General features: G+C 60.2%; 59 protein-coding genes (2 of these 59 cut by a window edge). 20 read left to right on the forward strand and 39 right to left on the reverse strand.

Going from position 1 to position 54698, the window contains the following annotated elements; all coding sequences use genetic code 11:
- Positions 1-38: the 5' portion of an alpha/beta fold hydrolase gene (locus tag F2S13_RS02370; protein ID WP_166358674.1), read on the reverse strand. The gene continues 847 nt to the left of window position 1, outside the view; the window shows 38 of its 885 coding nt (coding positions 1-38); the start codon lies at positions 36-38; its stop codon lies beyond the left edge, outside the window.
- A gap of 169 nt (positions 39-207) precedes the next feature.
- On the opposite strand from F2S13_RS02370, the gene F2S13_RS02375 reads away from it, so the two are divergent.
- Both F2S13_RS02375 and F2S13_RS02380 read left to right on the forward strand, forming a co-directional pair.
- Positions 208-621 (forward strand): NUDIX hydrolase, encoded by a 414-nt coding sequence (locus F2S13_RS02375; protein WP_166358676.1) that lies wholly within the window; start codon positions 208-210, stop codon positions 619-621.
- 22 nt (positions 622-643) lie between these two features.
- Entirely contained in the window at positions 644-1282 is a 639-nt protein-coding gene (locus tag F2S13_RS02380) for a LysE family translocator (protein ID WP_166358678.1), read from the forward strand.
- A gap of 6 nt (positions 1283-1288) precedes the next feature.
- Here the strand turns inward: F2S13_RS02380 and metR are convergent, their stop codons facing one another.
- Positions 1289-2206, reverse strand: coding sequence for a transcriptional regulator MetR (gene metR, locus F2S13_RS02385; RefSeq protein ID WP_166358680.1), 918 nt, complete (start codon positions 2204-2206; stop codon positions 1289-1291).
- Positions 2207-2314: 108 nt separating this feature from the next.
- Here metR and metE point away from each other — a divergent pair, with 108 nt between their 5' ends.
- Together metE and F2S13_RS02395 are read left to right on the forward strand one after the other, a co-directional pair.
- The gene (gene metE, locus F2S13_RS02390; RefSeq protein ID WP_166358682.1) at positions 2315-4624 is read left to right on the forward strand and encodes a 5-methyltetrahydropteroyltriglutamate--homocysteine S-methyltransferase; all 2310 of its coding nucleotides are present in this window, start codon (positions 2315-2317) and stop codon (positions 4622-4624) included.
- Between the two features lie 227 nt (positions 4625-4851).
- Positions 4852-5844, forward strand: a complete 993-nt coding sequence (locus F2S13_RS02395; RefSeq protein ID WP_166358684.1) for an alpha/beta fold hydrolase — start codon at positions 4852-4854, stop codon at positions 5842-5844.
- 21 nt (positions 5845-5865) lie between these two features.
- Here the strand turns inward: F2S13_RS02395 and aauR are convergent, their stop codons facing one another.
- From aauR to F2S13_RS02445, 10 genes are all read right to left on the reverse strand, one after another.
- A complete protein-coding gene (gene aauR, locus F2S13_RS02400) occupies positions 5866-7194 on the reverse strand; it encodes a two-component response regulator AauR (protein ID WP_166358686.1) in 1329 nt (442 codons plus the stop codon).
- Positions 7191-9089: a two-component sensor histidine kinase AauS gene (gene aauS, locus F2S13_RS02405; protein ID WP_166358688.1), complete on the reverse strand. Its 1899-nt coding sequence runs from the start codon at positions 9087-9089 to the stop codon at positions 7191-7193. Before aauS ends, aauR begins: the two co-directional genes overlap by 4 nt.
- A gap of 63 nt (positions 9090-9152) precedes the next feature.
- Positions 9153-9887 carry an amino acid ABC transporter ATP-binding protein gene (locus F2S13_RS02410; protein WP_166358690.1) on the reverse strand — a complete coding sequence of 245 codons (735 nt, stop codon included), beginning with the start codon at positions 9885-9887 and terminating at the stop codon, positions 9153-9155.
- Complete coding sequence (locus tag F2S13_RS02415) at positions 9884-10552, reverse strand: amino acid ABC transporter permease (protein ID WP_166358692.1); 669 nt, start codon at positions 10550-10552, stop codon at positions 9884-9886. The genes F2S13_RS02410 and F2S13_RS02415 overlap by 4 nt, the downstream gene beginning before the upstream one ends.
- Positions 10549-11295, reverse strand: a complete 747-nt coding sequence (locus tag F2S13_RS02420) for an amino acid ABC transporter permease (protein WP_166358694.1) — start codon at positions 11293-11295, stop codon at positions 10549-10551. Before F2S13_RS02420 ends, F2S13_RS02415 begins: the two co-directional genes overlap by 4 nt.
- 90 nt (positions 11296-11385) lie before the next feature.
- A complete protein-coding gene (locus F2S13_RS02425) occupies positions 11386-12300 on the reverse strand; it encodes a glutamate/aspartate ABC transporter substrate-binding protein (RefSeq protein ID WP_166358696.1) in 915 nt (304 codons plus the stop codon).
- 311 nt (positions 12301-12611) lie between these two features.
- The gene (gene glpD / locus F2S13_RS02430) at positions 12612-14150 is read right to left on the reverse strand and encodes a glycerol-3-phosphate dehydrogenase (protein WP_166358698.1); all 1539 of its coding nucleotides are present in this window, start codon (positions 14148-14150) and stop codon (positions 12612-12614) included.
- 280 nt (positions 14151-14430) lie between these two features.
- Positions 14431-15186, reverse strand: a complete 756-nt coding sequence (locus tag F2S13_RS02435; protein WP_166358700.1) for a DeoR/GlpR family transcriptional regulator — start codon at positions 15184-15186, stop codon at positions 14431-14433.
- A 203-nt stretch (positions 15187-15389) separates the two neighbouring features.
- Positions 15390-16892: a glycerol kinase GlpK gene (glpK, locus tag F2S13_RS02440; RefSeq protein ID WP_166358702.1), complete on the reverse strand. Its 1503-nt coding sequence runs from the start codon at positions 16890-16892 to the stop codon at positions 15390-15392.
- Between the two features lie 44 nt (positions 16893-16936).
- Positions 16937-17788, reverse strand: a complete 852-nt coding sequence (locus tag F2S13_RS02445; RefSeq protein WP_166358704.1) for an MIP/aquaporin family protein — start codon at positions 17786-17788, stop codon at positions 16937-16939.
- Positions 17789-18125: 337 nt separating this feature from the next.
- Here F2S13_RS02445 and ybaK point away from each other — a divergent pair, with 337 nt between their 5' ends.
- Together ybaK and F2S13_RS02455 are read left to right on the forward strand one after the other, a co-directional pair.
- The gene (gene ybaK, locus F2S13_RS02450; RefSeq protein WP_166358706.1) at positions 18126-18596 is read left to right on the forward strand and encodes a Cys-tRNA(Pro) deacylase; all 471 of its coding nucleotides are present in this window, start codon (positions 18126-18128) and stop codon (positions 18594-18596) included.
- A 104-nt stretch (positions 18597-18700) separates the two neighbouring features.
- On the forward strand, positions 18701-19483 hold the full coding sequence (locus tag F2S13_RS02455) for a PhzF family phenazine biosynthesis protein (protein ID WP_166358708.1): 783 nt from the start codon (positions 18701-18703) through the stop codon (positions 19481-19483).
- Positions 19484-19538: 55 nt separating this feature from the next.
- On the opposite strand, the gene F2S13_RS02460 is transcribed toward F2S13_RS02455, so the two are convergent.
- A complete protein-coding gene (locus F2S13_RS02460; RefSeq protein WP_166358710.1) occupies positions 19539-20648 on the reverse strand; it encodes an ABC transporter ATP-binding protein in 1110 nt (369 codons plus the stop codon).
- Complete coding sequence (gene argF, locus F2S13_RS02465; protein ID WP_166358712.1) at positions 20645-21565, reverse strand: ornithine carbamoyltransferase; 921 nt, start codon at positions 21563-21565, stop codon at positions 20645-20647. The genes F2S13_RS02460 and argF overlap by 4 nt, the downstream gene beginning before the upstream one ends.
- Positions 21566-21939: 374 nt before the next feature.
- Here argF and F2S13_RS02470 point away from each other — a divergent pair, with 374 nt between their 5' ends.
- Positions 21940-24048, forward strand: a complete 2109-nt coding sequence (locus tag F2S13_RS02470) for a molybdopterin oxidoreductase family protein (protein WP_166358714.1) — start codon at positions 21940-21942, stop codon at positions 24046-24048.
- Positions 24049-24158: 110 nt separating this feature from the next.
- A complete protein-coding gene (gene grxD, locus F2S13_RS02475; RefSeq protein ID WP_166358716.1) occupies positions 24159-24515 on the forward strand; it encodes a Grx4 family monothiol glutaredoxin in 357 nt (118 codons plus the stop codon).
- A gap of 191 nt (positions 24516-24706) precedes the next feature.
- Here the strand turns inward: grxD and bfr are convergent, their stop codons facing one another.
- Positions 24707-25177 carry a bacterioferritin gene (bfr, locus tag F2S13_RS02480; RefSeq protein ID WP_166358718.1) on the reverse strand — a complete coding sequence of 157 codons (471 nt, stop codon included), beginning with the start codon at positions 25175-25177 and terminating at the stop codon, positions 24707-24709.
- A gap of 200 nt (positions 25178-25377) precedes the next feature.
- Positions 25378-25596 (reverse strand): bacterioferritin-associated ferredoxin, encoded by a 219-nt coding sequence (locus F2S13_RS02485; protein WP_166358720.1) that lies wholly within the window; start codon positions 25594-25596, stop codon positions 25378-25380.
- Between the two features lie 269 nt (positions 25597-25865).
- Here F2S13_RS02485 and F2S13_RS02490 point away from each other — a divergent pair, with 269 nt between their 5' ends.
- Positions 25866-26468, forward strand: a complete 603-nt coding sequence (locus F2S13_RS02490; RefSeq protein ID WP_166358722.1) for a peroxiredoxin — start codon at positions 25866-25868, stop codon at positions 26466-26468.
- 62 nt (positions 26469-26530) lie between these two features.
- Here F2S13_RS02490 and rnt read toward each other — a convergent pair whose 3' ends face one another.
- Positions 26531-27205: a ribonuclease T gene (rnt, locus tag F2S13_RS02495; RefSeq protein WP_166358724.1), complete on the reverse strand. Its 675-nt coding sequence runs from the start codon at positions 27203-27205 to the stop codon at positions 26531-26533.
- Positions 27202-28248 carry a dihydroorotase gene (gene pyrC, locus F2S13_RS02500; RefSeq protein WP_166358726.1) on the reverse strand — a complete coding sequence of 349 codons (1047 nt, stop codon included), beginning with the start codon at positions 28246-28248 and terminating at the stop codon, positions 27202-27204. The genes rnt and pyrC overlap by 4 nt, the downstream gene beginning before the upstream one ends.
- A gap of 130 nt (positions 28249-28378) precedes the next feature.
- Here pyrC and F2S13_RS02505 point away from each other — a divergent pair, with 130 nt between their 5' ends.
- Positions 28379-29287, forward strand: a complete 909-nt coding sequence (locus tag F2S13_RS02505; protein WP_166358728.1) for an OmpA family protein — start codon at positions 28379-28381, stop codon at positions 29285-29287.
- A gap of 128 nt (positions 29288-29415) precedes the next feature.
- Positions 29416-30633, forward strand: a complete 1218-nt coding sequence (locus F2S13_RS02510; protein ID WP_166358730.1) for an argininosuccinate synthase — start codon at positions 29416-29418, stop codon at positions 30631-30633.
- 88 nt (positions 30634-30721) lie between these two features.
- On the opposite strand, the gene F2S13_RS29760 is transcribed toward F2S13_RS02510, so the two are convergent.
- Positions 30722-31474 (reverse strand): hypothetical protein, encoded by a 753-nt coding sequence (locus F2S13_RS29760; RefSeq protein ID WP_425500206.1) that lies wholly within the window; start codon positions 31472-31474, stop codon positions 30722-30724.
- 153 nt (positions 31475-31627) lie between these two features.
- Between F2S13_RS29760 and F2S13_RS02520 the strand changes: the two genes are divergently transcribed.
- Positions 31628-31828 (forward strand): hypothetical protein, encoded by a 201-nt coding sequence (locus tag F2S13_RS02520; RefSeq protein WP_166358732.1) that lies wholly within the window; start codon positions 31628-31630, stop codon positions 31826-31828.
- A 317-nt stretch (positions 31829-32145) separates the two neighbouring features.
- Positions 32146-32772 (forward strand): response regulator transcription factor, encoded by a 627-nt coding sequence (locus tag F2S13_RS02525; RefSeq protein WP_166358734.1) that lies wholly within the window; start codon positions 32146-32148, stop codon positions 32770-32772.
- Positions 32773-32875: 103 nt separating this feature from the next.
- Here the strand turns inward: F2S13_RS02525 and F2S13_RS02530 are convergent, their stop codons facing one another.
- The 8 genes from F2S13_RS02530 to metG form a co-directional block, all read right to left on the reverse strand.
- On the reverse strand, positions 32876-33061 hold the full coding sequence (locus F2S13_RS02530) for a PA3496 family putative envelope integrity protein (protein ID WP_166358736.1): 186 nt from the start codon (positions 33059-33061) through the stop codon (positions 32876-32878).
- A 106-nt stretch (positions 33062-33167) separates the two neighbouring features.
- Positions 33168-33806: an endonuclease III gene (nth, locus tag F2S13_RS02535; RefSeq protein ID WP_166358738.1), complete on the reverse strand. Its 639-nt coding sequence runs from the start codon at positions 33804-33806 to the stop codon at positions 33168-33170.
- On the reverse strand, positions 33803-34378 hold the full coding sequence (locus F2S13_RS02540; RefSeq protein WP_166358740.1) for an Rnf-Nqr domain containing protein: 576 nt from the start codon (positions 34376-34378) through the stop codon (positions 33803-33805). The genes nth and F2S13_RS02540 overlap by 4 nt, the downstream gene beginning before the upstream one ends.
- Positions 34371-34994 carry an RnfABCDGE type electron transport complex subunit G gene (locus tag F2S13_RS02545; RefSeq protein WP_166358742.1) on the reverse strand — a complete coding sequence of 208 codons (624 nt, stop codon included), beginning with the start codon at positions 34992-34994 and terminating at the stop codon, positions 34371-34373. The genes F2S13_RS02540 and F2S13_RS02545 overlap by 8 nt, the downstream gene beginning before the upstream one ends.
- Positions 34991-35998, reverse strand: a complete 1008-nt coding sequence (locus F2S13_RS02550; protein WP_166358744.1) for an RnfABCDGE type electron transport complex subunit D — start codon at positions 35996-35998, stop codon at positions 34991-34993. Before F2S13_RS02550 ends, F2S13_RS02545 begins: the two co-directional genes overlap by 4 nt.
- Positions 35985-37001 carry an electron transport complex subunit RsxB gene (rsxB, locus tag F2S13_RS02555; protein ID WP_166358746.1) on the reverse strand — a complete coding sequence of 339 codons (1017 nt, stop codon included), beginning with the start codon at positions 36999-37001 and terminating at the stop codon, positions 35985-35987. Before rsxB ends, F2S13_RS02550 begins: the two co-directional genes overlap by 14 nt.
- Positions 36998-37579 (reverse strand): electron transport complex protein RnfA, encoded by a 582-nt coding sequence (locus F2S13_RS02560; RefSeq protein ID WP_166358748.1) that lies wholly within the window; start codon positions 37577-37579, stop codon positions 36998-37000. Before F2S13_RS02560 ends, rsxB begins: the two co-directional genes overlap by 4 nt.
- A gap of 99 nt (positions 37580-37678) precedes the next feature.
- Positions 37679-39718, reverse strand: a complete 2040-nt coding sequence (gene metG / locus F2S13_RS02565; RefSeq protein WP_166358750.1) for a methionine--tRNA ligase — start codon at positions 39716-39718, stop codon at positions 37679-37681.
- A gap of 183 nt (positions 39719-39901) precedes the next feature.
- Here metG and apbC point away from each other — a divergent pair, with 183 nt between their 5' ends.
- Positions 39902-40996 (forward strand): iron-sulfur cluster carrier protein ApbC, encoded by a 1095-nt coding sequence (gene apbC / locus F2S13_RS02570; protein ID WP_166358752.1) that lies wholly within the window; start codon positions 39902-39904, stop codon positions 40994-40996.
- Between the two features lie 196 nt (positions 40997-41192).
- On the opposite strand, the gene F2S13_RS02575 is transcribed toward apbC, so the two are convergent.
- Positions 41193-41402: a cold-shock protein gene (locus tag F2S13_RS02575; protein WP_008365925.1), complete on the reverse strand. Its 210-nt coding sequence runs from the start codon at positions 41400-41402 to the stop codon at positions 41193-41195.
- Positions 41403-41722: 320 nt separating this feature from the next.
- Between F2S13_RS02575 and dcd the strand changes: the two genes are divergently transcribed.
- Both dcd and F2S13_RS02585 read left to right on the forward strand, forming a co-directional pair.
- Positions 41723-42289: a dCTP deaminase gene (gene dcd / locus F2S13_RS02580; RefSeq protein WP_166358754.1), complete on the forward strand. Its 567-nt coding sequence runs from the start codon at positions 41723-41725 to the stop codon at positions 42287-42289.
- Positions 42290-42397: 108 nt separating this feature from the next.
- Positions 42398-42607 carry a hypothetical protein gene (locus F2S13_RS02585; RefSeq protein ID WP_166358756.1) on the forward strand — a complete coding sequence of 70 codons (210 nt, stop codon included), beginning with the start codon at positions 42398-42400 and terminating at the stop codon, positions 42605-42607.
- A gap of 15 nt (positions 42608-42622) precedes the next feature.
- Here F2S13_RS02585 and F2S13_RS02590 read toward each other — a convergent pair whose 3' ends face one another.
- From F2S13_RS02590 to F2S13_RS02635, 10 genes are all read right to left on the reverse strand, one after another.
- A complete protein-coding gene (locus tag F2S13_RS02590) occupies positions 42623-43387 on the reverse strand; it encodes an ABC transporter ATP-binding protein (protein WP_166358758.1) in 765 nt (254 codons plus the stop codon).
- Between the two features lie 13 nt (positions 43388-43400).
- Positions 43401-44516 (reverse strand): succinylglutamate desuccinylase/aspartoacylase family protein, encoded by a 1116-nt coding sequence (locus tag F2S13_RS02595; RefSeq protein ID WP_166358760.1) that lies wholly within the window; start codon positions 44514-44516, stop codon positions 43401-43403.
- Between the two features lie 8 nt (positions 44517-44524).
- Positions 44525-45235, reverse strand: coding sequence for an ABC transporter permease (locus F2S13_RS02600; RefSeq protein WP_166358762.1), 711 nt, complete (start codon positions 45233-45235; stop codon positions 44525-44527).
- Complete coding sequence (locus tag F2S13_RS02605) at positions 45232-45960, reverse strand: ABC transporter permease (RefSeq protein WP_166358764.1); 729 nt, start codon at positions 45958-45960, stop codon at positions 45232-45234. The genes F2S13_RS02600 and F2S13_RS02605 overlap by 4 nt, the downstream gene beginning before the upstream one ends.
- Positions 45961-46027: 67 nt before the next feature.
- A complete protein-coding gene (locus F2S13_RS02610) occupies positions 46028-46807 on the reverse strand; it encodes a transporter substrate-binding domain-containing protein (protein WP_166358766.1) in 780 nt (259 codons plus the stop codon).
- A gap of 210 nt (positions 46808-47017) precedes the next feature.
- Positions 47018-49555 (reverse strand): penicillin acylase family protein, encoded by a 2538-nt coding sequence (locus F2S13_RS02615; RefSeq protein ID WP_166358768.1) that lies wholly within the window; start codon positions 49553-49555, stop codon positions 47018-47020.
- A 129-nt stretch (positions 49556-49684) separates the two neighbouring features.
- Positions 49685-49888 carry an SEC-C metal-binding domain-containing protein gene (locus F2S13_RS02620; protein WP_166358770.1) on the reverse strand — a complete coding sequence of 68 codons (204 nt, stop codon included), beginning with the start codon at positions 49886-49888 and terminating at the stop codon, positions 49685-49687.
- A gap of 6 nt (positions 49889-49894) precedes the next feature.
- Positions 49895-50380: an LEA/WHy family protein gene (locus F2S13_RS02625; protein WP_166358772.1), complete on the reverse strand. Its 486-nt coding sequence runs from the start codon at positions 50378-50380 to the stop codon at positions 49895-49897.
- A 41-nt stretch (positions 50381-50421) separates the two neighbouring features.
- Positions 50422-50898 carry a YchJ family protein gene (locus F2S13_RS02630; protein ID WP_166358774.1) on the reverse strand — a complete coding sequence of 159 codons (477 nt, stop codon included), beginning with the start codon at positions 50896-50898 and terminating at the stop codon, positions 50422-50424.
- 4 nt (positions 50899-50902) lie between these two features.
- A complete protein-coding gene (locus F2S13_RS02635; protein ID WP_166358776.1) occupies positions 50903-51397 on the reverse strand; it encodes a DUF6231 family protein in 495 nt (164 codons plus the stop codon).
- Between the two features lie 167 nt (positions 51398-51564).
- On the opposite strand from F2S13_RS02635, the gene F2S13_RS02640 reads away from it, so the two are divergent.
- From F2S13_RS02640 to F2S13_RS02655, 4 genes are all read left to right on the forward strand, one after another.
- Positions 51565-52185 carry an OmpA family protein gene (locus F2S13_RS02640; protein ID WP_166358778.1) on the forward strand — a complete coding sequence of 207 codons (621 nt, stop codon included), beginning with the start codon at positions 51565-51567 and terminating at the stop codon, positions 52183-52185.
- A gap of 90 nt (positions 52186-52275) precedes the next feature.
- Positions 52276-52989 (forward strand): PA1041 family peptidoglycan-binding anchor lipoprotein, encoded by a 714-nt coding sequence (locus F2S13_RS02645; protein WP_166358780.1) that lies wholly within the window; start codon positions 52276-52278, stop codon positions 52987-52989.
- Between the two features lie 161 nt (positions 52990-53150).
- Entirely contained in the window at positions 53151-53426 is a 276-nt protein-coding gene (locus tag F2S13_RS02650; RefSeq protein WP_166358782.1) for a DUF1145 domain-containing protein, read from the forward strand.
- Complete coding sequence (locus tag F2S13_RS02655) at positions 53419-54177, forward strand: collagen-like protein (RefSeq protein ID WP_166358784.1); 759 nt, start codon at positions 53419-53421, stop codon at positions 54175-54177. The genes F2S13_RS02650 and F2S13_RS02655 overlap by 8 nt, the downstream gene beginning before the upstream one ends.
- A gap of 153 nt (positions 54178-54330) precedes the next feature.
- Here the strand turns inward: F2S13_RS02655 and F2S13_RS02660 are convergent, their stop codons facing one another.
- On the reverse strand, positions 54331-54698 hold the 3' portion of the coding sequence (locus F2S13_RS02660) for a CopD family protein (protein WP_166358786.1). It continues 97 nt past the right edge of the window; 368 of the gene's 465 nt are visible here — the last part of the coding sequence; its start codon lies off the right edge, out of view; its stop codon occupies positions 54331-54333.

Raw genomic sequence — 54698 nt, forward strand, 5'->3', positions numbered from 1 at the left:
TGTTCGGCGCAGTCATGCGACCAAGGGATCAGTTCCATCTAGATTCGCTTTTGGGGATGGGAAATTTCCGATTCTACAAAGTTTTGTGGTTGGGCACTGTAGATCTCTACAGGCAACACCGGCCTCATCGCTGGCAAGCCAGCGATGCGATTGAACGGTCACCACAACAATGGGATCCTTGTCTCTTTTTCCGCACCGGACCCACCCATGCCCCAAACCATCCGCATCGCCGCCGCCTTGTTGCTCAACCCCCAGGGCCAGACCCTGCTGGTGCGCAAGCGCGGCACCCAGGCATTCATGCAGCCCGGTGGCAAAATCGAGCCGCACGAACAACCGGCAGCGGCCCTGGCCCGTGAATTGTTCGAGGAGCTGGGTTTGCAGGTCGATCCAGCCGAGGCAATCTACCTCGGCCAGTTCAGCGCACCCGCAGCCAACGAACCAGGCTTTATCGTGCAGGCCGAACTGTTTCAGCTGCACACCAAGGTGCAGGTAGTGCCGGCGGCCGAGATCGAAGAAGTGGTCTGGGTCGACGCCACTGGCCCCATCGATCAGGTATTGGCCCCGCTCACGCGAGACTTGATCTTGCCCCTGTACCGGACGTTAACTGCACTGCCTGCCTGACGCTCTTTGCGAAGGAATGCACATGATCCCAATCCATGAGTGGCTGTTGTTTGCCGGCGCGGCGTTGTTGATGGTACTGACGCCCGGGCCGAACATGATCTACCTGATTTCACGTTCGATCTGCCAGGGGCGGATGGCCGGGGTCACCTCGCTGGTGGGGGTAGTCGGCGGCTTTCTGGTGCACATGACGGCAGCCGCCCTGGGGCTGACCGCACTGTTTCTGGCGGTGCCGATGGCTTACGACCTGCTCAAGTGGGCCGGAGCCGGCTACCTGATGTGGCTGGCCTGGCAAGCGGTCAAGCCCGGAGCGCGCTCGCCCTTCGAGCCTCGTCAACTGCCGCCGGACTCGGTGCCCAGACTGATGCTCATGGGGTTTCTGACCAGCGCATTGAACCCCAAGGTGGCGGTGTTCTATCTCTCGGTGTTGCCGCAGTTCATAGCCCCCGAGCGTGGCTCGGTGCTGCTGCAGAGCCTGGCCCTGGGCCTGACCCAGATTGCCGTCAGCTTCTCGGTCAACCTGCTGATCGCCGTGTTCGCCGCCGGGCTGGCGTCCTGGTTCGTGCGCTATCCGCTGTGGCTGATGCTGCAGCGTTACGTCATGGGCTTGGTGCTGGCCGGGCTGGCGCTGCGCCTGCTGCAGGAGCAGCGGCGCACGGTATGAGTCGCCTCAGCGCACCGCACTGACGCCGTCCAGAGTCGAGAACGAGGTGTCCTTGGCAGTCAGGAGGAAGTCGCGCATGTACGGCGCATCGAGCATATCGGTGCGCACCGCCGCGTAGAGGGTGGCGAACAGGCCTTTCTCGCCCAGGCGCTTGGCCTTCACGTAGCCGCGCGAACTGTATTCATGCAGTGCCCAGTGCGGCATGCCGCAAACGCCCCGGCCGCTGGCGACCAGTTGCATCATCATCACGGTCAGCTCCGAGGTGCGAACCTGGGCAGGTTCGATGTCGGCCGGCTCCAGGAAGCGGGTGAAGATATCCAGGCGATCGCGTTCCACCGGGTAGGTGATCAGCGTCTCGCTGGCCAGGTCTTCGGGCACGATGTAGGGCTTGCTTGCCAGCGCGTGCTGGTTGGCCACCGCGAGCATGGCTTCGTAGGTGAACAGCGGAACATAGGTGATGCCGGGAAGATCGATCGGGTCGGAGGTCACCACCAGGTCCAGGTCACCGCGCGCCAGCGCCGGCAGGGGGGCGAAGGCAAAGCCCGAGGCCAGGTCCAGTTCGACCTCGGGCCAGGCATCGCGGAACTGATCGATGGTCGGCATCAGCCACTGGAAGCAGCTGTGGCATTCGATGGCCATATGCAGGCGGCCAGCGGTGCCGCCTGCCAGCCGGGCGATGTCACGTTCGGCGCCGCGCAGCAGCGGCAGGGTCGCATCGGCCAGTTGCAGCAGGCGCAAACCGGCGCTGGTAAAGCGAATCGGTTTGGTCTTGCGCATGAATAACGGCATGCCCAGGCGTTCTTCCAGCTCCTTGAACTGGTGAGACAGGGCCGATTGGGTCAGGTGCAGGCGGTCTGCGGCCTCGACCAGGCTATCGGCCTCACGCAAGGCGTGCAGGGTTTTCAGGTGACGAATCTCGAGCACAACAGGCTCCATGAATATATTTTGAGATGAACACGAATTTATTGAGTTTGTCTCATGTTGGTCCCGCTGTCGACAATAGCACCATCATTTACATGGAGCATGTTTGTCATGGCACTGGCCCACAACCTCGGTTTCCCGCGCATCGGCGCCGACCGCGAACTGAAAAAAGCCCTGGAATCCTATTGGAAGGGCGACCTCGATCAAGCAGGCCTCGAGGCAGTCGGTCGTGAACTGCGGGCCGCCCATTGGCAGTTGCAGAAAGACGCCGGAATCGAGTTGCTGCCGGTCGGCGACTTCGCCTGGTACGACCAGGTCCTGACCCACTCGCTGGCCTTTGGCGCGGTGCCTGAGCGCTTCAGCGACACACGCGGCGAAAACGGTCTGCCAACCCTTGGCACGCTGTTCGCCATGGCACGTGGTGCCAGTCATTGCTGCGGCGGTGGCCATGGTCAGGCCCAGTACGCCCAGGAACTCACCAAGTGGTTCGACACCAACTATCACTACCTGGTACCGGAGTTCACGGCTGACCAGCGTTTCCTGCTGAGCTGGGAGCAGCTCTTCGACGAAGTCGATGAAGCCCTGGCGCTGGGGCACAAGGTCAAGCCGGTGGTGATCGGCCCGCTGACCTACCTTTGGCTGGGCAAGACCAAGGGCGACGACTTCGACAAGCTCGACCTGCTCGAGCGCCTGTTGCCGATCTACGGCGAAATTCTCGGCCGCCTGGCGCGCCAGGGGGTGGAGTGGGTACAGATCGATGAGCCGATCCTGTGCCTGGACCTGCCGCAGGCGTGGAAGAATGCCTTCGAGCGCGCTTACCACATCCTCCAGTACTCGCCCCTGAAAAAACTGATTGCGACCTACTTTGGCGGCCTGGAAGACAACCTTGGGTTGGCCGTTGGATTGCCGGTCGATGGCTTGCATATCGACCTGGTCCGCGCGCCCGATCAGCTCAACACCGTGCTTGACCGCCTGCCCAGCTACAAAGTGTTGTCAGTAGGCGTGGTCAACGGCCGTAACGTCTGGCGCTGCGATCTGGAAACGGCCCTGGAGCAATTGCAACAGGCTCGCCAGCGCTTTGGCGCGAACCTGTGGGTGGCCGGATCCTGCTCGTTGTTGCACAGCCCGGTGGACCTGGCCCGCGAGGATCGCCTGGACGCCGAGCTCAAGGGCTGGTTGGCCTTTGCCGTGCAAAAGTGTGGCGAGATCGCCGTGCTGGGCGAGGCGCTTGTCAACCCGCAATCGGCCAAGGTGCAAGCGGCACTGGCCGCCAGCCGTGCCGTGCAGCAGAGCCGGGCGCAGTCGCCACGGATTCACAAGGCCGAGGTCCAGGCGCGCCTGGCCGCGATTACGGCGCAAGACAGCCAGCGCCAGTCGCCCTTCGCCCAGCGTATCCAGGCTCAGCAGGCTCGCCTGAAACTGCCGGCATTTCCTACCACCACCATTGGTTCGTTCCCGCAGACCGCGTCGATCCGCCTGGCGCGCCAGGCATTCAAGCAGGGCAAGCTCTCGGCCAATGACTACACCGATGCCATGCACAGCGAAATCCGCCATGCCGTGCAAGTGCAGGAACGCCTGGGGCTGGACGTGCTGGTGCACGGTGAAGCCGAGCGCAATGACATGGTCGAGTACTTCGCCGAGCAACTGGACGGCTACATCTTTACTCGATTCGGCTGGGTGCAGAGCTACGGTTCGCGCTGTGTGAAACCGGCAATCATTTATGGCGACCTGAGCCGCCCGCAAGCGATGACGGTCAGCTGGATCCAGTACGCCCAGAGCCTGACCGAAAAAACCATGAAAGGCATGCTGACCGGTCCCGTGACCATGCTGATGTGGTCTTTCCCTCGCGAAGATGTATCGCGCAAGGTCCAGGCCCAGCAACTGGCGCTGGCGATCCGCGATGAAGTGGTCGACCTGGAACAGGCCGGGATCAAGATCGTGCAGATCGACGAAGCCGCCTTCCGCGAAGGCCTGCCGCTGCGCCGTGCGCAATGGCAGGACTACCTGGACTGGGCCGTGGAGGCCTTCCGCCTCTGTGCCAGCGGCGTACGCGACGAGACGCAGATCCATACGCATATGTGCTACAGCGAGTTCAACGACGTGATCCAGGCCATCGCGGCCATGGATGCCGACGTGATCACCATCGAAACCTCGCGTTCGGACATGGAACTGCTGGATGCCTTCGAGGCGTTCGACTACCCGAATGACATCGGCCCGGGGGTGTACGACATCCACTCGCCACGGGTGCCGGATACGGCGCAGATGGTCAAGTTGATGAGCAAGGCGGTGCAGCGTATTCCGGCCGAGCGGTTGTGGGTCAATCCGGATTGCGGATTGAAAACCCGTGGCTGGCCGGAGACCGAGGCGGCGTTGGTGAATATGGTGGCGGCGGCGCGGCAGTTGCGTAATCAGTTGGCGTGATGGGTGGCCTTAAGGGCCTCATCGCTGGCAAGCCAGCTCCCACAGAGGTCCAGTGTGCACCGCAATTCCCTGTGGGAGCTGGCTTGCCAGCGATAGGGCCCTAAAGAACAACATAGAACCCGACCGTTGAGCGCCCGTCATCAAATTGTCACGGAACTGTGGCAGCGCGCTTGAACAAACATCATCAGACTCTCGCTCTACTGGGAATCTGTTTTTTGGTGTTTTTCATGCGGGTCATTCTATTTCTGGCCGCACTTGTGTGCGGCTTTTCTGCCTTTGCGGCCCAGCGCTGCTCGGTCGAGGTGCCGACTGAGCGGGCCACACTTGCGCAAGTCAGCATCGCCTACCAGAGCATCGGTCGCGAGTCGGATCCTGCGCTGGTGCTGATCATGGGCCTGGGTGGGCAGCTCATTCATTGGCCGGACGAAGTGGTGGTCGCGCTGTGCCAGCAGGGCTTTCGGGTCATCCGCTACGACAATCGCGATGTGGGTCTGTCGAGCTGGAACCAGACCCCGGCCAGCGCCAACCTGACCTATGAAGCCCTGCGCTACAAGCTCGGGCTCGGGGTGTCGGCGCCTTATACCCTGACCGACATGGCCGATGATGCGCTGGGATTGATGGATGCGTTGCATGTGGAGCAGTTCCACGTGCTGGGCGCGAGCATGGGCGGGATGATCGCCCAGCACCTGGCCGCCATGGCGCCGCAACGGGTCGAGAGCCTGACTCTGATCATGTCCAGTTCCGGTGCCGAAGGGTTGCCGGCGCCGAGTGCTGCCCTCATGGAGTTGCTGGCCAGGCGCAGCGCGCCCAACCGCGAAGTCGCGCTGGAGCAACAGGCTGATCTATTGGCTGCGTTGGGCAGCCCGACGGTCGCCGATGACCGCGAGCAACTGTTGCAGCAGGCGGCCGAATCCTACGACCGGGCATTCAACCCTGAAGGCGTGAAGCGGCAGATCCTGGCGATCATGGCCGAGCCGAGCCGGGTCGAATTGCTCAACCAATTGCGCGTTCCGGCGCTGGTGGTGCACGGCACCGCCGACCCCTTGCTGCCGGTCATGCACGGAGTGCATCTGGCGGCGCATATCCAGGGCAGCCAGTTGCGCTTGATACCGGGGTTGGCCCATCGCTTCCAGGAGCAGTTCAAGGGGCCGTTGCTGGCGGCGGTGCTGCCGTATCTCAAGGCGCACCGCGAGGATGTCAGCCACTGGGCGCAGCTATAGCCTGCTCTACTGGTCAAAGGCCTAGCCCAGGCCGTATTTCTTGACCTTGTCGAACAGGGTGGTCTTGGCCATGCCCAGTTCCTGGCTGGCCTGGCTCAGATTGCCGCCGCTGCGTTGCAGGGCCTCGCTGAGCAGGTTGCGCTCGAAGGCTTCGACCGCCTCGGAAAATCCCAGGCCCTGGGTCTGACTACTGGTACCGGGTTTCTTGAAGGCGGGCAGGCCAAGGGCATAACGTTCGGCGACGTTGCGCAGTTCGCGCACGTTGCCGGGCCATTCGTGGGCCATCAGGCGCGACAGGGTCTGGCTGTCGAGCTCGGGGATATCACGGTCGAAGCGCAGGGCCGATTGCTGCAGGAAGTGTTCGAACAGCTGCAGGATATCTTCGCGGCGCTCGCGCAATGGCGGCAGTTCCAGGGTGACCACATTGAGGCGGTAGTACAGGTCGCTGCGGAACTGGCTGGCCTGGCTGAGGGCATCCAGGTCGGATTTGGTCGCCGCGATGATGCGGCAATCCACGGCAATACTCTGGTTCGAACCCAGGCGCTCCAGAGTACGTTCCTGCAAGACGCGCAGCAGTTTGATCTGCAGGTTGATGGGCATGCTTTCGACTTCGTCGAGAAACAGCGTACCTCCGTTTGCATGCTCGATCTTGCCGATGCGACGCTTGCCCGCGCCGGTGAAGGCATTGGCCTCGTGGCCGAAGATTTCGCTTTCGAACAGGTTCTCGGGCAGGCCGCCGCAGTTCAGGGCAACGAACGGCTGAGCCTGGCGCCGGCTGAAGTCGTGCAGGCAACGTGCAACCAGTTCCTTGCCAGTGCCGGTCTCGCCTTCGATCAGCACGTTGGCCGAGGTGTCGGCGACGTTGGCGATCAGCTCGCGCAGGTTCTGCATGGCTGGTGAACGGCCAATGATCCGCCCCTCCAGCGAATTGCGCTCGGCCAGTTGCCGGCGCAGCGAGAAGACTTCCCGGGCCAGGCCGCGCTTTTCGAGGGCGCGGCGCACGACATCGACCAGTCGTTCCGGCGAGAAGGGCTTTTCCATGAAGTCATAGGCACCGTCACGCATGGCACCCACCGCCATGTTGATGTCACCGTGGCCGGTGATCAGCACCACCGGCAGGCTGCGGTCACGTGCCTTGAGCCGGGTCAGCAGCTCCAGGCCATCGATACCCGGCAGGCGGATATCACTGACGACGATCCCGGCGAAGTCGTCGCCAATGCGCTCCAGCGCTTCTTCGGCACTGCCGACGCCTTCACTGACGATGTCTTCCAGGGCCAGGGCCTGCTGGCACCCGAGCAGTACATGGGGGTCGTCTTCGACGATCAGGACGGTAAGGGGCGAAGTGTTCATATCGGCTCGGCTGGCTGGGATGGGGCGTCAAGCAGGGGCAGGCTCAGGGTGAAGGCGGTCCCGCCACTGGCAGGATGTTCGACACTGAGGCTGCCACCGGCGGCCGCGGCGAGGCTGGCGGACAGGGTCAGGCCAAGGCCCAGCCCCTGTTCTCCGGGTTTGGTGGTGAAGAAGGGCTCGAACAGGTGCTTGCGGGCCTCGGAATCGATACCGTGGCCGTTGTCGCGAACGCGCAATCGGTACTTGTCGTCTGTCCGCTCGCCCTCGAGCCAGAGCTCGGGCTGCGGCTGCGCCTGCATGGCATCCAGGGCATTGCCGATCAGGTTGACCAGGATTTGCTCCAGGCGGGTCTGATCAATGGCCAGCTTCTGGTCACTGAAGTCGCGGTGCAGGCGCAGGTTGCTGTTTTCCAGGCGCGTACCGAGTACCTGCAGGGTTGCATCCACGGCCTTGGCCAGGGACGCTTCTCCACGGTCGTCTCCACGCCTTGCAAAGGAGCGCAGGCTGGCGGTGATCCGGCCCATGCGGTCGATCAGCTCGTTCATGGTGCGCAGGTTGGTGCTGGCCGTGTCCAGCGCACCGCGCTCGAGAAAGCGCACGGTATTGCCCGATAGGGTACGCAAGGCCGCCAGCGGTTGGTTCAGTTCGTGGGCGATGCTGGTCGACATCTGCCCGATAGCCGCCAGTTTGCCGGCCTGGACCAGTTCGTCCTGGGCCCGGCGCAAGGTTTCCTCGGCCTGGCGTCGTTCACGGATCTGGCCTTTGAGGCGTTCGTTGCTGGCGCGCAGGTCGGCGGTGCGGTCGGTGATCTTGCGTTCGAGCTGGCTGTTGGCTTCCTCCAGCGCTTCACGAGCGGCCAGGCGGGTGGCGATGACCTTGCGTCGTTCGTTCCAGGCAATCAGCAGGATGGCCAGCAGGGCGAAGGCCACGCCCATCAGCACGCCCTGGGTGATCGCTTCATGGCGCAGGTCCTGCAGGGGGGTGAGCAAGGTGAAATGCCAGGGTGTATCGCTCAGCCCCCGGGTCTGTGCCAGATAGCTGACTTCGCGCTCACTGTTATCCATGGCCGGGAAGGTCAGCTTTTCGACGTTCTCGCCGAGGCGCTCACGTGCCAGGGGCTGCAGTTCGTTGAGCGGCCACCAGTAATACTGCAGGCTGCGCGCGAGGCGCTCCTTAACATCCGGGGTCAGGGGGGCGACCGACTTGAGGCGTCGGGCCGGATCGCTGGATAGAATGATGATGCCATTCTCGTCACTGACGAACGCTTCCAGACGGGCCCGCTGCCAACGCTCTTCAAGGGCTTCCATGCGCACCTTGATCACCGCCACGCCGATGATCTTGCCGCGCTCTTCCAGGCCATGGGCCAGGTAATAGCCGGGTTCGCCGGTGGTGCTGCCGATGCCATAGAAGCGACCTGGCAGGCCGCGCACGGCGTCCTGGAAATAGGCACGGAAGGACAGGTCTTCACCCAGATAACTGTCGTTGTCACGCCAGTTGCTGCTGGCCTGGACGCGGCCGGTGGTATCGAGCACATAGATTGCCCGGCTGCGGCTGCGGCGATTCAGGCCTTCCAGGTAGGTATTGACGGCCTGGCGATGCTCGCCGTCCGGTTCGGTGAGCAGTTTGGAAACATTGTCTTCCAGCTCGAGCAGGCTCGGCAGGTAGGTGTATTTGCTGATTTCGCTTTCGACCCCGCGCGCGTGCAGCTCCAGCTGCCGTTCACCGGTTTCGCTCAGGGTGCGGATGCCGATGCGTTCACTGACCAGGTAGGCGGCATAACCCAGCCCCAGCATCAGCAGGATGATCAGTGGTGGCAGGAAAAAATGGCGAATCAGGCGGGGTTTCACGGCAAGGGCAGGCGTTGATGCGCGATAGAGAGTGGGGTCGCATTTCATCACAGTCGCCTTGGTACGACCAGCCGCCTGTGCCCGACGGAGCCGGGCACGGGACAACCGACCTTAGTGCTGGAGGATCTTGGCCAGGAAGTGCTGGGTGCGCTCATGACGGGCGCCGGTGTTGCCGAAGAACTCTTCCTTCTGGCAGTCCTCGATGATCATGCCCTTGTCCATAAAGATCACCCGGTTGGCCACCTTGCGGGCGAAACCCATTTCGTGGGTCACGCACATCATGGTCATGCCTTCGTGGGCCAGTTGCACCATCACGTCGAGCACTTCGTTGACCATTTCCGGGTCCAGTGCCGAGGTCGGTTCGTCGAACAGCATGACGATCGGGTCCATGGCCAGGGCGCGGGCAATCGCCACACGCTGTTGCTGACCGCCGGACAACTGCCCCGGGTGCTTGTGCGCGTGGGCGGAAAGGCCGACGCGCTCGAGCAGTTGCAGGCCTTTCTTGGTGGCCTCCTCCTTGCTGCGCCCCAGCACCTTGATCTGTGCGATGGTCAGGTTCTCGGTGATGGTGAGGTGCGGGAACAGTTCGAAATGCTGGAACACCATGCCGACCCGCGAGCGCAGCTTGGGCAGGTTGGTCTTGGGATCGGCGATCGAGGTGCCATCGACCACGACGTCACCTTTCTGGAAGGGTTCCAGGGCGTTGACGCATTTGATCAGGGTGGACTTACCCGAACCCGAAGGGCCGCAGACGACTACCACTTCGCCTTTCTTCACCTCCGTGGTGCAATCGGTCAGCACCTGGAAGTCTCCGTACCACTTGTTGACGTTCTTGATAGAGATCATACGGTTAACCTTTTTTGCAGGCGCTTGACCAGGAAGGAGGCGGAGAAGCTGATGACGAAGTAAACGAAGCCGGCGAAGACCAGGAACTCGTTGGAGCGCCCGATGATGTCGCCACTGGCGCGTGCGGAGTTGAGGAAGTCCACCAGGCCCACGGCATAGACCAGCGAGGTGTCCTGGAACAGGATGATGCTCTGCTGCAGCAGCAGCGGGGTCATCTTGCGGAAGGCCTGGGGCAGGATGATCAGGCGCATGGTCTGGCCATAGTTCATGCCCAGGGCCTGGGCGGCACCCATTTGACCCTTGGAGATCGATTGTACGCCGGCACGGACGATTTCGCAGAAGTACGCCGCTTCAAACATCATGAAGGCGATCAGGCACGAAGTGAATGCACCTACCGGCGTATCTTCGCCTGTGATCCAGCGCAATATGAACGGCACCGCCAGGTAGAACCAGGTGATGACCAGCAGCAGCGGAATGGAACGGAAATAGTTCACATAGGCGCCGGCAAGGTTGCTCAGCAGCTTGTTCGAGGACAGCCGGCACAGGGCCAGGATGGTGCCCAGGACGATACCGCCGATTACCCCGAGGACCATCAGCTGCAGGGTCATCAGCATGCCGTTCCACAGGCCCGGCAGGGAGGGAATGATTCCACTGAAGTCCATCATTTACCCCCCACGGAGATCAGGCCGGGCACCGAGACTTTCTTCTCGACCATGCGCATCAGCAGCATCAGGCTCATGTTCAGGGTGAAGTAGATCAGGGTTGCCAGGGTGAAGGCTTCAAACAGGTTGGCGGAGAACTCGGCCGTCTGTTTGGTTTGCGCGAGCAGCTCCATCAGGCCGATCAGGGAGGCCACCGACGAATTCTTGAACACGTTGAGAAATTCAGAGGTGAGCGGCGGAATGATGATGCGGTAGGCCTGCGGCAGCAGGACATTCCAATAGACCTGTGGCAAGCGGAAACCCATGGCGCGGGCCGCGGCTTCCTGGCCACGTGGCAGCGCCTGGATCCCGGTGCGGACCTGTTCGCAGACCCGGGCGGCGGTGAACAGGCCCAGGCACACGACGACACTGATCAGCGCCGAAGTGGTCGGGTTGAGGTCCTGCTTGTACCACTCCTGCAGGTTTTCCGGCAGCAGGTCCGGTACCAGGAAGTACCAGATGAACAGCTGCACCAGCAGCGGCACGTTACGAAAGAGTTCCACATACGCAGTGGCGAAGCCCGATACCCAGCGGTTCGGAACCGTGCGCATCACGCCGAGTATCGAACCCAGCAGCAAGGCAATTATCCAGGCACAGACAGCAATGGCGATGGTCCAGCCCAGGCCGGTCACGAACCAGTCCAGATAGATCTCGCTGCCGATGCCGGTGGACTTGAAGAACACGCCCCAGTCCCAGTTGTAATTCATCAGGGTCTCCCCTCGGATCAGTCAATTCACGGGCACCTTCGAGCACTTGAGAGCGCCCGGGGCGCTCTCAAGTGAAAGGTTAGTCACTGCTCAGGATTTTTTTTCGTCAGCGGCTTTATCGGTGGGATTGGCGATCAGTGCCTTGAGCTCGTCGCTCATCGGGAAGTTCAGGTTCAGGCCCTTCGGCGGGATTGGCTGCATGAACCATTTATCGTAGATCTTGTTGATCTCGCCCGATTTGTAGAGGGCAACGATGGCGTCGTCGACGGCTTTCTTGAATGGCGCATCGCCCTTGCGCATCATGCAGCCGTAGATCTCATAGGATTGCGGGGTGCCAGTGACGGCCCAGTCGTCCGCTTTCTTGGCCTTGGCCGCTTCACCGGCGAGCAGGGCGTCGTCCATCATGAAGGCAACCGCACGGCCGGACTCGAGCATCTGGAAGGACTCGCCGTGGTCCTTGGCCGAGATGACGTTCATGCCCATCTGCTTGTCGGCGTTCATCGATTTGAGGATACGCTCGGAGGTGGTGCCGGCGGTGGTGACCACGTTCTTGCCTTTGAGGTCCGGGAAATCCTTGTAGGCGGAGTCCTTCTTGGACAGCAGGCGGGTACCGATCTCGAAGATACCGACGGAGAAGTCGACTTGCTGCTGACGCTCGACGTTATTGGTGGTCGAGCCGCATTCGACGTCCACGGTGCCGTTCTGCACCAGCGGGATGCGCGTCTGAGAGGTGACGAGGTTGTATTTGACGTTCAGGTTTGGAACGTCGAGGTCCTTCTTCAGGGCCTCGACTATTGCCATCTGGATGTCATGGGAGTAACCGACGGGTTTGCCCGAAGCATCTGCGATGTAGGAAAACGGAATGGAGGCGTCGCGGTGCCCCAGGGTGATGGTGCCGGACTCTTTGATTTTCTTCAGTGTGCCGGTCAATTCGGCGGCGAAAACTGGAGTGCTAATCAGAGCGGCAGCAATGGCTGCGCCCACTAGATGGGGAACGATACGCATCAAACTTTCCTCGATGTTGTTTTTTTTATGGGGCCCTTGGCTGGCCCTGTCGTTCAGCGAACGCAGCAATGAAGTGTTGGCGCATTCGTCTGGAGTGTAGAGCATGACCCGTGCCAGGCCAGGCTTTCACTGTTAACTGTATGAATTTAAAGGGAATTAATATTTATTGAAGGTAAAATGAAGGGGGTTGACGTCCGGGATGCCGAACTCTTCATGCAATTGTTGTTCGGGAAACCGAACGATATCCGCCGCAATGAAAACGCCTCGCGGTGCAGGCACGGCGAGGCGTTTTTGCAAAAGCGTGCCTGCGCTCAGGCGGCTTCGATCTTGTGTTTGTTGAGTTTGACCTTATCCAGGTAGCGCTGTAGCTGTTCCTGCTCTGACGCTGTGGTAAAGAGCCCCAGCTTGCTGCGTCGCCACAGGATGTCCTGGGCTTCGAGGGCCCATTCTTCGCTGCACAGATAATCGACTTCGCGAGTGTAGAGACCGGCGCCGATCAGTTCGCCCAGGTCATCAGGCCCTTGAACGCCTTCGAGCAGGCGCCAGCTGCGGCTGCCGTAGCTGGTCGACCAGCGTCGGGCGACTTGCGCCGGCAACCAGCCAAAGCGCGCCAGGATTGCATCGGCCAGTTCCCGCGAAGTGGTCATGCCTTCGCCGCCGGGCAGGGGGGCGGTGGCGGTCCAGCTGCCTTTCATGTCCTTGAAGAAGGGCGCCAGTTGCGCCATTGCCGATTCGGCCAGCTTGCGGTAGGTGGTCAACTTGCCACCGAACACCGACAACAAGGGGGCTTCACCCGGCAGGGAAGACAGGGCCAGGGTGTAGTCGCGGGTCACTGCCGAAGGGTTGTCCGATTCGTCATTGCACAGCGGGCGCACACCGGAGTAGGTGTTGAGGATATCGCTGCGCTCCAGCTGCCGGGTGAAGTGCGCATTGACCACATTGAGCAGGTAGTCGGTTTCGACGTCGGTGATGGCGACATTCGATGGATCGCCCTGGTATTCACGGTCGGTGGTGCCGATCAGGGTGAAACGGTCCAGGTAGGGAATGGCGAAGACGATGCGTTGATCTTCGTTCTGCAGAATATAGGCGTGTTCGCCTTCGTACAGTTTCGGCACGATCAGGTGGCTGCCCTGAATCAGGCGGATGCCATAGGGCGATTCCATCTTCAGGTCGTCGCGGATGAATTTGGCCACCCAGGGACCTGCTGCGTTGACCAGTGCCCTGGCGCGTATGGAAAACAGGCTGCCATCGGCGCGTTCCAGTTGTACAAGCCACACACCCTTGACGCGGCGGGCGCTGAGGCAGCGGGTTCGGGTGTGAATATGCGCGTCTTGTTCGCGGGCTGCCATGGCATTGAGCACGACCAGGCGGGCGTCGTCGACGGCGCAATCGGAGTATTCGAAAGCACGGGTGATGTCGGCTTTCAGCGGACTATCGGCACCCAGGTGCAGGGTGCGCGAACCTGCGAGTTTTTCCCGCTTGCCCAGATGATCGTAGAGAAACAGGCCGGCGCGAATCATCCACGCCGGGCGCAGGTGCGGGCGATGGGGCAATACGAAGCGCATGGGTTTGACGATATGCGGCGCCTTGCTCAGCAGCACTTCGCGCTCAGCGAGGGCTTCACGTACCAGGCGAAATTCGTAGTGTTCGAGGTAGCGCAGGCCGCCATGGATCAGCTTGCTGCTGGCCGAGGACGTGTGGCTGGCCAGGTCGTCCTTCTCGCACAGAAATACCGAGAGGCCGCGCCCCGCCGCATCGGCTGCGATCCCCACGCCATTGATGCCGCCACCGATGACAGCCAGGTCATAGGTTTCGGCCAAGGGAGGTGTGGATAAGGTGGACTGGAGCATGTAACGGCCTCCTGCTTTTTTGTAGGAAAAAGCATTTTCGAGAATTGAATTCGAACATCAATGTTCATTTTCGAAAATAGTAGCCGAATAAAACGCGCACTTCCACCTGCGATCGATAGAAAATACTCATCGCGGCGGCTGTAAGTGAAAATTATCGAACATTCTGGCGGCCCCATTCGCTGGCAAGCCAGCTCCCACAGGGGTTCTGTGTTGCACATTCCACTGTGGGAGCTGGCTTGCCAGCGATGAGGCCCGGACAGGCAATACAGGAGTGGCTGAATCAGACCACTTCCAAACGAATCTTGTGCTGATTCAACAACTGGACGAGTGCCGGCACCGGCGCCTGATCAGTGACCAGGCAATCGATCAGGCTGATGGGACCCAGGCGCACCATGGCATTGCGCCCGAACTTGCTGGAGTCGGCGGCCAGTATGACCTGGCGTGCATTGGCGATGATCGCCTGGGAGACGCGCACTTCCTGGTAATCGAAATCCAGCAGGCTGCCGTCTTCATCGATGCCGCTGATACCGACCAGGGCGAAGTCGACCTTGAACTGGTTGATGAAGTCCACGCTGGCCTGACCCACCACGCCACCGTCGCGACGCACATTGCCGCCGGCCAGCAGCACCTCGAAATCATCTTTACCGCTGAGGATCGAGGCCACGTGCAGGTTGTTGGTGATGATTTTCAGGTGGTTGTGATTGAGCAGGGCGCGCGCAATGGATTCGGTGGTGGTGCCGATATTTATGAACAGCGAAGCATGATCGGGGATCTGCGCGGCAATGGCTTCGGCAATGCGCTGCTTCTCATCGCGCATCTGATCGGCGCGCATGGCATAGGCGGTGTTTTCGATGCTCGAGTCATAGGCGGCGCCACCGTGGTAGCGGCGCAGCAGGTTCACTTCCGCCAATTGATTGATATCACGGCGGATGGTTTGCGGCGTGACATCGAACAGCTGAGCCATTTCTTCAATGCTGACATAGCCGCGCTCACGGACCAGTTCGAGAATTTGCTGCTGACGAGGAGGCAGGTTCATGGGCTTTCCTTCGGGCTGCCATGCAAATTCCGCCATCATGCCGGATGAATGCGTCTGCTGCTACCTTCAGGGGCTGGAACCTACTCGTTCCCACGCTCCGCGTGGGAATGCAGTGCCAGACGCTCCAGCGTCGATGCGTCCGGGCGTGACGCGGAACGTCACAATCGGCATTCCCACGCGGAGCGTGGGAACGAGGGGGGCCGTCAATTCTCCTCGTGCGGCTCCCAATCACGGGTACGATCTACCGCCCTCAACCAACCGGCATACAGCTTCTCTTTCTGCTCCTCACCCAGCAGCGGGCTGAACTCGCGCTCGATCACCGCCTTGCCGCGCAACTCATCCAGGCTGCTCCAGAACCCGCAGGCCAGACCCGCCAGGTAGGCGGCACCCAACGCCGTGGTTTCGCGCATTTGCGGGCGTTCGACGCGGGTGCCGAGAATATCGGCCTGGAACTGCATGAGGAAGTTGTTGGCCACTGCACCGCCATCCACGCGCAGGGCGCTGAGGCGCTCGCCCGAATCCTGTTGCATGGCGTCGAGCACGTCGCGGGTCTGGTAGGCGATCGATTCCAGGGCCGCGCGGATGATGTGGTCGACCTTCACGCCACGGGTCAGGCCGAACAGTGCACCGCGGGCATAAGGATCCCAGTAGGGCGCGCCCAGGCCGGTGAAGGCCGGGACCAGGTAGACACCGTTGCTGTCCTTGACCTTGCCGGCGAAGTACTCGGTGTCGTGGGCATCGTTGATGATCTTCAGCTCGTCGCGCAGCCACTGGACGGTGGAGCCGCCATTGAACACAGCACCTTCCAGGGCATAGGCGACCTCGCCGCGAGGACCGCAGGCGATGGTGGTCAGCATGCCGTGGGACGACTTCACCGCTTTCTCGCCGGTGTTCATCAGCAAGAAGCAGCCCGTGCCATAGGTGTTCTTCGCCTGGCCGGGCTCGACGCACATCTGGCCGAACAGCGCGGCCTGCTGGTCGCCGGCGATACCGGCAATGGCAATGCCGCTCTTGGTGTGGCCATAGACTTCGGACGAAGGGCGCACTTGCGGCAGCATTTCGCGTGGGATATCCAGCACCTGGAGCATCTTCTCATCCCACTGCAGGGTATGGATATTGAAGAGCATGGTGCGCGACGCGTTGGTGTAATCGGTGACGTGGACCTTGCCGCCGGTGAATTTCCAGATCAGCCAGCTGTCGATGGTGCCGAACAGCAGTTCACCGCGCCGGGCGCGTTCGCGGCTGCCTTCGACGTTGTCGAGGATCCACTTCAGCTTGGTGCCGGAGAAGTAGGGGTCGGTGACCAGGCCCGTGGTCTCGCTGATGTAATCCTGCAGACCATCGCGTTTGAGTTGTTCGCAGATCTCGGTGCTGCGCCGGCACTGCCAGACGATGGCGTTGTAGATCGGCCGGCCACTGACCTTGTCCCAGACCACGGTGGTTTCGCGCTGGTTGGTGATGCCGATGGCAGCCACCTGGTCGTGGCTCAGGCCGGCCTGCGCCAGGGCTTCGACCATGGTCGCGCTCTGGGTGGCGAAGATTTCCATGGGGTCGTGCTCGACCCAGCCCGCTTGTGGATAGTGCTGGGCGAACTCACGTTGTGAGGTGCCGACAACGTTGGCATCGCGATCGAAGATGATGGCCCGCGAACTGGTCGTGCCCTGGTCCAGGGCAATGATGTAGTTCTTGTTCTGGGTGTCTGTCATGTCGTTGGCCTTGCACAAAATTGGGGTGTGATCAGGGGGCGGCATCAGGATGCGCGGACCTTGCCCTGAGAATTATCGTCCGTCTGCGCGGCCGCGCTGGCGGCGCTGGGCAGGTTTCGCGCAATCAGGCCGCGGTACAACGCAGCACCGAGGCAGGCACCTATGATTGGCGCAAAAACCGGAATGAGGAAATAGGGAATATCGCGGCCGCCGGTCAAGGCGACGTCACCCCAGCCGGCCAGGAAGGTCATCAGCTTGGGACCCAGATCCCGTGCCGGGTTCATGGCAAAGCCGGTCAACGGGCCCATGGCGCTGCCGATCACGGCGATCAGCAGGCCGATCAGCAGGGGCGCCATGGCGCCACGGGGCAAGCCATTGTTGTCGTCGGTCAACGACAGGATGACGCTCATCAACACGGCGGTAATGATGACTTCCACCAGGAATGCCTGGCCTGTGGAAAGGGCGGGGTGCGGGTAGGTGGAAAACACCGAGGCCAGCTCCAGGCTTGCCTGGGTGCCGCGGATCATGTGGTGGGTTTGTTCGTAATCGAAGAACAGGTTGCTGTAGAGCGTGTAAACCAACGCCGCCGAAAAGAAGGCTCCGGCAATTTGTGCGGCGATGTAGAACGGCAGTTTATGTTTTTCGAAGCCGGCGAACAGGCACAGGGCAATACTCACGGCCGGGTTCAGGTGGGCCCCGGAAACGCCCGCGGTGAGATAGATCGCCATGCTCACGCCCATGCCCCAGATGATGCTGATTTCCCACAGGCCGAAGCTGGCACCCGCGACCTTGAGCGCGGCAACGCAGCCGGTGCCGAAAAAAATCAGCAGGGCGGTGCCGAGAAACTCGGCCATGCATTGGCTGGATAGGCTGGGTTGTTGCAGTGCAGTCGTCATGACGTGATCTCCTTTCTTGTTGTTGTGTGGCGCCTGATGCGCTCTACGGTGACCCGACACGAACCTTCCTCGGTCGCTCGGGCGTGCTGCACGAAAACGCACCTGGCTGGTGCGTTGAATATTCAGAAACGAAAAAATATAGACAAGAAACGCTAATGTCAAAGGTCGAAAGTGAACCGTGCGTCACAATTCGACTGTGCGCCACGCGCTCGATGGCGCATAGCCGGATATTTCTGTGTTGCCGGGAGGGGATTTCCGAGTTGAATCGGCTATCTTGCTGGGCTGTTGTTCGAAGTTTCCGAACCGTGCCCTACCGTTTTCGCTCTGGAGTCCCGGAATGACCCCCGCACTGGATTTGCTCAAAAAAGCTCGCGCCGAACACCGCATTCACAGCTACGAACATGACCCCAAGGCAGCGTCCTATGGTCTGGAGGCGGCCGAGAAATTGGGACTCGACCCGGCGCAAGTGTTCAAGACACTGTTGGCCAGCAGTGAAAAGCACGAATTGCTGGTCGCGGTGGTGCCAGTGGCCGGCACGCTCGACTTGAAAGCGTTGGCCCATGCGGCCGGGGTCAAGAAGTGTGAAATGGCTGATCCGGCTGCGGCCCAGCGGGCAACCGGTTACTTGCTGGGGGGAATCAGCCCACTGGGACAGAAGAAGCGCTTGCGCACCTTCATCGATCAATCGGCGCAGCCATTAACGACGATTTTCGTCAGCGCCGGGCGGCGCGGGCTTGAAGTCGAGTTGGCGCCAGCGGTACTGGCCGAACACACCCAGGCGAGCTTTGCCGACATTGGCCGCAGCTGAGTGCCTGGCTCTCTGTATCCCTGAAAATATTCGAATCTGTCACTTAATGACCGGCACTTGCGCAGTGCATGCTTGGTCTTTACCCATCGAAAAGAGACAAGACGATGCAGCTCGAATTCCATCAGGTCGACGCCTTCAGTGATCGCCCGTTTGCTGGCAACCCTGCGATGGTTTATCGCCTGGACAGTTGGCTCGCCGATGAGCTGATGCAGAAGATCGCCGCCGAGCACAACCTGGCGGAAACCGCCTTTGTCGTTCGTGAAGGGCAGGGCTGGCATATCCGCTGGTTCACGCCGACGGTGGAAATTCCCTTGTGTGGGCACGCGACGCTGGCCAGTGCCAAGGTGTTGTTCGATGTGTATGGCGAGCCTGGCGATACCCTCAGTTTCAGCAGTCAATCCGGCGCTCTGGGTGTGACCCGTGACGACGGCAAGTTGTGGCTCGATTTTCCGGCCATTGCCTTGAAGCCCGTGGCAAACAAACAGGACGTCGAGCGCGCGTTGGGCGTCGAAGCTGTTGACGTGCAAGGTTCGGCAGAACTGTTCGTGGTGCTGGATTCGGAACAGGCTGTGCGCGACTGCTTGCCGGACATGGCGGCACTGGCCAGATTGCCCTGGCTGGGCGCAATCGTGACCGCGCCGGGCAACGGACATGACTTTGTCTCGCGCTACTTTGCGCCGGCCATCGGTATCCCGGAAGACCCGGTCACCGGCTCGACCCATTGCAGCCTGATCCCTTATTGGTCACAGCGCCTGGGCAAGCAGGCGTTGAGCGCGTTCCAGTGCTCGGCGCGGGGCGGGGAGCTGTTCTGCCGTCTCGAAGGGGATCGGGTGAAAATCGGTGGCTATGCCGTGCGGGTGGCCAGCGGGCAGTTGTTGCTCGATTGAGCGGCGGGAGCAGGGCGCTGCCGCAGGCTGCGGCAACGCCCTTGCAAAGGGTCGATCAGGTCGCGGAGCTGTAGCGGCGCACGCCCGCTTCGACGGCAGGCAGCTGTGCAGCCACGCTGCCCTGTGCCGGGAACAGGACCAGATGATCCGCTTCCACGCGGATGCCGACTTCGCAGCCGGGCAAGTGATCGATATGGCTCGGAAAGATCGCTTCGAGCTGGCTGCCGGTCGACAGTTGCAGACGATAGAGTGTCGCCGCGCCGAGGAAGCTCTTGTCGACAATGTGCGCCTTCAATGCGCTGTCTGGCGCATGCACGATGTCATCCGGCCGCAACAGGACATCCACCGCACTGCCATGGGCCCAGTTGTAGGCACGGTTGCCGCGCAGCTCGCCCAGTTCGGTCTGGACCGACTCAGGGCTGCTCAGCTGGCCGCGAATGAAATAGCCCTGACCGATAAAGCTGGCAACGAAGGGTGTCAGCGGTTCGTGATAGAGGTTGTAGGGCGTATCCCACTGCTCCAGCCGACCTTCCTTGAACACGCCGACATGATCGCTGACCGCGAAGGCTTCTTCCTGGTCGTGGGTTACCAGAATGGCGCTGGTGCCACGGCTCTTGAGGATATCGCGCACTTCATGGCTGAGCCGACGACGCAACTCCACGTCGAGGTTGGAAAATGGCTCGTCGAGCAGCAGCAATTGCGGCTCCGGCGCGAGGGCGCGGGCCAGGGCCACCCGTTGTTGCTGACCACCGGACAACTCGTGGGGGAAACGCTTGCCCAGGCCGCCCAGTTTGACCAGTTCGAGCATTTCCTCGACCACCCGGGCCTGTTGCGGATGCTTGCGGATGCCGAAAGCAATGTTCTCGGCCACCGTCAGGTGAGGGAACAGGGCGTAGTCCTGGAAGACCATGCCGATCCGGCGTTTTTCCGGTGCCAGGGTAAAGCCGGGTTTGGAGATGACCTCACCGGCCAGCTGGATTTCACCTTCATGCACCGGCTCGAAGCCTGCAATGGCGCGCAGGGTCGTGGTTTTGCCACATCCCGAAGAGCCCAGCAGGCAGCCGATGTCGCCGGCATTGAGGTGAAGATTGAGGTTCTGGACGACGCGCTGGCCCTGATAACCACAGGCCAGATCGCGCAGGTTCAGCAGTAAGGGATGACTCATGCGTGGTGGTAGGCCGGTTCAACAAGAAATTCGAGAAGCGCTTTTTGCGCATGCAGGCGATTTTCAGCCTGGTCCCAGGCAACCGAACGCGGGTCGTCGAGCAGGTCCAGGCTGATTTCCTCGCCCCGGTGAGCGGGCAGGCAGTGCATGAACAGGACGTCGTCGGCGGCCAGGTCGAGCAGGGCGCGGTTGACCTGATAAGGCGCAAACAGTGCCAGGCGCCGAGCGGTCTCTTCTTCCTGGCCCATGGAGGTCCAGACGTCGGTGCTGACCAGATGGGCGCCCACGACGGCGTCCTTCGGATCGCGGACGATCGTTACCCGGTCGCCGGCCTGGGCGACGAAAGCAGGGTTGGGCTCATAGCCTTCCGGGCAGGCGATGCGCAGCTGGAAGTCGAACTGAATCGCCGCCTCTATATAGCTGTTGCACATGTTGTTGCCGTCGCCGATCCAGGCAACGGTCTTGCCCTGAATCGAACCGCGGTGCTCGAGGAAGGTTTGCATGTCGGCAAGCAACTGGCAGGGGTGCAGGTCATCGGACAGGCCGTTGATCACCGGTACCCGCGAGTTGGCGGCGAATTCGGTCAGGGTGCTGTGGGCGAAGGTACGGATCATCACCGCATCGAGCATGCGCGACATGACGATGGCGCAATCGCCGATCGGCTCGCCACGACCCAGTTGGGTATCGCGTGGCGAAAGGAAGATTGCCTGGCCGCCCAGCTGGATCATGCCGGCCTCGAACGACAAGCGGGTACGGGTCGAGGATTTCTCGAAAATCATGCCCAGTACCCGGTTTTTCAAGGGCTCGAAGAGTACGCCGCGGTTACGCAGGTCCTTCAGCTCGATCCCTCGACGAATCACGCTGACCAGCTCTTCGGGCGTGCAATCCATCAGGGAGAGAAAGTGCCTTGCGCTCATCATTAACTACCTTTTTGCAACAGACCGCAGATGCTCAATAACTGGTTTTTCGGGAAAACGAGTGAGACCTGCGGCGAAAGCCGCACTGGGCGACGAAATAGGGGGAAGACGCAATACTATAATTAAATGTCGCGTGTTACCAATAGGGGGCTAAAGGTGGTGACGAAACGAAATATGTCACGAAGCCCGCTAGATGAACATTTGTACACTGAGGCTTGTCGCTTTGGCAATGTGAGCCGCACCACAAACTGCCATCTGTTCGCCTGATGCTGCGCGATTCATGAAGTGAACGTCGCTGGCAAGTCTGTCGGGCAGACACCATAGTCATGTTTCCTGTCCTGGGCCCAGGCCCCCAAAAAAGAACGAGGCTGGCCATGACCAAGACTCTGCATCACCGTGCGTGCCATCTGTGCGAAGCCATTTGCGGCTTGACCATCGAAACCACAGCAACTGAAGGCGAGCCCTTGCGCATCAGCTCGATCAAGGGCGATGGCAATGACAGTTTCAGTCGTGGGCATATCTGTCCCAAGGCCGTTGCCCTGCAGGATATCCAGAATGACCCGGACCGCTTGCGCCAGCCGATGCTCAAGGTCGGCAACGAATGGCAACCCATTGAATGGCAGGCTGCCTTTGACCTGGTCGCACAGCGACTGTGGGCGATTCAACAACGCGACGGGCAGAACGCGGTGGCGGTCTATCAGGGCAATCCAAGCGTTCACAATTATGGCTTGATGACCCACAGCAACTATTTTCTGGGGCTGCTCAAGACCCGCAACCGCTACTCGGCGACCTCGGTCGACCAGTTGCCCCAGCACCTGACCAGCCATTTGATGTATGGCCATGGCTTGCTGTTGCCGATCCCGGATATCGATCACACCGACTTCATGCTGATCCTGGGCGGCAATCCGCTGGCCTCCAACGGCAGCATCATGACTGTGCCCGATGTGGAGAAACGCTTGAAGGCGATCCAGGCGCGAGGCGGCAAACTGGTGGTGGTCGATCCGCGTCGCAGCGAGACCGCGGCGATGGCCGACCAGCATCTGTTCATCCGCCCCGGTGGTGATGCAGCCTTGCTGTTGGGCCTGCTCAATACCCTGTTTGCCGAGGGCCTGACACGCGCCACGACGCTGCCGGTCGATGGGCTCGACACTGTGCGCCAGGCCGTCGCGCCGTTCACTGCCGAGGACATGAGTGCGCTGTGCGGCATCGACGCCGGGCGGATCCGCGAGCTGGCCAGGAATTTTGCCGCTGCCGACAAGGCCGTGTGCTACGGGCGCATGGGCGTTTCGACACAGGCTTTCGGCACGCTGTGCCATTGGCTGGTGCAGTTGATCAATCTGGTGACGGGTAACCTGGACCGGGTTGGCGGGGCCCTCTGCACCGAACCTGCGGTGGATCTGGTAGCCACGACCTCGGGCGGACATTTCAATTTGTGGCAGAGCCGGGTGTCGGGGCTGCCTGAATACGCGGGTGAGCTGCCAGTCGCAGCGCTTGCAGAAGAAATGCTCACCGAAGGGCAGGGGCAGATCAAGGCTTTGATCACCGTGGCGGGTAACCCGGTGTTGTCCACGCCCAACGGGCGGCGCCTGGAGCAGGCGCTCGATGGGCTGGAGTTCATGGTCAGTGTCGATCTGTATATCAACGAGACGACCCGTTATGCCGATCTGATTCTGCCCTCGACCTCGGCATTGGAGAATGATCACTACGACACCACGTTCAACATGTTCGCCGTGCGCAATGTCAGCCGATTCAATCGCGCCATTTTGCCCAAGCCTGACGGTGCGTTGCATGACTGGGAGATTTTCGTCGGTCTGGCCGAGGCGTTCGCGGCTATCAGTGGCAAGGAGCTCAAGCCGACCTTGCCGCCCGCGCAGCTGATCGATATCGGCCTGCGCCGCGGTCGATATGGCGATGAATCGCCGTTCGGCCTGTCGATCGAAACCCTGGCCGGTCATCCCCATGGCATCGACCTTGGTCCGCTCAAGCCAAACCTGGCCTTGCGCCTGAAAACACCCGGGCAAAGGATCCAGGCAGCGCCTCAGGCCATTCTCGACGACTTGCAGCGCTTCGCCGCGCAGCAATTGCCGCGGGAAGATGAGTTGCTGATGATCGGGCGCCGACATGTGCGCAGCAACAATTCGTGGATGCATAACTATCACCGCCTGGTGAAGGGCAAGCCACGCCATCAGTTGTTGATGCACCCCGAGGATATGCAGCACCGTGGCCTCAACGACGGCCAGCGGGTTCGCATCAGCTCACGGGTCGGTGTGATCGAGGTGGAAGTGGCCGCCAGCACCGACATGATGCCGGGCGTGGTCAGCCTGCCCCATGGCTGGGGTCACGCAAGACCGGGGGTACAGATGGACATTGCCCGCAGTCAACCGGGCGCCAGTGCCAATGACCTGACCGATGAACGCCATTTTGATGCGGTGTCGGGCAATGCAGCCTTGAACGGCGTGCCTGTGCAGGTGGTCGCAGCTTGAATGGTGTGTGACGTTTGTCTATCGGCAAGCCCGAGCACAGCGCTCGGCTTTCCGTTACAATGCGCCATCGTGCCGACAATTAGCGTCGGAAAGTTCAGCCGAGGTGGTTCATGGATATCATTGAAACTATTAAAGAGCAGATTGCCAACAACACCATTCTGCTTTACATGAAAGGCTCTCCGAATGCCCCGCAGTGCGGTTTTTCGGCAAAAGCGGCACAGGCCGTGATGGGCTGCGGCGAGAAGTTCGCTTACGTGGACATCCTGCAGAACCCGGAAATCCGCGCCAACCTGCCTAAATACGCCAACTGGCCAACCTTCCCACAACTGTGGGTCGGTGGCGAGTTGATTGGCGGCAGCGATATCATGACTGAAATGGCTGCTGACGGTTCGTTGCAAGCCACGATCAAAGCTGCTGTCGAGAAAGCTGCTGTCGAGAAAGCTGCTGCTGGTAAGACCGAAGCTTGATGTAGTGCCCTGTAGGGCCCTATCGCGGGCAAGCCCGCTCCCACAGAGTCAAAGCATACACATTGCTTTTCTGTGGGAGCTGGCTTGCCAGCGATGAGGCCCGCCCAGGCAACACAAAATCAGGCAACAAAAAAAGCCCCGCACTCTCTACAGAGGCGGGGCTTTTTTATTGAGCCGGCAATCGCTATCGATCACTCACCCATCTGCGATTGCAGATAATTTTCCAGGCTGACCTTATCGATCAGGCCCAACTGGGTTTCCAGCCAGTCGATGTGTTCTTCTTCGGCCTCGAGGATGTCTTCGAGCAGTTCGCGACTACCGAAGTCACCCACGGTTTCGCAATGGGCGATGGCGGCCTTCAGGTCGACCACGCCTTTCTGTTCGAGCTTCAGGTCGCACTCGAGCATTTCCTTGGTGTGTTCACCGATCATCAGCTTGCCCAGGTCCTGGACATTGGGGATGCCTTCGAGGAAGAGAATACGCTTGATCAATTTGTCAGCGTGTTTCATCTCGTCGATGGATTCGTCGTACTCGTGCTTGCCGAGTTTGTCCAGGCCCCAGTCTTCATACATCCGAGCATGAAGGAAGTATTGGTTGATTGCGACCAGCTCGTTTCCGAGGATCTTGTTGAGATGCTGGATGACGCTAATGTCGCCTTTCATGATGGGGTCCTGCCCTGTATGTATGTGCCTATAACCAAGAGTTTGAGCCTGCCAACTACTACTGTCAAATCTAAGTTATTGAATATTAAGTAAAAATTAATCGGAATAAGAATGACTGAGTTCCGCATTTTGACGCTAAGTAGTTGAATTGCAGGCATAAAAAAACCGGACTCTTGGTCCGGTTCTTTAAAAGGGGAATTTCAGGCGGCAGTGAATTCTACAGGATAAGGTAACGAGGCCTGAGTTGCCTGTAGTTCGGTGAGGGTCTCACGGACTACTTGCTTGGCAAGGGTTGCACATTTGCCACACTGGCTGCCGACATTGGTGGCAGCGCGCACATCACGGTAGCTGCAGCAGCCTTCGTAGATTGCATCGCGGATCTGGCCGTCGGTTACGCCGACACAAAGACAAACATACATAGGTGAGAACCATCGTTGGTAAGGGCTCAATGCGAAGGATCTTAATGTTAATGAGAATGCTTGTCAAAACAACTTCGATAACGCCCGAGATAGAGCGGCTGCTTCATGATTTATTGTAGCCTCCGCTGAAGGCTCGGTGCGCCGCTGCGACGCCGAAGTCCACAGCACCTCCCGATTCTCCGACGCAAAGATGGCTTCAATGCTCGCATCCGGCGAATCGCGGTGTATCATGGCCCCGGTTTTCATTCCACACCCTCAGGAGATATTGAATGAGCGTACTCGTTGGCAAAAAGGCCCCGGATTTCACCGTCGCTGCCGTCCTCGGCAATGGCGAGATCGTCGACAGCTTCAACCTGTCCTCGGCAATCAAGGGCAAGTACGGTCTGGTGTTCTTCTACCCACTGGACTTCACTTTCGTCTGCCCATCCGAGCTGATCGCTCTGGACCACCGCATTCCTGACTTCCAGGCGCGCAACGTTGAAGTGATCGGCGTGTCGATCGACTCGCACTTCACCCACAACGCCTGGCGTAACACCCCGGTCAACAATGGCGGCATCGGTCAGGTCAAGTACACCCTGGCTGCCGACATCAATCACGAAATCTGCAAGGCCTACGACGTAGAGTCCGCAGACGGCGTGGCTTTCCGTGGTGCTTTCCTGATCGACACCAACGGCGTGGTTCGCTCGCAGATCGTCAACGACCTGCCACTGGGCCGCAACATGGAAGAGCTGCTGCGTCTGGTCGATGCCCTGCAGTTCGTTGAAGAGCATGGCGAAGTCTGCCCTGCCAACTGGAAAAAAGGCGACGCGGGCATGACTGCTTCGCCAGAAGGCGTTGCGGCTTACCTGACTGCGAATGCTGACAAGCTGTAATCGCAGCTTCGGATAAAAAAACCGGCCTCAAGGGCCGGTTTTTTTATGGAGCAGACACTCACTTAATCGTGGAAGTCTTCCCAACCGCCCATTTCCTTCCAGCGGTTGACGATGCCACAGAACAGCTCAGCGGTTTTCTCGGTGTCGTAGCGTGCCGAGTGTGCCTCGCGCCCGTCAAAGTCGATGTCGGCGGTCTGGCAGGCCTTGGCGAGCACAGTCTGCCCGTAGGCCAGCCCGGCCAGCGTCGCGGTGTCGAAGCTGGAGAAGGGGTGGAACGGGTTGCGCTTCATGTCAGTGCGCGCTACCGCGGCATTGAGGAAGTTCAGATCGAAGCTGCTGTTGTGCCCGACCAGAATCGCGCGTTTGCAGCCATTGGCCTTCAGCGCCTTGCGCACGCCACGGAAGATATCGGTCAGGGCCGCTTCTTCACTGACCGCCATGCGCAGCGGATGATCGAGTTTGATCCCGGTGAACTCCAGTGCCGCCGGCTCGATATTGGCGCCCTCGAAAGGCTCGACCCGGAAGAAATAGGTATGGTCAGGGAACACGAAACCTTTTTCATCCATGCCGATGGTCACGGCGGCGATTTCCAGCAAGGCGTCGGTGGCACTGTTGAAACCGCCGGTTTCGACGTCTACGACGACAGGCAGGTAGCCACGAAAGCGCGCTGCCATGGGGTGACGCGAACCGCCGCCACCATGACCGTCCTGGTCGTCGTCAAAATGATCTTCACTCACGCATTTTCCTCCAGCAGGCGCCAGCGCAGTTTCTCACCGGCGCGCAGCGGGATGACGGTCTGCTCGCCAAATGGCAGGCCGGTAGGTGCGGTCCATTCTTCACGGACCAGGGTAATGCTGTCGCTGTTGCGCGGCAGGCCGTAGAAATCCGGGCCGTGCAGGCTGGCGAAACCTTCGAGCTTATCCAGGGCGTTACGCTGTTCGAAGGCCTCGGCGTACAGTTCGATGGCGGCATAGGCGGTATAGCAGCCGGCGCAGCCACAGGCCGCTTCCTTGGCATGCTGGGCGTGCGGTGCCGAATCGGTACCCAGGAAGAACTTCGAGCTGCCGCTGGTGGCGGCATCGAGCAGGGCGACCTGGTGGGTGTTGCGCTTGAGAATCGGCAGGCAGTAGAAGTGCGGCCGAATCCCGCCAACCAGCATGTGGTTGCGGTTGTACAGCAGGTGATGCGCGGTGATGGTCGCGGCAACATTGCTCGAGGCTTCATTGACGAACTGCACGGCATCGGCCGTGGTGATGTGCTCGAACACCACTTTCAGGTTCGGGAAGCGTTCGACGACGCGGCGCATGTGTTCGTCGATGAACTGTTTTTCGCGGTCGAAGACGTCGACTTCACCACGGGTCACTTCACCATGGACCAGCAGCGGCATGCCGACTTCGGCCATGGCTTCGAGTACCGGGAAGATCTTGTCGATACTGGTCACGCCGGAGTCGGAGTTGGTCGTCGCACCGGCCGGGTAAAGCTTGGCGGCATGCACGAACCCGCTGGCCTTGGCCGTGCGGATCTCTTCGGGCTGGGTCCGGTCGGTGAGGTACAGCACCATCAACGGCTCGAAGCGGCTTGCGGCCGGCCGTGCCGCCAGGATGCGCTGGCGATAGGCGTCGGCTTCTTCTGCGTTACGTACCGGAGGTACAAGGTTGGGCATGATGATTGCGCGGCCAAAAGTGCGCGCAACGTCTGCGACGGTATGGGTCAACACGGCGCCATCACGAAGATGGATGTGCCAGTCGTCGGGACGCAGGAGGGTCAGGCGGTCGGACATTGGGGATTCCAGGCGGGTCGAACTCGTAGAGAATGCTACCGGAAAAGACACTGCGGGGCACTCGCTATCAAGTTTTGCCATGGCTGACCGATACGCAGGGGGTATGCCGTAGGAATTTGTGGAGCCGCCCGTGCGCCAGCGTTATCTAGCCTTGCTCAGTGTTTTTGCCAGCCTGCCCGCGATGGCGCTTACATTCCAGACGCCTCTGGAAAGCGTCGAGTGGAAGGTCGAGGGCGATCAATTCGAATGCAGGTTGATCCAGCCGATCAGCAATTTCGGTTCAGGGATGTTTGTGCGTCGTGCCGGTGAGCAAGCCACTTTCCAGCTCAAATCCAGCAGTCACAGGCTGGGCACCGGTTCTGCGACCTTGCTCGCGGCAGCCGCCCCGTGGCAGCCGGGGCGCGGTGACATCAATCTGGGTACCGTACGGGTCAACGGTGGGAGTGCGCTGTTAAACAGCACTCAGGGGCAGGCGAGCCGCCTGATCAACGGTCTGCTCGACGGTCGCAGCACGGTTGTGCGCAGCTCCGCGGGCGGGGCGGGCCAAACCGTGGAAGTCCGGTTGCTGCCGATGAAACTGAGCGAGGCCTGGGGCGACTATGAGGCCTGTGCGGACAAACTGCTGCCGATGAACTATGACCAGGTGCGTCAGACCCAGGTCGGATTTCCCGGTGGCGGCGTTGATCTCGATGCCAGCGGCCGAGCGCGGCTCGACGTGATCCTGGACTTCCTCAAGGCTGATCCAAGCGTCAATCACATCGAACTCGACGGCCATTCGGACAACAGCGGCAACCGCCTGAGCAACCGCGACATGTCCCGTCGAAGGGCATTGGCGGTCATGGACTACTTGAAGGCCAAGGGTATACCCGAGCAGCAGATCACCATGCGCTTTCATGGCGAACGCTACCCGGTGGCGCCAAACACCAGTGCAGCCAATCGTTCGCGAAACCGCCGGGTCAATATCCAGCTCGAGCGCGTTGCCCCCGTTGAAACGCCAGCGCCAGAGGCAGATGTGGCGAAAACTGCCGCGCGATCCTGAGCAGCGAAATCGGTCGCGCCCCCGACAATAACTGTCGCTTCATCGTCATTAGCTGTCGCCCCACTGTAATTCCATGGGCTAGAGCGGTAGAATCATCGGCTTTCCGTAGAACCCCGTGGAGTAATGGCATGGCGGACGTAAACAAGGTCGTTCTGGCGTATTCCGGCGGCCTGGACACTTCGGTGATCCTCAAGTGGCTGCAGGACACTTATAACTGTGAAGTAGTGACCTTCACCGCTGACCTGGGACAGGGCGAAGAAGTAGAGCCAGCACGTGCCAAGGCGCAAGCCATGGGCGTGAAAGAGATCTACATCGACGACCTGCGCGAAGAGTTCGTACGCGACTTCGTCTACCCGATGTTCCGCGCCAACACCGTCTACGAAGGCGAGTACCTGCTGGGTACTTCCATCGCGCGCCCGTTGATCGCCAAGCGTCTGATCGAAATCGCCAACGAAACCGGTGCCGATGCCATTTCCCATGGCGCGACCGGCAAGGGCAACGACCAGGTTCGTTTCGAACTGGGCGCCTACGCGCTCAAGCCTGGCGTCAAGGTCATTGCACCATGGCGCGAATGGGACCTGCTGTCCCGTGAAAAGCTGATGGACTACGCCGAGAAGCACGCGATTCCAATCGAGCGTCACGGCAAGAAGAAGTCCCCGTACTCGATGGACGCCAACCTGCTGCACATCTCCTATGAAGGCGGCGTGCTGGAAGACACCTGGACCGAGCACGAAGAAGACATGTGGCGTTGGACCGTCTCCCCGGAGAACGCACCTGACACCCCGCAGTACCTGGAACTGACTTACCGCAACGGCGACATCGTTGCCCTGGACGGCGTCGAGATGACCCCGGCTACCGTGCTGGCGACCCTCAACCGCATCGGTGGTGCACACGGTATCGGCCGTCTGGACATCGTCGAGAACCGTTACGTGGGCATGAAGTCCCGTGGCTGCTACGAGACCCCTGGCGGCACCATCATGCTGCGCGCCCACCGTGCGATCGAATCGATCACCCTGGACCGCGAAGTCGCTCACCTCAAGGATGAGCTGATGCCCAAGTACGCCAGCCTGATCTACACCGGCTACTGGTGGAGCCCTGAGCGTCTGATGCTGCAACAGATGATCGATGCTTCCCAGGTCAACGTGAACGGCGTCGTGCGCCTGAAGCTGTACAAGGGCAACGTCATTGTCACCGGTCGCAAGTCGGACGACTCGTTGTTCGATGCCAATATTGCAACCTTCGAAGAAGACGGCGGCGCCTACAACCAGGCCGACGCAGCGGGCTTCATCAAGCTCAATGCATTGCGTATGCGCATTGCAGCGAACAAGGGTCGCAAGCTGTTCTGATTGCACTGGCAAGTTGAAAAAGCCCTGGCTATTGGCCGGGGCTTTTTTTTTGAGCTCAATAAATATTCGAGACGCCACGCAAGCAAGCTCAGGGCGGATGACGGTTGCTGTCCGGGTTTTGTCTGATCAGCGTTGTCAGAGTCAGTGTATCGAGGTTGTATATGGCAACGGTGCAACTGGGGGCGGCTTTTTTGTTTTCAGAGCGAAGTGTATCGATAAGGAAAGCGTCGATAGAGGATTCGGTTTTAACGCTGGTCAATAATACAACCAATAAATCCACGGCTTCAGGCGGTTTGTTGTTGCCTTCAGGTGCTGCGGCCTGAAGGATGCTGGCCAGGTGTGCGTTATCTTTTAATGCTCTGCTGTCGATGATGTGCAGGACACCGAAAGATGACTTTATATGTACGCTCTGGTGGCCAGCGATATTGTCATTTTTAGGAATGAGTGGGCGGCTTCTGGATGTTGTACGCTTTGCGGCTTCTTTCTTTTTTGCAATCGCCAGGGAGGGCGGTAACTTGCCGACTTCCATAGTTTCGATCTGTGTATCGCTGTTGGCTGAAAGTTCATTTCTTTCTGGAGTTGTCACCATATCCCTTACTTTAAGAAAGTCATCTTCATTGGCGAAGTCGGACGGGGAATACAGGGATTTTGAATTAAAGTTCAGGGTGAGAAAAAACAGCACCGTCAAGAATGGCGGGAAACCTACCAGGAACCAGGTATATATACTTTGGCTGTCCTCATCGAGAAATGGAAGCGATGCCAGGGCAGAGGCTTCGATGATGCCGGCAAAAATCGCAATGATTGTAAGCGGATTTTTGGTTGAGGGTGAGGGTTGATTCATAAGCGTTGGCCTGAGTGTTCAAGGGAAGGCTCGTGCAGTGTGTGCCGCTGCAAGGAGTCGGTCTGGCTACTGTACGGGTCACCTCGCGCCGACCGAGGTGATTATTTGTCGTTCGGCATTTTCAGGATGATGGGAAGGGGCAGGTGAAATTCGATGAGTAAAAAGTATCAGCGAGCTTGTTTTTATCAAGTGGAAATGATTCGGCAGAAGCTCGGATATCGCAAAAGATCCATGTTTCAACAGGGCGCGGTGATCGCCCGTCGCCTGGATTTAGTTGTGTCCATACGTGTGCCCTGGGGCGATATTTTTTGCAATCGTCTTCGGTTGAATTCTGGTGGCGCGCTGCTAAGGTGAGTTCGCCTTGACTGAGTCGAAGGATTTATTTGGACGGTTCTGTCATGGGTTACAGAATTCTCTGATAGTGCTTTGTTTCTGTGCTGGAAATTTTTGTGATGTAATTTTTTTACGCAGGGGAGCTCTAACTACAAGGACGATCTGTCAATAAGTGGGGAACGCTACTGTTGTGAGGGTTTTTTGTAGGATGTATCTCTCTTGGATGTAGGTAGGGTCTCTGCCTGTGAATGCTTGGGGGGAGCGCAATGCAAAGAGCCGAATGACTAGGCTATTGTGCGGGCTCTAAAAATTCGAACAGCGAAGAATTGGATTTACCCATGAATAAAGTGTTGATCGTGGATGATCATCCCGTCATTCGCCTTGCAGTACGCATGCTGATGGAACGCCATGGCTATGAAGTCATTGCAGAAACGGACAATGGTGTGGATGCCTTGCAACTGGCTCGGGAGCATGTCCCGGACATTGTCATCCTCGATATCGGAATTCCCAAACTCGATGGGCTGGAGGTCATAGCGCGGCTGACATCGACCAATACGCCGATGAGGGTTCTGGTGCTGACATCGCAGGCACCAGGGCATTTTTCCATGCGTTGCATGCAGGCCGGCGCGGCCGGGTATGTCTGCAAACAACAGGACCTTACCGAGTTGCTCAGCGCTATCAAGGCTGTGCTGTCGGGTTACAGTTACTTTCCAAACCAGGCACTGCACTCGGTCCGTTCAAGCCTTGGCAATTCGACCGAAGCCGACATGGTCGAGCGATTGTCGGGGCGGGAAATGATGGTGCTGCAGCAGTTGGCCAGGGGAAAGACCAACAAGGAAATAGCCGATGGAATGTTTCTGAGCAACAAGACGGTCAGTACCTACAAGACTCGCTTGTTGCTCAAGCTCAATGCGCGGTCACTGGTCGATCTTATCGAGCTGGCCCAGCGCAATGGGCTGGTTTGAGTGTTGATGCTGCCTCAAAGCCTCCCTGGAGAGGCTTTGAGGCATGAAGTCGGGTTGTCTGTCAGGTGATGCCGAGGCCTGGCAGACAATCATTGGCTGAGGCTTAGAGATCGAAGTCGTAATCGGCCAGTTGCTTTTGCAGGCGGCGCTCTTCCAATAGATTGTCGATGGTGCGGCGCTTACTCAAGTTGGTCTTGGCTACTTCTGCGGTAGGCTCCGGATTTTCGGAATCGTCTACCGCGTCGAACTCGTTTTCTGCTACTTCCAGTTGCTCTTCGTTGGTGCTCATAAGTCAACTCCAGGCTAAGACTGCCATTGGCGCACCTTATAGCGATAATTTCTGAGCGGGTAAAAAAGATTTTTTCAATCGATTGATCAATTTTTTTAATGCTGAATCAATCGTCGGAGGTTTTGTGCTTGTATTCGCACAGGTCTTCGATGCGGCAGCTGCCACACCGCGGCTTGCGCGCCTGGCATACATAGCGTCCGTGCAGGATCAGCCAATGGTGTGCATCGAGCAAATAAGGCTTGGGCACGAACTTCATCAGTGCTTTTTCAACGTCCAGAACGGTCTTGCCCGGGGCAATGCCGGTACGGTTGCTGACGCGAAAAATATGGGTGTCGACTGCCATGGTCAGCTGGCGAAAGGCGGTGTTGAGCACCACGTTGGCAGTTTTACGGCCTACGCCTGGTAGTGCTTCAAGCGCTTCGCGGGTTTGTGGTACCTGGCTGTCATGGCGTTCGACCAGGATACGGCACGTCTCGATGACGTTTTTGGCCTTGCTGTTGAACAAGCCGATAGTCTTGATGAAATGCGACAAGCCCTCGACACCGAGGGCATGAATCGCCTCGGGCGTGTTGGCCACTGGAAACAGCTTCGCCGTTGCCTTGTTGACGCCAACGTCCGTGGCCTGGGCTGAAAGGATCACCGCAATCAGCAATTCGAAGGGGGTCGAATAGGCCAGTTCTGTCTTGGGCTCGGGGTTGTCCTCGTGAAACCTGCGAAATATTTCCAGGCGTTTTGCGGCATTCATGGGGCGAGCGTTTCCTTGCGAGTACGAGGGGAATTTGTGTCGCCGGACAGGCTCCGGTAAGCAGCGATGAGTAGTCCCAGCAGGATGAAACCTCCGGGTGCCAGGGTTGCCAGGCGCAGACCGGAACTCTCCCGGATGATGCCCACGTCAAGGCTCAAGGTGCCGCTGGCAAGCAGCTCACGGCACAGGCCTAGCATCAGCAGCAGGGCCCCGTAGGCGGCTATCGGCCGAACTGTCGCGAGCGAAGGGCTCGATTGGCAAGAAACGTTGCGCTCGAGCAGCAGGCAATTGAGACTTATCAGCGCCAGATAAAGTCCGAGCCCCTGATAGATCTCCAGCGCCCAGGCACGCAGCCCCAATTCCAGGCAACTGACGATCCCGGCGGCGAGCAGGATGCTGGCGGTGTCGAGCAATGTCGGGTGCAAGAAGCGGCGAAGGCCCAGCATGATCAGGCTGTAGAGCAGTAACACTGCCAGCATGGCCAGCGCCAGGCTGGCCGCCTGGACCAGCGTCTGGCTGGCGCCGAGCAGGAGCGCGAGGTTGAGTGATGCGAAGAGAGGCAGCCTAGTCATCTGTCTTCACTCCCGCAAACGTGCCGGCATGTTCGTCAAAGTAGCGCAGGGCTTCATGCACGGCGTTTACCACAGCCCGCGAAGTGACGGTCGCGCCGGCGATCTGATCGAACTGGCCCTGGTCCTTGCGCAGTGCCCAGGCCGCATCGGGTGTCGTCGTGCGGCCTAGGCCTGTGAACCCCTGCATCAGTGGGTTGGAGGGTTCGGCAATGCGTGCTCCGAGCCCCGGGGTTTCGTTGTGCTGTAGCACCTTGACCCCAAGCAACCGGCCATTGCTGTCGATGCCGATGAGCAGGTCCAGCGGGCCATCGTAGCCTTGGGTACGGCTTTGCAGGACAACGGCATGGGGCTTGCCGCCCAGGGTTGCCAGGTAGCCGGTGACCAGGGTGCTGGTGGCCAGTGCGGGTTCCTTGAGTTGCAGCACGGCCTCCAGTGGCTGGTTATCGTAGCTGTCGGCAGGCAGGACGGTCAGCAGCGCCCGGGCTTTCAAGGTTTGCTCGGCAGCGATGATGCGTTGCTGGCAATACTGCTGCCAGACAAGCGTCGCGCCCAGGGTCGCGCAGGCGAGCAAGGCCAGCACGATCGCTCCTTTGAGCAGCGACGGCGGTCTACTCATGGGCGGTCTTCCTGCGCAGCTGCACCCAGTCGTTCGAGGGCGGGCACTGTCAGGTTCATCAGCAGAACGGCAAGGGCGACACCGTCGGGATAATTGCCCCAGGTGCGGATGAGGTAGACCAGCAATCCGACGCCGGCACCGAACATCAGGCGGGCGCGCGGGCTTTTCGGGCCTGAAACCGGTTCGGTGGCGATGAAGAAGGCGCCAAGCATGGTCGCCCCGGACAGCAGGTGAAAGAAGGGGGAGCCATTGGAATCCGACCCCGAGCCATTCCAGCACACCAGGCTGATGACGAACAGGCTACCCAGCATGGCAGCCGGCGTGTGCCAGCTGAACACGCGCTGCTGCAGCAGAAACAGGCCGCCAAGCAGGAAAGTCAGGTTGACCCATTCAATGCCCCGACCGCCGTAATGGCCGAAGGCGGGATGGGCCTTGAACAGTTCGTCGATGGTCAGGCTCTTGTTGATGCGCAGTGCATCGAGCACCGTGGCTTGTGCCCAGGCATCGGGTTGTGCGCCAGCATGGAAACCGAACACGCGCTGCAAGCCGGTCATGAGGTCGAGGGCATGGGGCGCTGGCCATTGGGTCATCTGCACGGGAAACGACAGCAGCACCAGTACATAACCGAGCATGGCCGGGTTGAAGGGATTCTTGCCCACGCCGCCATACAGGTGTTTACCAAACCCCATGGCCGCCCCTGCGGCGATCAAGATCAGCCACCAGGATGTATAGGGCGGCAGGGCCAACGCCAGCAAGGTGGCGCTGACCAGTGCACTGCCATCGTTCAGGCCAGCCAGCACGGGGCGTTGGCGCAGCCTCAGGCACACCGCTTCAGTCATCAGGGCGCCGACTGCGGCCAGCAGCAGATTGGTCAGTGTGCCCCAGCCAAACAGCCAGAGCATCGCCAGTATCCCTGGCGCCGTAGCGAGCAGCACCAGGCCCATGGCTTTGCGCAGGCGCTCGGTTGCCGGGTCGGCGACGCCGATGGCTTCAAGGGGTGGCATAGGCGTCCACCTGGCTTTGTGCCGCGCTCAGCTTCTGCCGGGCCTCTTGCAGCATCGCGGCGGTGCTGGCCGGGTCGCGCTCGAGCTTGGCCAGTTCGGCGCGGCGCAGGGCCAGTTGAATCTTGGCGCGATTGATATCAGCCATTGAGTGGCCACCGGTGGCGGCTGCAGCGGGTTGCGCAGGTGTTTCAGCCTGAAGAGCGGCCAGTTGCGCTTCAGCCTGTTCGAGTTCGTGCACGATGTCTTGCAGGCGCGCATGTTGCTCGGCCGTCGGCGGCGAGCCGAATGCCTTGAGTGATTTGTTCAACTGCGCCCGGCTCATGGCAACGGCGATTTTTGCCTGTTTGAGTGCGGCATCGGTCGCGGCCGCCTTCTGGGCCTTGACGCGTTCGAGGGCAGCTTGAACCGGGTTTTGTGCCGGTTCTGGTGATTCGCTCGGTCGCGGGGTGCGTGCCAGTCGCTCGGCCAGTTTTTGCTGCTCTTCGCGTTGCAGGCGGGCATTGCGTTGCTCGAAGCGTTGGCGGGCGTGGTTGCGTTTCGCTGTCCTTGCTTGCTGCTCGCTGATAGTGAAGGCCAGTCCGCCGACGACGGGTATGACATCAGCGCCAGGCAATGGGCGCAGTTCGATGCAGTCCACCGGGCAGGGCGCCACGCACAGGTCGCAACCGGTGCATTCATCGACAAGGACGGTGTGCATCAGCTTGGCTGCACCGACGATCGCGTCCACCGGGCAGGCCTGGATGCATTTGGTGCAGCCGATGCATTCGGCTTCGCGGATGTAGGCGACCTGGGCCGGCGCCGGGCCACGGCTGGTGTCCAGTTCGATAACGGGCACGCGCAGCAGCTCTGCCAGGGCTGCAATCGTCTCCTGGCCGCCGGGCGGGCATTTGTTGATCGGCTCGCCGTTGGCAATGCCGGTAGCGTAGGGTTTGCATCCGGGGTGCCCGCATTTGCCGCACTGGGTCTGTGGCAAAAGAGCGTCGATGCGTTGGATCAGACTCATGATTTGAACAGTCCGTTGAAGCCCATAAAAGCCATCGCCATCAACCCTGCGCTGATCAGTTCGATCGGCAGGCCTCGGAACGGCAAGGGTACGTCATCATTGCAGGCGCGCTGGCGCAAGTCGCTGAACAGGCTCAAGACCAGCCAGAATCCCAGCCCGGCTCCCAGGCTCAGGGCTGCGGTGTAAAGCATTCCCTGGTCGGCTTCGATGCTGAGCAGGCTCACGCCGAGAATGCCGGCATTGGCGATCAGCAAGGGCTTGAGGCCGCTAAAGGGCAGGGTTGGCAGCCAGCGCGACAGCATACCCACTACAGGTGCGATCAGCAGAATGCAGAGCGGCAGCAAGACAAACAGACGCAGATAGGAAAGTCCCAGCGGTACCAGCAGGTAGTGATGAATTGCCTGGCCGGGCAGGGCGCTGACCAGCATCAGCACGGTGGTGGCGATCCCCAGGGCGCGCACTTGTGCACGGTCGGTATCGACCGGTGATTGCAGTAGCGGATCGATGCCCAGCGGCAGATGCAGGACGATATTGTTGATCAGGGCGGCGCTGATGAGCGTGAGAAAAAGTTCGGTCATGATCGTGCCGGCGTGTACGGGCTGTCAGCCATTATCCGGCAAGGACGCAGGGTTGAGAACGCCCCGGCCACGAATCGTCGCGGCCGGGTGCATATCGTCTTACTTGATGCGCTGACCTGGCTTGGCGCCGCTGTCGGGGCTCAGCAGGTAGATCTGTTCCCCGCCAGGACCGGCAGCCATGACCATGCCTTCGGACATGCCGAAACGCATTTTGCGTGGCTTGAGGTTGGCGATCATCATGGTCAGGCGACCTTCGAGCTCGGCCGGGTTCGGGTAAGCCGACTTGATGCCCGAGAACACATTGCGCTGCTCGTCACCGATATCCAGGGTCAGGCGCAGCAGCTTGTCGGCACCCTCCACGGCTTCGGCCTTGACGATCAGGGCGACGCGCAGGTCCACGGCAGCGAAGGTGTCGAACTCGATCTCGGCCGCCAGCGGTTCCTTGAGCAGCTCGCCGTTGCCGGTGGGGGCGCTGGTCTGGCTGGCGGTCAGGTCCTCTTTGGAGGCGTCGGTCATGGCTTGTACCTTGGCCGGGTCGATGCGGGTCATCAGAGCCTTGAACGGGTTCAGCTTGTGGTTGGCGAGCAGGGTCTTGTGGTCGTCCCAGTTCAGCGAAGCGACGTTCAGGAACGCCTCGGCATCGGCCGCCAGCAACGGCAGGACCGGCTTGAGGAAGATCACCAGCTGGCGGAACAGGTTCACACCCAGGGCGCACACGGCCTGGACTTCGTCCTGCTTGCCTTCCTGCTTGGCCAGTGCCCATGGCGCCTTGTCGGCGATCCAGGCGTTGGCACGGTCGGCCAGGCCCATGATTTCACGCATGGCGCGAGCGAAGTCTCGGGATTCGTAGGCGTCAGCAATGCTTGGTGCGGCGGCCAGGAAAGCTTCGGTCAGTTCCGGTGCGGCATTGCCGGCCACCAGCACGCCGTCGTTGCCCTTGTGGATGAAACCGGCGCAACGGCTGGCAATGTTGACCACCTTGCCGACCAGGTCCGAGTTGACCTTCTGCACGAAGTCTTCCAGGTTCAGGTCCAGATCGTCGACGCCACGACCCAGCTTGGCGGCGTAGTAGTAGCGCAGGTATTCCGGCGACAGGTGATCCAGGTAAGTGCGGGCCTTGATGAAGGTGCCGCGCGACTTGGACATTTTCTGGCCATTGACGGTCAGGTAGCCGTGCACGTTGATGGCGGTCGGCTTGCGGTAGCCGGCGCCTTCGAGCATGGCTGGCCAGAACAGGGCGTGGAAGTTGACGATGTCCTTGCCGATGAAATGGTACAGCTCGGCGGTGGAATCCTTGGCCCAATAGGCGTCGAAGTCCAGTTCCGGGCGGCGGGCGCAGAGGTTCTTGAAGCTGGCCATGTAACCGATCGGCGCATCCAGCCAGACATAGAAGTATTTGCCTGGCTCATCCGGGATCTCGAAGCCGAAATACGGTGCATCGCGGGAAATGTCCCACTCTTGCAGACCGGAATCCAGCCATTCGGCGATCTTGTTGGCCACGGCGTCCTGCAGGGTGCCGCTGCGGGTCCAGCCCTGCAGCATGGCCTGGAAGTCAGGCAGCTTGAAGAAGAAGTGCTGGGAGTCCTTGAGCACCGGGGTGGCGCCGGAAATCGCCGATTTCGGGTTCTTCAGTTCGGTCGGGGCGTAGGTCGCGCCGCATTTTTCGCAGTTGTCGCCGTACTGGTCCTCGGCCGCGCATTTCGGGCAGGTGCCCTTGATGAAGCGGTCGGCCAGGAACATCTGCTTTTCCGGGTCGAAGTACTGGGTGATCGAGCGCGTGGCGATATGCCCGGCTTCACGCAGCTTCAGGTAGATGTGGCTCGACAGCTCGCGGTTTTCCTCGGCATGGGTCGAGTGGAAGTTGTCGAAGTCCACCAGGAAGTCAGCGAAGTCGCCGCTGTGTTCGGCCTGGACCGCTGCGATCAGCTGCTCCGGGGTGATGCCTTCCTTTTCGGCGCGCAACATGATCGCCGAGCCGTGGGCATCATCCGCGCAGACATAGACGCACTGGTTACCGCGATGCTTCTGGAAGCGCACCCACATGTCGGTCTGGATGTACTCGAGCATGTGGCCAAGGTGAATGGAACCATTGGCATAGGGCAGGGCGCTGGTGACGAGGATCTTGCGTGGCTCGGACATGGGGCTCGGCTACTTGATGTGAAACGAAGACCCGACACTATAAAGGGACGGGAAATTTATTTCACCCCATGGGCGCCTGTGGAGGTGTTCATGGATGGATTCAATGCAGCGAAACCTGCTTTCGCAGCGTCAGAACGGTTAGGATAGCCACCTAATTTGCTCAGTCTTTTATCGGGAGTGCCCATGAGCGCCGTCAATCGCGCAACGGTGGAAGCCGTCCTTCGTCAATACACCGACCCTTATCTGAACCAGGATCCGGTCAGCGCCGGGTGTGTCCGCGCCATCGACATCCAGGGCGATCGTGTCAGTGTGCAACTGGAACTGGGTTACGCCGCCGGTCTGTTCAAGAACGGCTGGGCGCAGATACTGCAGATGGCCATCGAAGGGCTCGACGGCGTCAGCTCGGCCAAGGTCGAGGTCAACTGCGTGATCGCGGCGCACAAGGCCCAGGCGCAGATTCCGGGCATGGCCAATGTGAAGAACATTGTTGCCGTGGCATCAGGCAAGGGCGGTGTCGGCAAGTCGACCACCGCTGCCAACCTGGCCCTGGCCCTGGCGCGCGAAGGTGCCCGGGTGGGAATTCTCGACGCGGATATCTACGGTCCGAGCCAGGGGGTGATGTTCGGCATCGCCGAAGGCACCCGGCCCAAGGTCAAGGATCAGAAATGGTTCGTGCCGCTCGAGGCGCATGGCGTGGAGGTCATGTCCATGGCTTTCCTGACCGACGACAACACGCCGATGGTCTGGCGCGGCCCGATGGTTTCCGGTGCCTTGCTGCAATTGATCACCCAGACGGCCTGGAACGACCTGGACTACCTGGTCATCGACATGCCACCGGGTACCGGTGACATCCAGCTGACCCTGGCGCAGAAAGTGCCGGTGGCTGGTGCCGTGATCGTGACCACGCCCCAGGACCTGGCCCTGCTCGACGCCAAAAAGGGTGTGGAAATGTTCCGCAAGGTCAACATTCCGGTACTCGGCGTAGTCGAGAACATGGCTGTGCATATCTGCTCGAACTGCGGTCATGCCGAGCATCTGTTCGGTGAGGGCGGTGGCGAGAAGCTGGCTGCGCAATATGGCGTCGATCTGCTGGCTTCGTTGCCGTTGTCGATGCTGATTCGCGAGCAGGCCGACAGTGGCAAGCCGACGGCGATCGCCGAGCCGGAAAGCCAGATTGCCATGGTGTATCAGGAGTTGGCCCGTCAGGTGGGCGCGCGGATTGTGCTGCAGGAAGCAGCGGCGCCGGCGATGCCGAACATTACTATCAGCGACGATTGATTTCGGCTGAAGGTCTCGTTCCCACGCTCTGCGTGGGAATGCCCCCGGCGACGCTCCGCGTCGCGGACGCTGGAGCGTCTGACACTGCATTCCCACGCTCTGCGTGGGAATGAGGCACACGAGACACGAGGCTTTTCTGCGGGCACAAAAAAGCCCCGCTTTTGAGGGCGGGGCTTTTTTTACTGTTCAGTACAAGTTAGATAACTTGAACTTCTTCAGCTTGCATGCCTTTCTGGCCGCGGGTAGCGACGAAAGAAACTTGCTGGCCTTCTTTCAGGCTTTTGAAGCCGTCAGCCTGGATAGCTTTGAAGTGTACGAACAGGTCGTCACCGGATTGTGGGGTGATGAAGCCGAAGCCTTTTTCATCGTTGAACCACTTAACGGTACCGGTTTGGCGATTGGACATGGTGTATCTCCTTGGACAAAGTTAACTACGGCTCAGGAAACGCCCTGGCCGAGACTGAGTGCAAAGAGCAGGAAAATTCATGAAGATGGTTTGATCGTAATCTAACATCGGGTAGAGATTCTCAGTGACACAAGCAGCACAGTGGCGTCACCATAACCCTTTTTCCGAGACCTGCCAATGGTCTTGTTCAGGTTTCGCGCTTTTCATGACTAGCGGTGCGCGTCAGCCGATACAGGGCCATTTCATGACTTTGAACCCGGCGCCCGGCCCGGTAAGATGCGGCACAGAATTTTTCCACCTCGCTATTCAGGACACCCGCCATGAGCATCAAATCGGATAAGTGGATTCGCCGCATGGCGCAAGAGCACGGCATGATCGAGCCTTTCGTCGAGCGTCAGGTGCGCGGCGAGGGCGCGGACCGGCTGATCTCCTTCGGGGTCTCGAGCTACGGTTACGACGTGCGTTGCGCCGATGAATTCAAGGTGTTCACCAACATCAACTCGGCGACCGTCGATCCGAAAAACTTCGACGAGAAGAGCTTCGTCGACATCAAGAGCGACGTCTGCATCATCCCGCCGAACTCATTCGCCCTGGCCCGCACCGTCGAATACTTCCGCATTCCGCGCAATGTCCTGACCATCTGTCTGGGCAAGAGCACCTACGCCCGCTGCGGGATTATCGTGAATGTGACACCGCTCGAGCCTGAGTGGGAGGGACATGTCACCCTGGAATTCTCCAACACCACGACGTTGCCGGCGAAAATCTACGCCAACGAAGGCGTGGCACAGATGCTGTTCCTGGAGTCCGATGAGGAATGTGAAGTTTCCTATAAGGACCGTGGCGGCAAGTATCAGGGCCAGCGTGGCGTGACACTGCCACGCACCTGATTGAACCCTGCGAGGGAATTCCTTCGCTCACCAGGCACTCCAACGGTTGAATTGTTCCGGCTGCATGAAGCAGGTCGGACCGGATCGGACCTCGCTCAGGAGTGCCTCATGAAAATCGACCCGAAAATCACTGCCAAACTGGCGATGCTGCAGCCCAATCACGTGGGGGTGCTTGCCTGGACGCTGCTGGCTCACCCTCAGGCCGACATGGCGGGCGGCATTCCCGGTCAACCCGACCCCGATACCCCCAACGAGCAGCCCACCGAGCCTGGTGAGCCCACCCTGCCGGATGAGCCACCTCCTGCACCAGTCGCCTGACGCACGGGCGGCAGCCTATTTCAGGTTGCCGCTCAAGAACTGCCGCAAACGTTCGCTTTTCGGGTTGCCGAGCACATCGGCCGGCGCCCCTTCTTCCTCGACCAGCCCCTGATGCAAGAACAGCACCTGGCTGGACACCTGCCGGGCAAAGCTCATTTCGTGGGTGACCATGATCATGGTCCGGCCTTCCTCGGCCAGCCCCTGGATGACGCGCAGCACTTCGCCGACCAGTTCCGGGTCAAGCGCCGAAGTGGGTTCATCGAACAGCATGACTTCCGGCTCCATGGCCAGGGCGCGGGCGATGGCGACACGCTGTTGCTGGCCGCCAGAGAGAAAGGCCGGGTATTGATCGGCCACTCGGCTGGCCAGGCCAACCTTGTCCAGGTAGCGCCGGGCCCGCTCTTCGGCTTCCTGCTTGCTCACGCCCAGCACCCGGCGCGGCGCCATGCTGATGTTTTCCAGTACGCTCAGGTGGCTCCACAGGTTGAAATGCTGGAACACCATGGCCAGGCGGGTACGGATGCGCTGCAATTCATTGGCGTCGGCCACGTGCATGCCGTGGCGGTCATGAACCATCCGTACCGGCTGGCCGTCCAGGGACATGCTGCCCTCGTTGGGCTGCTCAAGGAAATTGATGCAGCGCAGGAAGGTGCTTTTGCCCGAGCCACTGGCGCCGATCAGGCTGATCACGTCGCCGGTCTTGGCCTTGAGTGAAACGCCTTTGAGCACTTTGTGCTCGCCGTAGCTTTTGTGCAGGCCTTCAATGGTCAGTTTGTACATGCGCAAGGCATCCTCAAGGCGAAAGTAGGTAGCCGGTTCGATAGGCTTCGCGGCCGGCAATATGGGCGATCACCATGCCGGCGGTGGCCATGCGTCGTAGCGAACGGGCATACAGCAAGCCTGTTTGTTCGTTGCGCACAGGGGTGACGCTGTCGCTGACCGGGTCGATGATCTCGGCGATCAGTTGCCCGGCCTGCAGGAATTCACCGGGCCTGGCGTGGAATACCAGCAAGCCGCCGATCGGCGTGGCCACAGGCTCCACACCGGCCAGGGGCGTCGCCGGGTACGGCAAGGGTGGCAATGGAGCGGGCTCACCCTCGATGGCGCCAAAGCGGACCAGGTACTTGAGAATCGCCTCGCAGTCGGCAGTCGCCAGCGGATGGGACACGTCGCCCTGGCCGCGCAATTCCACCGTGACCGAGAAGCTGCCCTGGGGAATCGGATAATGCTCGCCGAAACGCTGCTGCAATTGCCACCAGACCAGCGTGAAGCATTCGTCGAACGACTGTCCTCCCGAGTCGGTGGCCAACAGGCTGGCCTGGGCGCCCAGGTAGCGCGACAGGGGTTCGACCTGGGGCCAGGCTTCCGGCGTGGTGTAGAGGTGTTCCACGGCTTCGAAGTCGCAGTGCAGGTCGAGCACCATGTCGGCATCGCACGCCAGCCGTTGCAGGGTCAGACGCTGGGACTGCAGCGGGGTCGCAGCGGTCAGGCGCGTCAGTGCCCGGCGCAGGCTGGAACGGACCAGTTCGAGGTTGTGCTGTGGGTCGTCGGTGAGCTGGGATTCGATCTCGTCACCGACTTCATCGCTGAGGTCGAGGAAGTTGCGGTTGAAGTTTTCCCCGCTTTGCAGCTCATAGCGCCCCAGCGGGACATCCATCAGCACTTGTTCCAGGCCCACCGGGTTGGCGATGGGCACCAGGACGATTTCACTGCGCAGCAGGCCCTGGGCTTCCAGGGCGCCGAGGCGCTGCTTGAGGTGCCAGGCCACCAGCATGCCGGGCAGTTCGTCGGCATGCAGCGAAGCCTGGATGTAAATTTTGCCGGCGCCCTGCGGGCCGAAGTGAAAACTGTGGATCTGCCGGGCGATGCCAGGCACCGGGGCAAGAAGCGCATGTATCCGATGGTGCATGAAAAGTCCTAGTGTGCAGGGCCGAGAAAGGCCAGCCAGCGCCGTTCAGCCAGGCGGAACAGGCCGACCAGGGTGAAGGTTACCGTCAGGTAAATCAGTGCGGCAATGCCGAATGACTCGAAGGTCATGAAGGTAGCCGAGTTGGCATCGCGGGCGACCTTGAGGATGTCCGGCACAGTGGCGGTGAAGGCCACGGTGGTCGAGTGCAGCATCAGAATCACCTCGTTACTGTAGAACGGCAACGAGCGGCGCAAGGCCGACGGCATGATGATGTAAGCATAGAGCTTCCAGCCGCGCAGGCCATAGGCCTTGGCCGCCTCGACTTCACCATGGTTCATGCTGCGGATGGCACCGGCGAAGATTTCCGTGGTGTAGGCGCAGGTGTTCAGGGCAAAGGCCAGGATGGTGCAGTTCAAGGCGTCGCGAAAGAACGCGTCGAGCACCGGCTGGGCACGCACTGCGGCGATGCTGTAGATGCCGGTGTAGCAGATCAGCAACTGGATATACAGCGGCGTGCCTCGGAACAGGTAGGTGTAGAACTGCACCGGCCAGCGAATCCAGAAGCGACGCGAGACCCTGGCGATCGACAAGGGTATCGACATCAGGAAGCCGATGAACAGCGACGCCGTCAGCAGCCACATCGTCATGGCCAGGCCGGTGATGTGGTTACCGTCGCTGTAGAGAAACGCGCGCCAGTATTCCTGTAGCAATTCAATCATCGCACGGCCTCCCGGGTGCCCACGTTATAGCGTCGTTCCATCCAGCGCAGGACCAGGTTGGACGCACTGGTGATCGCCAGGTAGATCAGCGCCGCCAGGACCAGAAAATAGAACAATTGATAAGTGCTTTTGCCCGCATCCTGGGAGGCCTTGACCAGATCGGCCAGGCCGATGATCGAGACCAACGCGGTGGCTTTGAGCATCACCATCCAGTTATTGCCAATGCCTGGCAGGGCAAAGCGCATCATCTGTGGGAACACGACGAAGCGAAAGCGCTGGCCGCGCGTGAGCCCGTAGGCGGTGGCCGCTTCGACCTGGCCGCGGGGCACGGCGAGGATCGCGCCGCGGAAGGTTTCGGTGAAGTACGCCCCGTAGATGAAACCCAGGGTAATGACCCCGGCACTGAAGGGGTCGATCTCGATGTATTCCCACTCCAGGTATTCGGTCAGGCTGGTCAGCCAGGTTTGCAGGCTGTAGAAAATCAGCAGCATCAGCACCAGATCCGGCACGCCGCGAATCAGCGTGGTGTAGCACTGTGCAGGAATTCGCAGCATTCGTGAGCCTGAAAGCTTGGCGCTGGCGCCGATCAGGCCCAGCACAACGCTCACCAGCAGCGACAGAAAGGATAATTTGATGGTCATCCAGGTGCCTTGCAACAGCAGGGGGCCAAAGCCCTTCAAGCTGAAAGCCGAGAGCCCCAGGTGCTGCAACAGGTCATCGAACATGAATCAGGCCTTAGGCAGTCGTTGAGAGGCGCTCATTCCCGCCTGGGAATGAGCGCCGGGTTGCAGCTTATTTGCCGCTGTACAGGTTCAGGTCGCCGAAGTGTTTCTTCTGGATAGTGGCATAGGTGCCATCATCGTGTAACGCTTTGATACCTTTATCCAAAAGTGCTTTCAGCTCAGTGTTACCTTTCTTAATACCCACTGCGGTGATTGCTGGCAGCAGAGGATCGTCAACCGGCTTGCTCACTTCATAATCGGCGCCTTGTGGCGACTTCAGGAAGCCCAGTTCGGCTTGCAGCATATCCTGGACGGAGGCATCCAGACGGCCGGAGGTCAGGTCAGCATAGACCTGGTCCTGGTTGGCATAGGCCTTGGTTTCTACCCCGGCCTTGTCCAATACGGCCTTGGCGTAGGCTTCTTGAATAGTGCCCTGCTCGTAACCGACTTTTTTACCTTTGAGGGAAGCCGCATCGCTCAGGCCGGAGCCTTTTTTGAACACGAAAGACGTGGGGCCCGAGAACAGTTCGGTGGAGAAGTCGATGGCCTTTTGACGCGCCTCGGTTACGGTCATCGAAGAGATCACGCCGTCGAACTTGTTGGCTTTCAGGCCAGGGATCATGCCGTCGAAATCGCTTTCGACCCACTTGCACGTGACCTTCAGTTCAGCGCAAATCGCGTTGCCCAGGTCGATGTCGAAGCCGACCAGGCTGCCATCGGCGGCCTTGGATTCAAAAGGGGCGTAGGAAGGATCGACGCCAAAGCGCAGCTCTTTGTATTCCTTGGCCAGGGTGGAGCCTGCCGACAGACATAGAGCCAGTGCAGACAGCGTCAGCCATGCTTTTTTCATTGTGCAGTCCTTAGATCCAAATCAGCATTGGAAAAGCGAAAGGTACGTTACCGGCAAATGCCAGACTTCACAGATATAGCAAGTTCCGCACCATAGTGCTCGAACAAGTGTTTGAGCGGTGTGCTCAAAAGCCTTGTCGCTCAGCGGTGCGTCCCCCCTCCAGCTTGCTCACATGCGCGCACCAAAAGAGTGCGCGCATGTGAGCTCTCATTATTTCCCTGGCACCAAAGTCAGGCGCTTGCTGCCATAGGTCTTGTCGAAGTTTTGCGGTTGCATCGGGAAGCTCATGTACTGGCCCTTGAGCCAGGCATCGATGCCATCGGCGTAGTGCGGGCTGGCCGGGTTACCGGATTGGCCCGTACTGTTTAGACCGATCATGGGTTCGGCCTGGCCGAAATCGACCACCATGCGCATGGCCGGAATCAACCAGGTATCGAAGTCCTGCCCCCAGTGATAGGCCGAGGTGTTCAGGGTCGTGTGGTCGCCGCCTGCAGGGACCGGGCCGCGATTCAGGTAACTGCTCAAGGCATTGATCCCGGTGCGATCGCCTACGCTCATGAAGGGCGCCAGTTTGCTGCTGTCGGAAGTCCAGGTGTAGTGGTGCAGCTTGCCCCATTGCCAGGCCCTGCGATCGTTGCCCAGCTGGCTTTCGCCGCTGCTGATGGCTGCAGCCAGGCTGCGCGCGAGGATGGCCGGTTTGTCTTCTTTCTGCGCGGTCTTGATGTCATCCCAGTACGGGCTGTCTTCGCGGCCGAGCAGGTGGTCGGCCTGGGCCGAGTAGGACAGGTCGGCATTGGCGACGAAGGCCTTCCAGGTCGGGCTGGTTTCCGGGCCCAGTTCATCGAGGAAGGTCTGCTTGGCGCTTTCCTGCAGGAACAGTTCGTACAGTGCGGCGTCGGCTGATTGTGGCGCGAGCTTGCCATCGAAGGCCATCAGCCGGCTGTAGGCTTCGCGTGCCTTGCTGCGATCGGCTTCGGGCAAGGCGTCGATAGCCTGCTTGAGCGGCTGGGCCATGCCCGGGGCTTCGAACATCTTCTTCAATTTGACGGCGAAGAGGGTGGTCTGGTCGTACTGCATGGCGATCATGCTGCGCGTGTCGTGCTTGCCGACACCGGCCAGTTCGGCAATGCGTTCGCCACGCTCGGGGTAGTACCAGGAGTTGGACAGTTGCATGCCATAGCCGCGGGGCACGGTGCGCTGGTTGGCGGTACCGAGCCAGCCCTGGGCCGGGTCCTGGTCGTAAGGGTGCAGCATGGGGTCGGCGTAACCGTCCCAGTCATAGCGCCCCTCCCAACCCGGAGACGGCAGCAGGCCGACGCCTTCGCGCCGGTTAGGGAAGCGGCCGGTCACTTGCCAGCCGATATTCTGGGCGTCGGCGAACATCAGGTTCAGCGCCGAGGCACGGATTTCGCGGCTGGCTTCGAAGGCCTTTTCCACGTTCTGGGCGCGGGACAGGTCGAACAGCGCGTCCATGCTCTTGTCGCCCTTGAGGTCCGGCGTCTGCAGGGCCAGGCCATAGCCACTGTTGAACGCCATGGGTTGCAAGTCATTCTTGCGCTCGCCCAGGGCACTGTTGAGCAGCGGGCCGTGACGGGTTTCATAGACCGTCTCGCGGATCGGGCGCTGGCCCTTGATGAAATAGGTTTCGTTGCGGGCGATGGCCGGTTGCCACTTGCCGTCGACCTCATAGAGCAGGCGGTTGCCTTCGCGCTTGACCTTTTCCAGGAACAGGTCCTGGTTATCGCCCATGACCATGGTCATGCCCCAGGCCAGCTTGCCATTGAAGCCTGCGACGATGCCCGGCACACCGGCGAGGGAAACGCCGGCGGCCTGGTACTTCGGCGAGCGGATCTGCACATAGTTCCAGGCCGAGGGAATCGCGATCGGCAGATGGGTATCGTTGGCCAGCAGGCTTTTGCCCAGGCGGCTGCGCTGGGGCGCGATGGCCCAGTTGTTCGAGGCGGCCACGCCGAGCATGTTGAGGTCGGTGAGTTGGCTGGCGACTCTGTTCAGGTCGCCAAGGCCTGCGATCTGGCCGCCCAGGCTCAAGCCCTTGAGCTTGTCGGCTTCATCGAAGGGCAACGGCTCGTCCGGATAGCTCGGCAGCAGCCAGGCCAGCTTGTCGCTGCCGACTTTCTGCGCCAGGACCAGGGAAGCGATTTCTTCCTGCAGATTGACCGACAGGCCGAAATTCAACAGGCAGAAGATCAGCGCAGAGTCTTCCGGCTTCCAGTACTCCGCGCGATAGCCGGACTTGGCCAGGTCCATCGGCAGCTTGTCGCGGTAGCGGAACAGGTAGGCGTTGACCCCGCGGGCGTAGACTTCGAAGAAGCGCTTGAGCCGGGGCGAGGAGGCTGCATAGAGCTCGTTGGCATCCTTCTTCAGATTGACCGTGCGCATGAAACGGTCGATCTCGAGCACGCCGGGACCGGCCATTTCAGCCAGACGACCCTGGGCGATCAGGCGCATGCCGACCATCTGGCTGATGCGGTCACTGGCATGCACGTAACCCATGGCGAACAGGGCGTCGTGGAAGTTGCTGGCTTCGATCAGCGGCATGCCCATGGCATTGCGCCGCACCGAAACGTTCTGCGCCAGCCCCTTGAGCGGTTCCACCCCGGTGGTGGGTGGCAGGCTGTCGTTGCTGCCAGAGAGCCAGGACTGGCATCCGGCCAGGCTCAACAGCCCGACCACAGCTGCGGCGGCGCCGAACCGGGGAAGAAAATGTGTGAAGGCTGGCGAGGCCATGGCAAGGCTCCTGCGGGGCTGACAACGGAAAGGCGCTACGTTAGTGAGCGCGATGCCGCCACGCAAGGAGGGGCAGGGCCTTTATTTGCAAAAAAGAAAACGGCCTGATTGTCAGGCCATTTCTGGTGCTCAAGCGCCGTGGCACTTCTTGAATTTCTTGTTGCTGCCGCACGGGCAAGGATCGTTGCGACCGACGTCCTTCAGGGCGTTGCGTACCGGCTCCTGGGGTTCGTGGTTGCAGTGCGGACCGTGAACATGGCCGTGGTCATGGTCGTGATGATGATCATGATCGTGGTTGCAGTCTGGGCCATGAACGTGGGGTTGCTGGGTCATCTGGGGTTACTCCGGAATAAATTTGCCGGGAATTATCTCACCACTGCGCGCCAAGTGCAGGTCGTGACCGAAGAATAATCCGGTTGCCAGTTCGCCTTCGAGCCGATAACGGATCGGCTGGTCGGTTTTCTTCAGCTCCTTCACGATCTCTTTCAGGTGCTGCCACAGGTTGGTGCGCACCGGAACCTGGTAATACTCGTGGCCATTGGCCGGAACCGTGAACCAGTCGCTCGACTCGCCGTCGGCCAGCAGGATGTCGTTGAGGTAAAGGGTGTATTGCAGGCCGCGAATGGGCAAGCTCGAGTCGTTGGGGTTGTCGATGCGAAAATGCAGCATGAATTTCTGCTCCATCAGCTTGGCCTTGACGATTTCGACCTTGACCAGATGGATCTCCGGGTCCTGGAAGTTGCCGAAAAGCCAGGTCGAACAACCCCCGAGGCTCAGTAGAATGAGTAGGGCAATTAAGGTTGTCGTTCGTGCCCGTGCATGCATTTTGCGTCTCCGGCCATCCTCTGGATCAAGTGCACTCCCGCTCAGGTATTAATGTAGCTGGCGCAGCATTTCTTGAACTTCTGGCCGCTGGCGCAAGGGCAGGGATCGTTGCGCCCGGCCTTGAGTGGAACTGTCGGATCGATGAAGTACCAGCGCCCTTCATTCTGTACGAACGCGGAGCGTTCACGGTGGCTGTGCTCGCCGGCGTCGTCGTGCCAGCGGGCGGTGAAGGTCACGAAGGCATGCTCGGGTTGCCCGCCCAGGACTTCGGCGCTTTCCACTTCAAGCCCCAGCCAGGTGCTTTGTGCGCTCCAGTCACTGATCGACTGGCGATCGAGCCCGGTCTGTTGCGCGGGCAGGGTGGTGCTCACCAGATAATCGATCAGCCCCAGCACATAAGCGCTGTAGCGAGAGCGCATCAGCGATTGCGCATCGGGGGCCGGATGACCGGCGTGATAATGCCCGCAGCAGGCGTCCAGTAAATTGCCGCTGCCGCAGGGACAGATCGAGACACTCATTCGATCACCACCAATATTTGCCAAAATTTTGCGGGTTCGCCCAGAACTTGGCGTTCAGCCAGTCCGGCACCTGTTTGTATTCGCGCAGATCATAAGTAAACAGGCTCAATACCTGCTCGTCGCGCTTGAAACGTTCACTGGCCTGAAGGGCCAGGGAAAAGAAGTCGGTGTCGCTCCAGCCGCAGGCAGCCAGGTCGGCAAGTACGGCAATGCGGCTGGCGTTGAGATTGCGAATGCCGCCCAGCAGTTCCAGGCCGCTGCGTTTGTTCAGTTGTTCGAGGCAGCCGACCGCCAACGCGAGATCGAAGCGTTGCCCGGCCAACTCCTTGGGCAAAGGCCCAGGCTCCGCCACGAATACATCGGCATCCGGGTGGGCAGACTTGAAAGCGTCCAGCGCCGGAAAGCCGGTACCGACCAGCAAAAGACGCTTGGGCGCGTAAAGTTCAAGCAGTGCCGCCAGTGCTTGTTGGGGCGTGCGCGAAGAAAAAACATCAGTCATCTAGTGTCCTCTTTCCTTAGTTGCCAAGACTAGCCGGGTCTTCGTTTGCGGCCTAGGCTTTCAAGTTCGTTATTTACATCATGGCTTATTGCTGGCGGAGATGGAGTGACCGGTCTTTACTTCTTGAGTGTGGTTTTTTTGCTGTTCCCTCCTGAGGAGATTTGTTAATGAGCATTTTGCGCACAGCGTTACCCCTGGTTCTGCTAACCAGTGTGTTGACTGGTTGTGCAGGTCTGCAAAAAACCGACTGGCCGATGTGCGCTGCTGTGGGCGGCGTGACGGGTGCCGGGTTGGGTGCCACAGAGAACGCAACCTGGGCTGGTTGGGGTGCTCTCATTGGCGCAGGCTTTGCGTCCGCCTATTGCTGGGTGCATGGTGGCGTACCTGAGAAACACGAACCACCACCACCTGCTCCAGTAGAGGAAGCGGTCGTGGTCAAGGAAGAAGTGATCGTTATTCGTGATGTCCTCTTCGAGTTCAACTCGGCCAAGCTGACCAGCTCCGACAAGATGCGTCTGGACAAGGTTGCCACTCGCCTGAAACAGGAAGCACCGAGTGCCCGCCTGAGCGTAACCGGACATACCGACAGCGTGGGTAGCGATGCCTATAACCAGAAACTCTCGCAGCGGCGTGCGCAGTCGGTGACTGATTATCTGGTGGAAAGCGGCGTACCGCGCAGCAGCTTCGTTTCGGTCGTGGGCATGGGTGAAAGCCAGCCGATAGCCGATAACAGTACTGCGGATGGACGCGCCATGAACCGCCGCGTGGAGATCAAGATCAACCGCTGAAACCCGTGCCATCACCGGCTTGTGAAGTGTTACAGGCCGGTCTTTACTCCTGTGTGACCGGCATTGGCCGGTGACACAGGAGTATTATTTATGAGTGTGTTCGCCAAGGCAGCGGTTCCCCTCCTTCTCCTCAGCAGCGTACTTTCAGGCTGCGCCACCACCAGCGATGGCAGTGCCCCCCTCAATCAACGTACCTGGCCTGTCTGCAGCCTGCTTGGCGGGTTGGCCGGTGGCGGGCTCGGTTCTATCGAAAGTTCGGCATGGGCAGCTGGCGGGGCGGCATTTGGAGCCATTGCCGGCGGCCTGATCTGCTATGCCCAGGATGGCGACGAAGACGGTGATGGCGTGTACGACCGCCGTGACCGTTGCCCCGACACACCCGCTAACACCCCTGTCAGTCACAATGGTTGCCCGCTGCCGCAATATCCGGTCAGCGAGCCGGCGCCTGCACCCGTTTCCGATGTCATTACCTTGAATGATGAAGATAACGTCAGTTTTGCCGTCAATTCCGACGAGTTGACGCCTTCGGCTACCCGCAAGTTGACGGCCTTGATGGACAGGCTCAACAACCCTGGCGTAACCCGCATCAAGGTCGTCGGTTATACCGACAGCCAGGGCGCAGACGCCTATAACCAGCGTCTGTCGGAACGTCGCGCAAGGAGTGTCGCGGATTTCCTGATCACACAGGGCATTTCGGCGGACAAGGTCACCAGTGAGGGACTGGGCGAGAGCGAGCCGATCGCCGATAACGCCACCGCAGAAGGCCGCGCGCAGAACCGCCGGGTGGAACTCCATTTGAATTGAAACTGACCTCCGGCACTGGCACAGGAGACCGCCAAGCCGTTACTGTGCCTGCAGGAGATTTCGTGTCGTGGTTCAACAAATAAAGCTTGAACCCTGCGCGAAACTCGCAGGGGTGATTCCGATCGCTCCTCTATACCAAGAATAATCTGCAAGGGGCGTATATGAAGTGGTTTTGGGGTGTGGGCAAGGCACTGACGGTAGTGTTCTGGTGGGTGGTGCTGTTGAATCTGTTCATGCCCATGGTCAATCCGTTCCATCAATTGATCAATGCCGCAGGCGCCGCGCTGTTGCTGATCCATGTACTTGAAGTCTTGCTGTTCAATCACGGCTTGCGCGGCCGCAGCCATCGCTGGTTCGATCGTTTGCAGATTCTGTTGGTGGGCATCTTCCACGTGCAGTCGATTCGGGCACCGGTGGGGGGCACCCGCCATGCGTAAGTTGCTTGTTTTGGCTGCATTGTTCAGCCCCATTGCCATGGCGCAAACCATCAGCGTCGATGCCAATTCGCTGATGCGATTGCCCGGAAATGCCAGCGTCGTGCAGCTTGATCGTCTGGAAGTGGCCGATTACGGCACGTTGCTGATCCCATCCAGCTTGACTGAACTGAATGTGGGAGAACTGCGTCTGGGGCATGAGGCGCGGATCGCCATCGTGCCTGGCGAGCAGGAATTGCGGTTGTACGCCAAGCATGTGCAATTGGGCGCTGGCAGCCAGATCACGGCACGCGGTGCGCCGGGCACTTACCAGAAACCGGCCCTGCCGGGGCGTAACCTTAGCTTGCAGTTGCAATCGCTGAGTGCGCAGGAACTGTCAGTGGACGCCCGGGGTGGTGCCGGCGCACCGGGTTATTTTGGGCTGGACGGTGCCAATGGCAAGGCGGCCGGTTGCACCTGGGGGCAGGCGGGGCAGGGCGCCGATGGTGACAATGGCGGCGATGGCCATGACGGTGCGGCAGGCGCACAGGTAACGTTGCAGTTGCCGCGAGATTTCCCTGCGCAGCAGATCAAGGTCCGTGTCGAAGGCGGGGCCGGTGGTCAGGCGGGGACGCCGGGCAAGGCGGGCGCAGGTGGGGCAGGCAAAGGTTGTCTGGTCTACCGCGCCGAGGGTGGTCGCAGTGGCCAGCCGGGACTGCCGGGGCAGCCTGGGGTGGCGGGTGCGGCAGGGACTGTTTCGGTACAGCGATTGTAATTCGCAGCTGACTCTGTGGGAGCTCCTCGTTCCCACGCTCCGCGTGGGAATGCATCCCCTGACGCTCTGCATCGCGCCCTCGACGCTGGAGCGTCTCATCCGGCATTCCCACGCAGAGCGTGGGAACGAGGGTGCAGGCGACGCAGTTCTCAGTCAGAACATCGGCCGCGCCGCAGCGATTGCCACCAACACCAGCCCAATGATCAGGTTGATCCCCACCAGGCGACGGATTTTCCCCAGGGTAGCAGCCCCGCTCGGCCAGTCCGCTGCTTCCACTGCGCGACGCAACTGCGGCAATTGCAGCGACTGGATGCGGATGAACAGCGCCGTCATGACGACATAAAGCCCCATCATGACCTGGACATAACGTGGCGCGGCGTCGAATCCGGCATAGCGCATGTGGAGCATGCCGACGCCGCTGATCGGAAGAATCAGCACGGCAATCCAGACCCAGACAAAAAAACGTCGGAAAACTTCCACCCACAACGTCAATCGGGCCGGGCCTTCAAGGGCTGTCATGG

This window comes from Pseudomonas akapageensis, assembly GCF_011355085.1.
In the GTDB taxonomy this organism is placed as follows: Bacteria; Pseudomonadota; Gammaproteobacteria; order Pseudomonadales; family Pseudomonadaceae; genus Aquipseudomonas; species Aquipseudomonas akapageensis.

Bases quoted from the DNA above. Each gene is read 5' to 3' on its own strand.
- F2S13_RS02650 (WP_166358782.1), top strand. From the start codon at position 53,151: ATGAAGTGGTTTTGGGGTGTGGGCAAGGCACTGACGGTAGTGTTCTGG.
- F2S13_RS02575 (WP_008365925.1), bottom strand. From the start codon at position 41,402: ATGTCCAATCGCCAAACCGGTACCGTTAAGTGGTTCAACGATGAAAAA.
- aauS (WP_166358688.1), bottom strand. From the start codon at position 9,089: ATGAAATGCGACCCCACTCTCTATCGCGCATCAACGCCTGCCCTTGCC.
- F2S13_RS02415 (WP_166358692.1), bottom strand. From the start codon at position 10,552: ATGATGGACTTCAGTGGAATCATTCCCTCCCTGCCGGGCCTGTGGAAC.
- F2S13_RS02425 (WP_166358696.1), bottom strand. From the start codon at position 12,300: ATGCGTATCGTTCCCCATCTAGTGGGCGCAGCCATTGCTGCCGCTCTG.
- F2S13_RS02435 (WP_166358700.1), bottom strand. From the start codon at position 15,186: ATGAACCTGCCTCCTCGTCAGCAGCAAATTCTCGAACTGGTCCGTGAG.
- F2S13_RS02560 (WP_166358748.1), bottom strand. From the start codon at position 37,579: ATGACCGAACTTTTTCTCACGCTCATCAGCGCCGCCCTGATCAACAAT.
- F2S13_RS02585 (WP_166358756.1), top strand. From the start codon at position 42,398: ATGAAAATCGACCCGAAAATCACTGCCAAACTGGCGATGCTGCAGCCC.
- F2S13_RS02655 (WP_166358784.1), top strand. From the start codon at position 53,419: ATGCGTAAGTTGCTTGTTTTGGCTGCATTGTTCAGCCCCATTGCCATG.
- F2S13_RS02605 (WP_166358764.1), bottom strand. From the start codon at position 45,960: ATGTTCGATGACCTGTTGCAGCACCTGGGGCTCTCGGCTTTCAGCTTG.
- F2S13_RS02610 (WP_166358766.1), bottom strand. From the start codon at position 46,807: ATGAAAAAAGCATGGCTGACGCTGTCTGCACTGGCTCTATGTCTGTCG.
- F2S13_RS02410 (WP_166358690.1), bottom strand. From the start codon at position 9,887: ATGATCTCTATCAAGAACGTCAACAAGTGGTACGGAGACTTCCAGGTG.
- F2S13_RS02530 (WP_166358736.1), bottom strand. From the start codon at position 33,061: ATGAGCACCAACGAAGAGCAACTGGAAGTAGCAGAAAACGAGTTCGAC.
- grxD (WP_166358716.1), top strand. From the start codon at position 24,159: ATGGATATCATTGAAACTATTAAAGAGCAGATTGCCAACAACACCATT.
- rsxB (WP_166358746.1), bottom strand. From the start codon at position 37,001: ATGAGTCTGATCCAACGCATCGACGCTCTTTTGCCACAGACCCAGTGC.
- F2S13_RS02540 (WP_166358740.1), bottom strand. From the start codon at position 34,378: ATGACTAGGCTGCCTCTCTTCGCATCACTCAACCTCGCGCTCCTGCTC.
- F2S13_RS02590 (WP_166358758.1), bottom strand. From the start codon at position 43,387: ATGTACAAACTGACCATTGAAGGCCTGCACAAAAGCTACGGCGAGCAC.
- F2S13_RS02460 (WP_166358710.1), bottom strand. From the start codon at position 20,648: ATGAGTCATCCCTTACTGCTGAACCTGCGCGATCTGGCCTGTGGTTAT.
- metG (WP_166358750.1), bottom strand. From the start codon at position 39,718: ATGTCCGAGCCACGCAAGATCCTCGTCACCAGCGCCCTGCCCTATGCC.
- F2S13_RS02630 (WP_166358774.1), bottom strand. From the start codon at position 50,898: ATGAGTGTCTCGATCTGTCCCTGCGGCAGCGGCAATTTACTGGACGCC.
- F2S13_RS02470 (WP_166358714.1), top strand. From the start codon at position 21,940: ATGACCAAGACTCTGCATCACCGTGCGTGCCATCTGTGCGAAGCCATT.
- F2S13_RS02595 (WP_166358760.1), bottom strand. From the start codon at position 44,516: ATGCACCATCGGATACATGCGCTTCTTGCCCCGGTGCCTGGCATCGCC.
- metE (WP_166358682.1), top strand. From the start codon at position 2,315: ATGGCACTGGCCCACAACCTCGGTTTCCCGCGCATCGGCGCCGACCGC.
- F2S13_RS02620 (WP_166358770.1), bottom strand. From the start codon at position 49,888: ATGACCCAGCAACCCCACGTTCATGGCCCAGACTGCAACCACGATCAT.
- nth (WP_166358738.1), bottom strand. From the start codon at position 33,806: ATGAATGCCGCAAAACGCCTGGAAATATTTCGCAGGTTTCACGAGGAC.
- F2S13_RS02445 (WP_166358704.1), bottom strand. From the start codon at position 17,788: ATGACGACTGCACTGCAACAACCCAGCCTATCCAGCCAATGCATGGCC.
- pyrC (WP_166358726.1), bottom strand. From the start codon at position 28,248: ATGTCCGACCGCCTGACCCTCCTGCGTCCCGACGACTGGCACATCCAT.
- F2S13_RS02600 (WP_166358762.1), bottom strand. From the start codon at position 45,235: ATGATTGAATTGCTACAGGAATACTGGCGCGCGTTTCTCTACAGCGAC.
- F2S13_RS02395 (WP_166358684.1), top strand. From the start codon at position 4,852: ATGCGGGTCATTCTATTTCTGGCCGCACTTGTGTGCGGCTTTTCTGCC.
- F2S13_RS02635 (WP_166358776.1), bottom strand. From the start codon at position 51,397: ATGACTGATGTTTTTTCTTCGCGCACGCCCCAACAAGCACTGGCGGCA.
- F2S13_RS02420 (WP_166358694.1), bottom strand. From the start codon at position 11,295: ATGAATTACAACTGGGACTGGGGCGTGTTCTTCAAGTCCACCGGCATC.
- bfr (WP_166358718.1), bottom strand. From the start codon at position 25,177: ATGAAAGGCGACATTAGCGTCATCCAGCATCTCAACAAGATCCTCGGA.
- aauR (WP_166358686.1), bottom strand. From the start codon at position 7,194: ATGAACACTTCGCCCCTTACCGTCCTGATCGTCGAAGACGACCCCCAT.
- F2S13_RS02490 (WP_166358722.1), top strand. From the start codon at position 25,866: ATGAGCGTACTCGTTGGCAAAAAGGCCCCGGATTTCACCGTCGCTGCC.
- F2S13_RS02550 (WP_166358744.1), bottom strand. From the start codon at position 35,998: ATGCCACCCCTTGAAGCCATCGGCGTCGCCGACCCGGCAACCGAGCGC.
- ybaK (WP_166358706.1), top strand. From the start codon at position 18,126: ATGACCCCCGCACTGGATTTGCTCAAAAAAGCTCGCGCCGAACACCGC.
- F2S13_RS02645 (WP_166358780.1), top strand. From the start codon at position 52,276: ATGAGTGTGTTCGCCAAGGCAGCGGTTCCCCTCCTTCTCCTCAGCAGC.
- F2S13_RS02380 (WP_166358678.1), top strand. From the start codon at position 644: ATGATCCCAATCCATGAGTGGCTGTTGTTTGCCGGCGCGGCGTTGTTG.
- F2S13_RS02545 (WP_166358742.1), bottom strand. From the start codon at position 34,994: ATGAGTAGACCGCCGTCGCTGCTCAAAGGAGCGATCGTGCTGGCCTTG.
- F2S13_RS02525 (WP_166358734.1), top strand. From the start codon at position 32,146: ATGAATAAAGTGTTGATCGTGGATGATCATCCCGTCATTCGCCTTGCA.
- F2S13_RS02455 (WP_166358708.1), top strand. From the start codon at position 18,701: ATGCAGCTCGAATTCCATCAGGTCGACGCCTTCAGTGATCGCCCGTTT.
- F2S13_RS02640 (WP_166358778.1), top strand. From the start codon at position 51,565: ATGAGCATTTTGCGCACAGCGTTACCCCTGGTTCTGCTAACCAGTGTG.
- glpK (WP_166358702.1), bottom strand. From the start codon at position 16,892: ATGACAGACACCCAGAACAAGAACTACATCATTGCCCTGGACCAGGGC.
- F2S13_RS02510 (WP_166358730.1), top strand. From the start codon at position 29,416: ATGGCGGACGTAAACAAGGTCGTTCTGGCGTATTCCGGCGGCCTGGAC.
- argF (WP_166358712.1), bottom strand. From the start codon at position 21,565: ATGAGCGCAAGGCACTTTCTCTCCCTGATGGATTGCACGCCCGAAGAG.
- F2S13_RS02625 (WP_166358772.1), bottom strand. From the start codon at position 50,380: ATGCATGCACGGGCACGAACGACAACCTTAATTGCCCTACTCATTCTA.
- glpD (WP_166358698.1), bottom strand. From the start codon at position 14,150: ATGCTCCAGTCCACCTTATCCACACCTCCCTTGGCCGAAACCTATGAC.
- apbC (WP_166358752.1), top strand. From the start codon at position 39,902: ATGAGCGCCGTCAATCGCGCAACGGTGGAAGCCGTCCTTCGTCAATAC.
- F2S13_RS29760 (WP_425500206.1), bottom strand. From the start codon at position 31,474: ATGAATCAACCCTCACCCTCAACCAAAAATCCGCTTACAATCATTGCG.
- F2S13_RS02375 (WP_166358676.1), top strand. From the start codon at position 208: ATGCCCCAAACCATCCGCATCGCCGCCGCCTTGTTGCTCAACCCCCAG.
- F2S13_RS02485 (WP_166358720.1), bottom strand. From the start codon at position 25,596: ATGTATGTTTGTCTTTGTGTCGGCGTAACCGACGGCCAGATCCGCGAT.
- F2S13_RS02615 (WP_166358768.1), bottom strand. From the start codon at position 49,555: ATGGCCTCGCCAGCCTTCACACATTTTCTTCCCCGGTTCGGCGCCGCC.
- dcd (WP_166358754.1), top strand. From the start codon at position 41,723: ATGAGCATCAAATCGGATAAGTGGATTCGCCGCATGGCGCAAGAGCAC.
- F2S13_RS02520 (WP_166358732.1), top strand. From the start codon at position 31,628: ATGAGTAAAAAGTATCAGCGAGCTTGTTTTTATCAAGTGGAAATGATT.